The following is a 57,671-nucleotide window of genomic DNA, read 5'->3' as shown; positions in this document are numbered from 1 at the left end:
CGAGGTGTGGGTCCGCTGGGAGGCCCGCGACCACCTGCTGCGCTCGGGCCCGAGCGACCGGGTGTACGTGCTGGAGCGCACCAGCGGACGGCTGCAGTTCGGCGACGGTACACGGGGCAGGATCCCGCCCGCCGGAGCCGCCGTGCTCGCCCGTCGCTACCAGACGGGCGGCGGCAGCACGGGCAACGTCGCGGCCGGTGCCGTCTCGCAGCTCCAGGGCGCCTTCGGCGGCGTCGAGTCGGTCGCCAACCCGATGCCGGCGGAAGGCGGCGCCGACGCGGAGACCCTGGACGCGCTGCGGGCCCGCGGCCCGGCGACGCTGCGGCACAGGGGCCGCGCGGTGTCGGCTGCCGACCTGGAGGCCCTCGCCCGGGAGGCGTCTGCGGCCGTCGCGGTCGCGCGGGCGCTGCCGACCCGCTCGGCCGACGGGCGGCGGCGTCCCGGGTATGTGACGGTGGTCATCATCCCGGCGAGCGCCGACCCGCGTCCGTGGCCGTCGTTCGGCCTGCGCGAGAGCGTCCGCCGGTATGTGGAGGCGCGGGCCGCCGCCGCTCCGGCGGGGTTGCGGCGCCTCGAGGTGATCGGGCCGGCGTATGTCCCGGTCGATGTGGACGCCACGATCGTGCCGCGCGACCCGGCGGAGGCGGGACCTGTGGAACAGCGTGCGCGAGCCGCCCTGGCCCGGCTGCTCCACCCCCTGTACGGCGGGCCCGAGGGCGCCGGCTGGGAGCCGGGCCGCTCCGTGTTCCTGTCCGACGTCGCCGCCGTCCTGGAGCGGGTCGACGGCATCGACCACGTGGAACGGCTGGCCGTCTCGACGCAGGGGCGGACCGGCGGCGAACGGATCGACATCGCGCCGCACCGGACGGTGGTCGCCGGGGAGCTTCGGCTGGGGCCGGCCCCCGGCCGTTCGGAACAGCAGGCATGAGAGGAGAGCGCACCATGGCGACCGGGCTGCCGCTGCCCAATCTGGACGACCGCCGCTGGCAGGAACTCGTCGACGAGGGACGGGCCCTGATTCCCTGCTACGCGCCGACGTGGACGGATCACAACGCCCACGATCCGGGCATCACCCTGATGGAGCTGTTCGCGTGGATCGCGGAACTCGATCTCTACACGGTCAACCAGATCACCGACCGCCACCGCCGCAAGCTGCTGGCGCTCGCCGGGGTCGCACCGCGTGCGCCACGACCGGCCCGGACTCTGCTCGACGTGCGTCTGGCGCCCGGTGCACCGGCCAGGGTCTTGCCGACCGGATTGGAGTTCGAGGGCCGCGACCACTTCGGCGTGCCGGTACGCTTCCGCTCCTCGCACGGACTGACGGTCCAGCCGGGACGGCTGGCGGCGGTGCTGACCGGAACGGGGCTCGACGACCTGACCGACCTGACCACCGCCTGGCAGCGCGGTGAGCCCGTGCAGCCGTTCGGCGCGGATCCGCGGCCGGGTGCGGCGCTCTACCTCGGCTTCGACCTGCCGTCACCGTGGCCGGCCGGGTCCGCCGTCAGCCTGGGCTTCGCCCCGGCCGACCCCGACGGCCGGTCCGGCACTGAGGAGCGCGAACGGATCGCCGACGAGGCGCGCGCCGCCCGCGCGGACCGCACTCCGCCGTGGCAGGCCGCCGAGTGCGGTCCCGCTCCCGCTTCCGGATCCGGCCCCGCCGACGACGAACACCTCGCGGAACGCCTCGTGCACCACTGCGCCGAGCTGGTCTGGGAGGTGCTGACCGGCCCGCGGGGCTGGACCCCGCTCGACCCGCACGGCGGCGTCGAGGACGACACCAGGGCCCTCACCCTGGACGGCCGGGTGATCGTCACCCTTCCGGCGCCGCCCGCGCCGCGTGCGCTGGAGGACCGCCACGGCCCGCTGGCGTGGCTGCGGGTCCGGCTGAGGTGCGGCGCCTACGACGCCGCTCCCGTCCTGCGCGGTCTGGCGTTCAACGCCGTGGCCGCGGTCCAGGCCGTCCCGGCGGTCCTGACGCTGCCGATCACACCCGGCGCGCCGGTGACCGGCACTCCCCCGGCCCCGGGCGGCCCGGCCGTCCTGGACCTGCGGATCGACGCGCGCGGCGCGGTCGACCGCCTGGGGTTCCGCTCCCCCGCGGGCGACCCCGCCGCGGTCCGGGTCCTGTCCTACGATCCGGGGGGCCGCACGCTCACCGTCGAGGCGGCGGCGGCGCAGCGCGGCACCGGCGGACCACTGCAGCGCGTCGGGATTCCCGGCGCGCCCGTCGTGGCCGAGAGCCTGCGCCTGTCCAGTCTGGAGAACGGCGTCTGGCGTCCATGGGCGCTGCGGGCCGACTTCGACGCCTCGTCACGGGCCGACGCGCACGCCGTACCGGACGCGGCGGCGGGCACCGTCCTCCTCGGCGACGGGGAACGCGGCCGGGTCGCCCCGGCCGGTGCGACGCTGCTGACCACCGCGGATCTGACCCGCGCCGACGGGGGCAATCTGCCCGCCGGGGCCGTGGACCGGGTGGCCGGCTCACCCCACAACCGCGCGGCCGTTCCCGACCTGACGGTCCTGCTCGCCGAACTCGCCGGAGTCGCCAACGTCGTACCGGCAGCGGAAGGGAGCGCGGCGGAGACGGTGGAGTCCGCCATGGCGCGCGCCCGGCAGGCCCATGAGCAGCCGGCCCGCGCTGTCACGGCCGACGACCATGCCGCGCTCGCCCTGCGGACACCGGGAGTCCGGACGGCCCGTGCGCAGGCCCGAGTCAACCACCATCCCGGTTTTCCGTGCCTGACCGCGCCGGGCGTCGTAACGGTGCTGGTCGTCCCGTATCTCCCGGCCGACCGCCCCGCGCCGAGCCCGGGAATGCGGGAGGCCGTCGCCCGTTGCCTCGACCGGCGGCGGGTGCTCGGCACCAGGGTGGAGGTCACCGGCCCCGTCTATGTGACCGTCACCGTCCGGGCCACCGTCGCGCCCCGCGCCGATGCCCGGCCGACCGACCTGGCGCCCGCGGTGGCCGCCGCCCTCGACCGCTTCTTCGACCCGCTCACCGGTGGCTCTGACGCCGCTGGCTGGCCTTTCGGGCGCGACGTGTACCGCTCGGAGGTCCTCGCGGTCATCGACGAGGTGCCAGGCGTCGCCCATGTCCTCGCCCTTGAGCTGGTGGCCGATGACTCCGCCCCCAGCTGCGGGGACCTCTGCGTCGGACCGGCCGGCCTTGTGGCCCCCGGCCCGCACCGGATCGAGGTGGGGTGACATGTCCACCGACACTCCACGGGCGGACGCCTCCGGGGCGAACACCGCCTGGACACCGGCCGACCCGCAGCGCCTGCGGCACGGCCGCGGCGAGGCGCTCGCCCGGCGGGATCTCGCCGACCAGGCCCGGCTGGACGACCAGGTCCGCTGGGCGCACAACCGCGCCCTGCACAGCGCGTACGGGGTCGTCGCGGGGATGGACGTCGCCATCACCACGAGCGACAGCGGGGCACGCACCGCCCGCGTCGGTCCGGGACTGGCCTACGACCGGTCAGGACGGGAGCTGATCCTGCGCGAGCACCGCCGGATCGAGGTGCCCCACGACGGTCCGCTCCTTCTCGTGGTGGCCCGTGAGGAGACCTCAGCCCCCGCCTGCGCGCCGCTGCTCGGCGGATACCTCCGCGACGGCCGGGTCCCCGATCACGACGTCGTCCTGCGCTGGCTGCCGCGCTCCAGCTCCGCCGTCCGCTCCGGGGTGCCGCTGGCCACCGACGACCCGCAGACGCGGTTCCGGCCACCGCGGGTGCGCCCGCTCGCCCGCCCGCGGATCGGCCACGGGGCGACCATTCCCGGCCAGACCGCCTGGAAGCCGTGGACCGAGGTGCTCGACGGCGAGTCGGCGTATCTGGGCATCCAGGTGGAGATCGACACCTCGGCGGCGGGCTTCACCGCCACCCCCTGCTACTTCGCCCAGATCAGCGGATCACTGTGGATGCCGGAGTTCCCCGTGCCCCTGCTGTTCCCGTTCGGACATGTGGGCGAGGCAGACAAGGACCGCTTCGCCTACCGGCTGCTGATGCCGTGGCTGTTCTCGGTCCCGGGGCTTCGGCCGGCGGGCCGGGAGGACCTGCCCGGCCCAGCGCGCGCCGCGGCCCGCGGGCCGCGGCCGGACGTCGACAGCGCCCTGCGCGCCCCGGGGCGCACCATCGCCCTCGCTGTGACCTGGACCGGCATTCAGGGTTTCGGCGACGACACCTCCTCCGCCCACCTGCGACAGAAACGGCGACCGGCATGAGTTTCATCGACGCGACGCGCTCGGTCGAGCGCCAACGCTTCTTCGACGGGCAGCGTCTCTTCGCCTCCGACCTGCAGGGCATCGAGGCGTTCAACCACGAGATGCGCCGGCTGCACAACCAGAGCCTGCACCAGCCGGGCATCGGCAACGGGTTCGCCGTCAGCGGCAGGAAAGGGGACAAGGAGGCCGGCGTCGAACCCGGGTACGCCATCGACGACCTCGGGCGCGAGATCGTGCTGACCACGTCCCGCACGATCCAGACGCCTCCGGTGGCGGGTGACGCCGAAGGCAAGCCCCAGCGCTATGTGCTGACCGTGCGCTACCCGGACGACGCGGAGCTGGAGGAGGTGGAACTGCGGGAGGGTATCTGCGACACCCGGGGGGCCGTGCGGCTGCGCGAGGAGCCCGTCTTCTCCTGGGTCCCCCTCAACCCGGACGGCAGCCCGGCCCAGGATCGGGCCGCGATCGTGAGCGGGCGCAGCCTGATCCTCGCGGAGATCGCCGTGCGCGGGTGCCGGCTCGACAAGGACCTCAGCATCGCCCAGCGTCGCAACGCCCGGCCGCCGACCCGGCCCTACATCGCGTGCGGCGTCCAGCAGCCGACGGTCTGGGAGCCGTGGGACCCGTGGGAGGACGGGAACCTTCCCGACGCCGGGAAGCTCGCCCTGCCGGTGCGCGGCACCTACCGGCTTGCCGGGGGTCTGCAGGCCCCCGTCGACACCCGCAGCGGTGGATTCCTGACGACGCCCGGCTACTTCGGGCGCATCGACGGTCCCCGGATCATCGGGATCCCCGCCGGGGACGGTGAGCCGCGCGTGGTACTCGACGGCCTGCTCAGCATCGTGGACCCCACAGCCACGGGGTTCACCGCCCAGGTACTGGTCCTGGCCTTCGAGCAGGACCGGGTGGAGCCCACCCCATCGGGCGATGTGAAGGACCCCCGGCCCCCGGAGCCGGCGGACTTGGTGACGGAGTGGCAGGTCGGCTGGATGGGCGTCGAGGGATGAGGACGGCGGTCAGCGGGAGCGGGGTGAGCCGGGGCCGATGAACACCACTTCCCCCTCGGACGGGTTCCTCTACACCAACCGGGACAACACCTGGCCGGACTTCACGCTGCGCGGGCTGGACATCGTGGACGGCAGCCTGCGGCTGTCCCGGCTGCCGGCGCCGGACGGGGCGCTGCCGTCCGGGCTCGCCGGTCTGCCGGCCCCGGACGGACCTGCCGGCCTGGCCTGTGCTGACGACGGCTCCGTCTACTCCACCGACCTCGGACGGCAGAGAGTCGTACGGGCCGACGGCTGTGACGGCCGGACAGGACCGGTGGCCTGCCTCGGCGGCCCGGGCGGCGACCCCACCCGGCTGCGCGACCCGCGCGGTCTGCTCGTCCACCCCGGCCGGCGCGCGCTGCTCGTCGCCGACACCGGCAACCACCGGTTGCAGGTCTTCGACCTGGCGACCTTCCAGCTGATCGGCGTCTGGGGCCGGCCGGGCACCGGGCCGGGCCGGTTCGACACGCCGTCGGCACTCGCCGCGGACCGCTCCGGACATGTGTACGTCATCGACCGCGGCAACCGCCGGGTGCAGCGGTTCACCTCCGGCGGTCGGCCCGTGCCCGGCTTCTGGCGGACGCTGTCCGGCGGGACGGCTCTGGCCGACCCGGTGGCCGTCGCCGTGGTGGCCGACCCCGGCGGCGAGCGCGTCTGCGTCCTCGACGCGGGCCGCAAGGTCCTCGTCGTCACCGACCTGTCCGGGCGGCTGTGCGAGGAGCGCGCCCTCGCCGTGACCGGCGCGACGCTCGGCCTCGCGGTCACCGGTGAGGCGGTCTACGTCGGCGACAACAGCGGGGCGGGCGGCCGGGTGGTGCGGCTGCGGCGCGACGGGACGCTGGTGGGGGCCGCCCCGGGGTACACGGGACCGGTCGCCGCCCTCGCGCTGGATCAGCGCGGCGGCCTGCTCGCCCATCCCGGCGGGTCGGGGCCGCCGGTGCGCCTCACGCTGGAAGGCGCCTTCGTACGACAGGGCTTCGCCTGGGGCGGGCCCTTCGGCGGGTTCACCAACACGTCCAAGGTGTGGCATCGGCTGCGAGCCGCGATCACGGGCCTGCCGAAGGACGCCCACGTACGGTTCTCCGTCCACACCACGGACGACCCTGCGGCCGCGCCGCCGGTCGACGAGGCGGGGGAGGACCCGTTCCCGGCGCCGAGCTGGTGCTCCGGGCCACCGGACCTGGGTGAGTTCCTGATCGACCGGCCGGAGGCGAAGCTCGCCTGGGTGGGACTGCGGCTCGGCGGCGAGGGCACGGCATCGGCCGCGGTCGATCAGATCCGGTTGGAGTTCGACCAACCCACCTACCTGGACCATCTGCCCGCCCTCTACCGGCACGACCACGGCGCCAGTGACTTCCTGCCGCGCTACCTGGCCCTCGTCGAGAGCCTGTTCGCGGAGGTGGAGGGCCAGACGGCCGACCTGAGCAGGCTGCTCGACCCGGCCGGCGCGCCGGCCGCGTCCCTCGACCGGCTCGCCAGCTGGGCAGGGCTCCGGGCGTCCCCCTGCTGGAGTCAGGCGCAGCTGCGCGACGCGATCGCGCGGGCCTACCCCGAGTCGGCCGCCCGCGGCACGCCGGCCGGCCTGCGGGCCGCACTGCGGAACGTCACGGGAGTCGACGCCTGGATCGAGGAGCCGGTCGTCCAGGCCGCGTGGTGGGCGCTCGCCGACGACGCGGCGGCACCGCAGGCCCAGCGCGACACCTCGGTGCTCGGGGTGACCACCGTGCTCGCTGCCGCGCAGCCGCAGGGCGCGGTGCTCGGATCGACGGCCGTCGTGGACGGTTCGCACCTCATCGGGGGCGACGAGTTCGGGGCTCCGCTGTTCGAGACGGTCGCCCACCGCTTCACCGTCCGCGTCTACGGCGGGGCGGCCTCCCGCGAGGAACGGCTGCGGGCCGTGGCGGCCTTCCTCGACCGGGAGAAGCCCGCGCACACCGAGTACGTGATCTGCCCGGTCGAGCCGCGGTTCGCGATGGGAAGCCAGGCGAGGATCGGGGTCGACGCCGTCGTCGGCGGCGAGCCGGCCCCGGCCCGCCTCGACGGGAACGCGGTGCTCGGCGACGGCCTCGTGCTCGGCGGCCGGCCGCCGGGACAGGTGGGGGAACGCGCTCGGATCGGGATGACCACGCTGCTGGGTTCGGCGTCGGTCCAGGACTAGCACAGCGCCCGCGGCACGACTGGAGGAGCCATGAACCGAACACGACAGACACCGGCCCGTACGGACCGGCCCGGCGGGCTGGCCACGCCACGGAGAAACCGCTTCTTCCACGGCAAGATGATGGACGTCTACCAGTTCGAGCTGGAGACGGCGTACGGCATCGGCATGCGGCGCATGCTGAACCGGCTGGTCACCGGCAGTGGGGTGATCTGCGGGCTCGACGTCCTGCGCGGCGACGATCCGCTCACCGTCGAGGTCACCTCCGGCATGGCGATCGACGGATGGGGACGCGAGATCATCGTCCCCGCCACCAGCGCGCCCGTCACCATTCCGGACGCGCTGCTCGAACGGATCTGCGGTGACCTCGACGACGCGAACGGCGCCTCCGCGGCCGCCGAGCGCGACCAGCGCGATGACCGGCAGCCTGCGGAGCGCGAAGGCTCCTCCGCCGGCGAAGCTCGCCGCCGTTCCCCGCGACGGCACGACCGCACGTGTGAGGACGGCCCCTGGGTCACTGTGACACTGTGTTATCAGGAGTGCGAGAGCGACCCGGTGGCCGTGCTGGCCGGGGACTGCTCCACCACGGCTCCGTGCGCCCCCGGTGCGATCCGTGAGCAGTACCGGATCGGGTTCGAACCCGGATGCGCCGAACCGGTCGACGTCAGCTGCCGGTTCCCGGACATCCTCCGGCAGGGGGAGATCGATTACGGGGCGCTCGCACGCTGGGTGACTCGCACGTGCCCGGACCCGCCCCGCAACCCGTGCGTCCCGCTGGCCAACGTGAGCCTCGAGTGCGGCGGCAGCGACAGCTCCATCGCGCACATCGACATCGAGATCCGCCCGGTCGTCTTCGGCAACCCCCTCCTGTTCGACATGCTCACCCGGACCGTCGAGGAGGAGCAGCCGGGCAGCGACTGGCGGCGGTAGCCCAAGCCGAAGGCGCCGTGTGCGCGGCACTCACCTCTTCATCTGCAAGGAGAAGCTCATGCAACCGGCCACCACCCGGGAATCGACCTGCTGCGGGCAGGGCCACGCCGGACAGGCCGTACCGGGCGGTTCCGGCCCTTCCGCCGGGACCCTGGAACGCCCCCGGTACTTTCCCCGGCAACTGATCACCCCTGACGACCTGACGTTGGAGGCCGACTACTTCCGCGACCGGATGCGCAGGCACAACGTCCATCTGCACGGCTGGGGCGTTGTCTGCGGCGCGCTCGTGTGCGTGGTCCCGGTCGCAGAGCAGCCCCAGGCCGGCGGGGCGGTCGGGAACGGGGCACAGACCGTCACCGAGCCGTGGCTGGTGCGGGTGCAGCCGGGATACGTCCTCGGTCCGTACGGTGACGAGATCGTGATCGATGCCGTCTGCGAGGTCTCTCTGCGCAACGGGTCCGCCGGTGAGCCGGCGGACCCGCGGTGCGGCGAAGTCTACGTCAACGAGCCGGAGGGGCCACTGTACATCGCCGTCCGGTACCGGCAGGGCCAGGTGCGACCGGTGCCGGCCCAGCCGGCGGGGTGCGGCTGCTCCGACGTGAGCTGCGAGTACTCCCGGTTCCGCGACGGATTCGAGTTCGGAGTCCTCGACCACTGCCCCGGCTCCCACCGGCCCGACGGCGAGGCGCGGCAGGGCGAGGAGGGCAATCCCTTCTGCCCGCCGTGCCCGGACAGCGCGTGGGTGGTCCTCGCCGAGGTCACGGTGGACGCCGACGGGACGGTCACCAGGATCGACAACTGCTCGTGCCGGCGCATCGTCTCCTCCACCCGCGACGACTGGCGCCGGTGCGGCAGCTCGGACGCGGACCGCCCACCGCAGGGCGGTGCGGAGACGGCGAAGGCGACGGAGGGCAGCGCGCACCAGGCCGCGAAGGGCACACGCCCGGCGGGCGACGGCGGCGGGCGGGCCGCCACGACGGCGAAGCGACGCGCCTCCGGCCGAACGCGAGTACGAGGTGCCTCCGAGGAGAGCACCTGACCCTGCGGGGGAACACGGTACATACGGCGTTTCAACGACGGTGCACGGGCGGACAGCTCCCCGGAGCCGGCCCGATACGGAGGATGCGATGCGTGCCTACAGCAGGATCTCGCGGGCGAGTGCGGGAACCCCCGACCGTGCGCGGGCAGTTGGCCGGCGGCCGGACGCGCTGCCCGTCGGCAACCAGGCGGCGCTGCGCCACATCGCGCGGCGGGCGGGCCAGGAAGGTCTTCCGGCGGAGGCGACGACGGCACTGCGCGGCCCGGGGCGGCCACTCGACCCCGGCACCCGCCTGCTGATGGAACAGCGGTTCGGCCGCTCCTTCCGACAGATCCGCGTGCACACCGGCGCCGCGGCCGCGTCGGCGGCCCGGGCCGTTGACGCTCAGGCCTTCACGGTAGGCAGCGACATCGTCTTCGGAACCGGCCGCTACCTTCCGGCGACGCCGCACGGCCGCGGTCTGCTCGCCCACGAACTCGCGCACGTCGCCCAGCAGGAGCACTCCCCGGCGACGGGGCCCGTGCCCGGTGACGTGGGCGCCGCCGAGCACCAGGCGGACTCGATGGCCCACTCCGCCGCACTCGCCCAGCCGGTGCCTGCTCCGATGCGTGCGCCCCAGCAGGTGATGCGGGCGTCCCGTACCTTCTCGCTCACGTTCGACGACGGCCCCCACACCGCGGCTCTCGGCACGGGAGAGAACCGGACCGAGAACATCCTCGACACGCTCAAGGGCCGTGGCATCAAGGCCGGGTTCTTCGTTCAGACCGGCGTCAAGGACCGCATGGCGCACTCCGTCGGCCAGGCACTCGTCGCCAGGATGCAGGCTGAAGGCCACTCGGTCGGCATTCACACCGGGGGAACCAGGGACCACGAATCCCACCCCGTCGCGGAGGCGGCCGGCCGCCTGGAGGGAGAACTGCGGGCGGGCAAGGCCGCGATCAAGAAGGCGACCGGCAGCGAGCCCACGCTGGTGCGACCGCCCTATGGCGCTTCCAACAAGGCTGTGCGGGCGACCTACGCCAGGGTCGGCCTGACGAATCTGCTCTGGGACATCGACGCGGACGTGAACGCAAAATCCCTCGCCGACCTGAAGAAGAACGTCGCGAAGGACATGGCGGATGTGCACAAACGCGGCTGGAAGTCCTGGACCGCGTCCAAGAACATCGTCGTCCTCCTGCACGACCTGCGGGCGAACACCGCCAAACACGTCGGCGACGTCATCGACCACATCAAGGACCTCGTGAACAAGGCCAGCGGCGGCAAGGACTCCGCCACGTTCACCGCGCCGTAGAAGGGAACACCATGTCGCGTCTCTCCCCTCACCCGGTGCACCAGGGGCCGGCCGCCGAGCCGGCCGTGCAGCGGAGTTCGCCGCAGGGCCGGCCGGTCACCCGCCACCCAGTGCTGCGCCTCCAGGAATCCCACGGCAATCAGGCGGTGCTGCGGATGCTCGACGGCGGGCAGGCCCAGGTGATCCGGCGGTGCGCCACCGGTGACGGCAAGGACGACGGGAGCTGCGCCTGCCAGGGCACCTCGCCCCACGTCCAGCGGCAGGCGGCCGGCGGCGACGCGGCGCCCGCCGGGGTGCCCTCCTCCGTTCACGAGACGCTGAGCGCCCCGGGCCGGCCCCTCGATCCGGCGACCCGGGCCACGTTCGAACCCCGCTTCGGACACGACTTCGGGCACGTGCGGGTGCACACCGGAGCGCAGGCGGCCGCCTCGGCGAAGGCGGTGGCGGCGCGGGCCTACACCTCCGGTTCCCACATCGTCTTCGCCTCTGGCGCCTATGCCCCGGCCTCCGCGGACGGGCGCCGTCTGCTGGCCCACGAGCTCGCCCACGTCGTCCAGCAGCGCGGCGCCGCGAGCACCTCCCCCACGGAGGTCGGCAAGGCCGACGACCGGGCCGAGCGGAGCGCCGACGAGGCAGCCCGCTCGGTACTGGACACGGGAGGTCCCCCGGACGCCGGGGCCGTTGCGCCGAGCGCCGCGCCCGGCTCCCGAGTCCTGCGCCGCGAGGAGGAGACGGAGCACGGCGCCGAGGTCATGGCCGCGGACCTCGACCCCTCCGAGGTCCATGACGGAGACATGCCGACGTCGGGCCCACCCGCCCCCGAACTCGGGGAAACCGCTCTACTCGAACCCGAACTGCGGTTGGAGACGGCTCCGGGCGAGCCCCCGCAGTCACCGCCGGCGCGCAAGGCTCCCGCCCCGCCTCCGGCCTCCGCCCGATGGATCACCAAGATCGACATCGACCTGACCAGCCAGGAAATGACGCTGACTTGGAGCGACGGCGCAGCCGAAGGCCCTCGCGCGATCTCCAGCGGCAAAGGGCTGCCGAACACCACCGAGGACCCCTGCAAGACGCAGAAAGAGCAGAACTGCACACCGACCGGCTCCTTCGTGGTCGGCTCCAAGGGCGGTGAGGGCCACAAGAACCAGAAGGGCGACGCCATGGCCTGGTACGTCGAGTTCGTGGCGGGCCGTGGCATCGGCATCCACAACAGCCAGCCGGTCATCAAGGGCCGCCCCCTCTCGCACGGTTGTGTCCGCGTGGGGGCCTCGGCCGCCGACAAGGAATACGCGAAGAGGGTCAACCAGAACTCCCGGACCGGCAAGACGATCATCGTCGTGGGCGGCAAGGCGCCGACCGTGCCGTGGACCCAGCCCGTCAAAAAGCAGCCGGCGAAACGGGCCGCTCCCAAGAAGTGACCGGCGCGAGAGCGGCGACGGGCAGCATCGGAGAGTGCGGGGCAAGTTCCCCGACTCTGCTGTTCGCGGACGAGTCCGGTGGGCACCCACTGGAAACCTGTCAAGCCCTGACCGCGCGCGACTGGACGACACCCGGTGCCTGTGGATCTCTGGACCTTGCGACGGCCCGTCCAACCCACGGACAACGTAGGGCCCAGTGAAAACCCCTGACGCGTCATCAGACCCCTGACGCATCATCACTGCGAACACCCCGTCGCCCATCCGCAAAGGACTGCGAAAGACGACATGGCTTCAACCGCAACGGCCGGCACCGGCATCGCGGCGCCGACGTCGCACCGACAGATCATGGAGGCGCTGTCCGGGCTCCCGCTCGGCAGGATCCCAGGTCCAGCCGGGTCAGGTGCCACCTTCCGGGGTTGGCGGCGATGAGCTCGCAGCCCCGCAGCGCTACGTCGGTGGGGTGGCAGAGCAGATGAGCGGTCTCGTCGTGGAACAGCACCTGGACGGCTCCGCTGCCCGGATCGATCTTCAGGATCTGGCTCGGCTCGTAGCAGGCGAGGTAGATCGTCCCGTCGGGGGCGACCGTGAGTCCGTCGGGGAGCACTCCGGGAAGGACCGCGACATCCTCCGTACCCGCCGGATGCCCGTCCGCACCGATGCTGATGGCGACGACGGCGTTGCGCCAGGTCTCCACGAGGTACAGGGTGCGCTGGTCGGGTGAGAACGCCATACCGTTGGCGAAGTTGAACGGACCGGCGTGCCACAGCTCTCCCGTGCCGTCGGGATCGAGCCGTACGACACCGGGCCCCGGCTCGTCGACCACACCGCTGTCGCTGACGTACACGCGTCCCTCCGCGTCGACGACGGGGTAGTTCGGGACGAGGAACCGGTGTTCCCCGACTCCTCGCGACACCTCGGCCAGGGCGCCCGTCGGGATGTCGAGGCGGAAGACGGCGGCGTGCCCGCGGTCGCAGAAGTAGAGCCGGTCGGGGCCGTCGAAGGCCAGTCCCAGGCAGAAACCCCCGGTCTCGGCCCTGAGCTCGACCGGCCCGCCGTCGGGGTCGATCCGGTAGATCTGCCCTCGCTCGCCGCCGCACCACACCGAGCCGTCGACGGGGTGGACCGCCACTGCTTCGGGGTGGTCGAGCCGAGGCTCCGTGAGCATGCCGTCCACCAGCACGCTCACCGCCTCTCGCGGCAGAAGCCCCCTGGACGGCGCTGTCGGCCCACCGGTGAATCGGGGGGCGCGCTTGTCGACGAAGGCGGCGATCCCCTCCTTCGCGTCGTCGGTGGCGAAGAGTCCGGAGAGCACCTGCTGCTCGGCGGTGAGGGCGACCGGGAGCGGCATCTCGATGCCGTCGTCCATGAGGCGCTTCGCCGCGCGCAGGGCGATCGGTGCCTGGTCGGCGAGATCGAGCGCGCGGTCCAGGGCCCGTTCATAGAGCTCGTCGGCCGGATGCACAGCCATCACCAGGCCGTGCCGTGCCAGTTCCTGCGCCGGGAACTTCCGTCCCGTCAGCACCGCCTCCTTCGCCAAGCGCGCGCCCACCGCGCGGGCCAGCCGCTGCGTGCCGCCGCCACCGGGCAGCAGCCCGAGCGAGATTTCCGGAAGCCCGAACTTGGCGACATCGGCGGCGATGATCAGGTCGCAGCACAGCGCCACCTCGAAGCCGCCGCCCAGGGCGTAGCCGTTGACCGCGGCGACGGTGACCTGCGGCAGCGCCGCCAGGGCGTCGAAGGTTTCCCGGCCGAGGCGCTGGTAGACGTCGAACGCCGACTGCGTGGTGTTGTGGTACTCGCCTATGTCGGCTCCGGCGATGAACCCGCGCCCGGTCCCGGTGAGCATCAGCACCCGGGTCTGCTGGTCGTCCCGCAGCACCGCGAAGTACTCGTGCAGGGCCACCAGCATGGAGCGGGACAGGGCGCCGAGGGCGGCGGGCCGGTCCACGCGGAGCACGGTCACATGGCCATGACGGGTCTCCACCAGGTGCTCGTGGATCCGCCGGAGCAGGGGCTGGGGACGGGTCGGGAGGTCCATGTCACGGCTCCAGGACTGAGGCGCCGGCGGACGTTCCGCCACGAGTGGGTCCGAACTCTTCGAGCATGCGGTTCATGGCCGCCCCGATGACGGCCGGCCCGGTCCTCGCCGCGAGCAGCCGGTGCAGCTCCACTGACGCCTTGAGCGCGTAATCGGGCCACCAGGGATCCCGCGGGCGGACCCGGGCCGTCGCCATGCTCTTCAGTGTCGAGCGGAAGAACCCCCCGACCGCGGCATCCGAAGCCGGGTCCTCCCAGACGGCGCGGCTCGCGGGCTGGCCGCCGTTCGCAACGACGATGTCCCGCTGGACGTCGGTGCGGGCGCACCATGCGGCGAAGTGCGCGGCCTCGGCCGGATGCGCGCTCGTGGAGGGGACGGCGATGCCGGCGCCCCCGAGCAGCGCGCCGCCGGGCCGCCCGGTCGGCGAGGGCAGATCGCTGAAGTGCAGGCGGTGTCCTGGGGCGCCGGGGCGGGAGCGGTTGGTGTACCCGAAGACGAGGGGCGCGAAGGCGATGGTGTCGCCTTCGGCCATGCGGTCCAGCAACTGCGGCGGGTTGAGCTCGAAGCAGGCGGTGTCGACCGCCCGCGCGATGCGGCACAGCAGCGCCAGGGCCTCCGGGTGCGGCCACGAGGGCGAGCCCGGGAGCGACGCGGGATCGTACTGGGCGGACAGTGACAGCAGGCTGCACAACGCGTCGCTCGGGTACAGCGGCATCGCGACGGCCCCCGGATGCCGCCCGGCCAGGTCGACCACGTGCGACCAGGTGCGCGGGACCGCCCGGCCCAGCCGTTCGAGCAGGTCGCGGCGGTGGGCGGCGACCTGGCAGGCGGCGTCCACGCCGATGGCCCAGGTGTGCCGGTCCCAGACATAGGTGTCCTGGCTCCCCCCCACGGAATCGGATGCCACGTCAGCGAGTACCTGGGGGTGCAGGATGGTGTCCAAGGCGGTCAGCCGACCGCTGAGCGCGGTCGCCGCGACGGTCGGATGGTCGATGAAGACCAGGTCGTAGCGGTCCGGCAGCTCGCTCAGCGGCTGATCGTTGAATGCCGCGAGCGGTCGTGTGTCCCAGGTCACCAGTACACCGTGTTCCGCCGCGTACCGTGCCGCGGCAGCCTTCATGGGCTGGACGCAGCGCGCATGGTCCCAGCACAGACCACGCAGGCGCGGGGCGTTCACGCCGCCTCGGTTCGGGAACCCAGGACGCTCATGCCGCCGTCGACCGGCAGGCACATGCCGGTCACGAACGAGGCGTCGTCGGAGGCCAGGAAGGCGATGTTGGCGGCGACTTCCTCGGGCTGCCCGAACCGCCCGAGCGCGTGCTGCGACGACCAGTCGGCGATGAGCGCCTGCGGATCCGGCGCCTGCTGGAAGATGCGCTCGTTCATCGGCGTCATGATCGTTCCCGGGGCCACCGCGTTGACGCGGATTCCCTGATGGGCGTACTCGACCGCGGCCTGCCGCGTGAGCGAGATGACCGCTCCCTTCGTGGCGGCATAGGCGGCCCAGCCGGGGAATCCCAGGAGCGCCTGGCAACTGGACATGTTGACGATGGAGCCCCCGCGCTCGCGCAGATGGGGGATGGAGTACTTCATCGCGAGCCACATACCGCGCAGGTTGACGACGAAGGCCCGGTCCCAGTCGTCCTCGCTGATGTCCGTGACGCTGCCGGCGATCGCGACGCCGACGTTGTTGACGAGCACATGAAGTCCGTCGAGGCGGGAGACGCACGCCTGGACCAGCCGCCTGACCGCGTCGGCTTCGGCCATGTCGGCCTGTACCGCGAGAGCCCGCCCCCCACGCTGCGCAATCTCTTCCGCCACGGCGGCGGCGCCGTCGGCGTCGATGTCGGAAACCGCGACTGCGGCTCCCTCCTCGCTCAGGCGTACCGCTGTGGCGCGGCCGATTCCGGCTGCCGCGCCGGTCACGATGGCGACCTTCCCTGTGAACCGCTGCATGGGACCTTCCGAAGTTGATCGAGCACGACGGGGCTACATGTGCCGAAAATCGTTTTACCATGATGCATCGGTTGGCACTAGAGTCAAGCGGTGGAACCAGCGGCCGGGAGATGGGGGCGTGTCTTGACAACGATCGGTGAGGTGGCACGCAGGGCAGGCGTGTCGCCGGGCGTGGTATCGCGGGTGTTCAACGCGGACGCCAATCTGCGGATTCGTGACGAGACCCGGCAGCGGGTCCTCGCAGCCGCGGAAGAGCTCTCGTACACACCGAACCACGCCGCGAGAGCGCTGCGCCGCGCCCGGGTCGGCGTGCTCGGCCTCGCCGTGCACGACGTGAGCAATCCGATCTACAGCGAGATCGTCGCCGGGGTGCAGCGTGCGGCGACGGAGGCCGGTTACACACTGATGCTCGCCGACGCCGACGCCCTGGCCAGCGACGACGCGAGCTTCCGCAACCTCATCGGCAGCAGGCTGATCGACGGGCTGCTGCTCCAGCGCGCGGGCAACAACGCGGACGCGATGGTCGCGAAGATCGCCTCGGGCCGCCTGTGCACGATCTTACTGAACGACCGGACGCGAGGCCCACTGTCCAGTGTGGCGCTCGACGACGAGACCGCCGCGCGGCTGGCGACGGAGCACCTCATCGGCCTGGGACACTCCCGCATCGGCCACCTCGCTGTCGACGGGCCGCGTTCGCGTTCCCAGGCGCGCGTGCGAGGCTGGCGATCGGCGCTGCGGGCCGCCGGCATGGCGGAGGAGCCGGAGCTGCTGGCCGGCGGCGGGCACACGATCGAGGCGGGCTTCGAGGGTATGCGGCAGCTGCTCCGCTCAGAGATACGGCCGACCGCCGTGTTCGCCGGCAACGCTCTGTCCGCGGTGGGTGCGGCCACGGCTTTGCGGCAGGCGGGGCTGTCCATCCCCGGGGACATCTCCCTCATCGGCTTCCACGACCTGCCCTTCGCCGCCCACCTCACGCCGCCGCTGACCACAGTGCGGCTGCCCCTGCGCGCGATGGGTTCCCGGGCGGTCGAGCTGCTGCTCGAGCAGCTCGACGGGAGTGCCGCCCGGCATGAGATCGTCCGCAGTCCCGCACCCGAGCTGATCGAACGGGGCTCGTGCGCGCCCCCGGGACGGGTGGGACGGGCGCCGTGAACCACCTCAACGGCCTCACCCTGGCCGATGTCCGGCGGCGGGTTGGCGACCTTCGGCAGCTGGCGCGCGTCGATCAGCTCGTCGAGGCGGACGGGGACGCCCGTGGGGCCCGCCGCTACCGCGTGGTCACCGGTGGCGGGCTCGAGTTCGACATCCATCCCGACAGGTGCCTGGACATCGGCGCGGTCACCTACCGGGGGGTACCGCTGGCCTGGGCCGCGCCGAGGGACACCGGTCCCGCGGTCTCCTCCGGGGCGGGGGCAGCCGACTGGCTGCGCGGCTTCCGCGGGGGACTCCTCGCGACATGCGGGCTCGACCACTTCGGCTCCGCGTGCGAGGACGGCGGCGACAGCTTCGGACTGCACGGACGGATCGGGGCCCACGCGGCCACCGAGGTGTCCACCTCGGCCTGCCCGACCGCAGACGGCCGGTACGGGCTGGCGGTGCGGGGGCAGCTGAGGCAGAGCCGGCTGTTCGGGGAGAACCTCGTCCTGCACCGCACGATCAGGACCGCATTGGGCTCCAACAGCATCGAACTGCTCGACACCGTGGTCAACGAGGGCTTCTCGGCAGCCCCGCACATGATTCTCTACCATGTGAATCTGGGGTGGCCGCTCCTGGACGAAGGGGCCGTCCTCCAGGTTCCCGGCGGTGCGGTGACCGCCCGTGACGGCGACGCCCAGCGGGGTTTGACGGCGTGGCACACCTTCGGCCCGCCCCTTCCGGACTGGCGCGAGCAGGTGTTCCGGCATGACCTGCCTCCCGATTCCGCGGTGCAGGTCCGGCTCGTCAACGAGCGCCTTGGGCTCGAACTGCGACTCGAGCTGGACAGCGGGCAGCTGCCGTGGCTCTTCCAGTGGAAGATGCTCGGCGAGGGCGCCTACGTGCTCGGTGTCGAACCGGCGAACTGCCCCGTGATCGAGGGCCGGGCCCGCGCGCGGGAGGCGGGCGTGCTCCCGGTGCTCGCCCCAGGTGAACGGCGGGTCTACCGGCTGGTGTTCGGCGTCGGCGAGGTCGGGCGAGCCATGTAGTCCCGCCGAGCGCGGGGCAGCGGCACATACCGGCCCCCTGGAACCGAGGCCGCGCGGTCGGCGGAAGGTCTTGGTAAATCGGTTGTTCAATCCCTTGACATGGGACGTACCCGAAGGCAATCGTTTTACCTCCCGGTGAGGAGTCGCTGCACACCCGCTCGTGCCGCTGGGGCAACCGTGGAGGTTCAATGATGAGAAGGACTGGCGCATTCGCGCTCGTTGCGGGGCTGCTGAGCCTCAGCGCCTGCGGGTCGTCCGGCGCGTCGGGGTCGCACGCCCCCTCGACCCTGGAGATCTGGGACATGCAGCAGTCGAGCAAGGATGTCGGCGCCGCCTACAAGCCGATCGTCGAGAAGTTCCAGAAGGAGCACCCGGGGACCAAGGTCAAGGTGACGACCTTCCCCTACGCGCAGTACCGCGACAAGGTCCTCGTGGCCATGAAGGGCGGCACCGGGCCCGACATCCTGGCGCTGGACCAGATCTGGACGTCGGAATTCGCGGCCGGTGGCCTGATCACACCCCTCGACGATCACATCGCCAAGGCGAGGAACGTCAAGCAGAAGGACTTCTTCACCGGCGCCTGGGATTCCAACGTCTACCAAGGCAAGACCTGGGGAGTGCCACTCAACTTCGACGTCTGGGAGCAGCTGTATTACAACGCTGACCTGTTCCGCAAGGCGGGACTCGACCCGGACAAGCCTCCGACCACCTGGGACCAGTGGGTTGCGGACGCGAAGAAGCTCCACCATCCGCCGAAGCAGTTCGGCATCGCCCTCATCGGGTGCAAGGACGAGGGATCCGTGGTAGTCACCGACTCACTGATGTTCTCCAACAGCGGCGGCCTTGCGGACGGCGACAAGATCGTCTTCGACTCCCCCGAGAACCGCGCCGCTCTCGAGCAGTACCGCACCCTGTCGAAGTCCGCCCCGTCCGGCACGGCAGGCGTCTGTGAGCAGGACGCAGTGGGCCAGTTCACCGCGGGCAAGGCGGCGATGCTGCTGGACGGTTCGTGGCAGCAGGACACCATGCGCAAGTCCGCGAAGTTCGACTGGCGTATCGCGGTACCGCCCGCGCCCGAGGGCAAGTCCTTCGTCGGCACGCTCGGCGGATTCAACATGGCCGTGAGCAAGAAGGCCGGCAACGCCGACCTGGCCTTCGACTTCATCGACGAGCTGTCCACGCCGGAGAACCAGAAGGCGGTCAACTCGCTGATCCCGGCGCTCAAGAGCGCCGGCGAGGAATTCGTCAAAGCCGAACGCAAGCAGCCCGAGGCCGTCCTGAAGACCCTCGAGAACGGCCGCCCGCGCCCGCTCATCCCCGTCTACCCCAAGCTCAGCCTGATCCAGCAGGAAACCATCCAGTCCATCCTCGGCGGGACCTCGCCCGCCACGGCGCTGCGCGACGGCGCGGACAAGATGGCGAACGCCTTGAAGCAGGGCTGACGCAATGCTACTGAGGCAGCACGACCAATCAATGGCGTCGGCGGCTCGTCGCCCCGGCGCCGTCGTCCGGCGCGCCAACAAGGGCGAAGGGTCCCACGCGTCGCGGCACCCGCGCGGTCGGCACGCCCGCAAGGAGTCGCTGCTGCGGGCCGCCTGCCTCGTGCCCCCGCTGGCCCTGCTCGCGATGCTCGTCGGCTACCCGCTGGTGGAGACGCTGCGCACCAGCGTCATGCGCAGCACCTTCATCCAGCCGGAGACGGTCTATGTGGGCTTGGACAACTTCTCCGCCCTGCTCAGCGCGGACGAGTTCTGGGCCGTGGTGCGCAACTCCGTGATCTGGACCGCCGTGGTCGTCTCCCTGCAGTTCGTCCTCGGCCTGGCGGCGGCGATCCTGCTGAGCAAGCGCTTCCGGGGCCGCACGGCACTACGCGCCGTCGTCATCGTTCCCTGGGTGATGCCCGGGATCATCGCCGGTGTGCTGTGGAAGCTCGTCTACGACCCGTATCTGGGCCCGTTGAACAACCTGCTCGGGGGCATCGGCCCGATGGGCGGGAATCCGGCGTGGCTGGGCGCGACCGGGACGGCGCTGTTCGCCGTCTGCGTCGCGGCGGTCTGGAAGGGCTTCCCGCTCTCCACGGTGATGTACATGGCCGCCTACCAGAACGTGCCCCAGGACATGCGGGACGCGGCGCGGATCGACGGCGCCGGCCGGTGGCGCGAGTTCTGGCATGTGACGCTGCCGTCGATGGCCTCCACCATGCGGACCACCGTCCTGCTGACCATGGTGTGGACGTTCAACTACTTCGACCTCGTCTACGTGATGACCAAGGGAGGTCCGGGCGTGTCGACGGAGATCTTCCCCACCGTTGTCTACCGGCAGGCGTTCAGCGAGGTCAACTACGGGGTGGCCGCCGCGTACGGCGTGGTGTCCGTCCTTGTACTCAGCGTGTTCACGGCGCTGTACCTGCGGCAGCTGAACCGCGTGGGAGGTCTGCGATGACGAGTGCGACCGCGACGCCGGCCGGACGCGGCCGGTCCAACCGTCTGATGTCCGGGGCCGGTGTCTACGCCGCCGCCGCTCTGCTGGCCGCGTTCGTGCTCGGCCCGGTGCTGTGGATGGTCGTCACCGCTCTCAAGCCTCGCGACGAGGTGTTCACCTCGCCGCCGCACTGGATCCCGCACCACCCGACGTTCGAAAACTTCGGCGCGGCGCTGGACCCTACGTTCCTGCGCTTCATGGGCAACAGCCTGCTGGTCTGCACAGGCGCCACCCTGCTCTGCGTGGCGCTGGCGCTGCTCGCCTCGTACACCCTGAGCCGTCCGAGCGGCCGGATGCGGCACAGTGTCCTGGTCGTCGTGCTCGTCTCCCAGTTGCTGCCGCAGGCGGTGCTCCTGGTGCCTCTCTACCGCTCGGCCGAGGAGCTGGGCCTGCTCAACAGCTACGCGGGCCTGGTGGTGGTGTATCTGACCTTCACCTTGCCGGTGGCCATGTGGCTGCTGCACGGCTTCATCGCCGCGATCCCGGCCGAGCTGGAAGAGGCGGCGCAGGCCGACGGGCTCAGCTCCTTCCGTGCCTTCCTCACGGTGATCGTCCCGCTCGCCCGGCCGGGCATCGCCGCCACGGCGGCGTTCGTGTTCTTCACCGCATGGCAGGACTTCATGTTCGCGCTGGTCTTCCTCACGGACGAGGCCAAGCGCACCCTGCCACTCGGCGTCCTCGGATACATGGGGCAGTACACCGTCCAGTGGGGCCAGCTCATGGCGGCGTCGACGCTGCTGCTGCTACCGATCATGGCGCTCTTCGTCGCCGTCCAGCGCCACTTCGTCGCCGGGCTCACGGTGGGGGCGGTCAAGGGATGAGGCGCCGTCGCACACCCGTCGGCGGGATACCGGCGGCAGCTGCACCCCCCCAGGAGCCGATGCCCGCGGCCGACGAGGTGGCCTGCCGGACGACCGGGGCCGACGACATGCCGGGGGCCGACGAGGTCACCGTGGCCGACCTCGTGCGCCGCGCCCACGAGCGGTATGCGACGCAACCCGCGGTGCTGACACCCCAGGGGTCGGTGTCCTTCGCCGAACTCGCAGGCACAGTCCGGCGCCTGACCCGGGCCCTGGCCGCATTGGGGTGCCGTCGCGGAGACCGCGTCGTCCTCGCGCTGGAGAACAGCGCCGAACTGATGGCGCTGGAGCACGCGGTCTTCGTCTGCGGTCTGGTCCGCGTGGCGGTGAGTGCCCGGCTGCACCCGGCGGAGATCGCCTTCGTGGCTCAGGACTGCGGCGCCCGTGTCGTCGTATGCGAGGCAGCGGCTGCCGCGATCCTCTCCGGCAGGCGCGCGGACCTTCCCGAACTCGCCGCGCTGGTCACCCCCACCGCGGGGACCGGCACTGACACGACCTACGCCGAAATGCTCCGATCCGGCCTCGACGGCCGGGCCTGGGACGCGGGGGCCGATCCCGACGACATCGCCGCGCTGCTGTACACCTCGGGAACCACCGGTCGGCCCAAGGGGGCGATGGTCACCCACCGCGCCTGGGTGGGGATGCTCGCGGAGTACTGCGCGCAGCTTCCGCCCATGGGTCCCGGCGACGTGGTGCTCCACACCGCACCGATGAGCCACTTCGGAGGGTCGGTCGGCTCCGCCTGCACCCTGCGCGGAGCGGCGGCGGTGATCCTGCGGCGGTTCGACCCCATGGAGACGCTGCGCACGATCGAGCGGCACAGGGCCACCACCGTGCCGCTCGTTCCCACCATGCTCAAGGAGCTCACCGCCGCCGCGGCGGCCGGCGCCTACGACCTCGGCAGCGTACGGGCCATCCCGTACGGCGGTGCGTCGATCGGGCCTGCCGCGGCGGCCCGCGCGCACGAGGTGTTCGGGGAGGTGCTCTACCAGTTCTACGGGCTGAGCGAGGCACTGGCGCCACTGTCGGTACTGTCCGCACGCGACCACCGCCACCAACCGGGCCGCCCGCTGCCGGGCCGCCTGGCCTCCGCCGGGCGCCTGTGCCCCTGCGTGGACGTCAAGGTGGTCCCCGGCCCCGTCCGCCCGGACGGCGCGGGAGAGATCCACGTCCGCGGCGGCCCGGTGATGCGGGGTTACTGGAACGCCCCCGAACAGACATCGGCCGTGCTCCGGGACGGCTGGTTCTCCACCGGCGATGTCGGCTTCGTCGACGACGAGGGCTACCTCCGCATCGTGGACCGCAGCCGCGATGTGGTCATCTCCGGCGGCTTCAACGTGTACCCCGGGGAGGTCGAGCGGGTCATCGAGTCACTGGACGGCGTCCAGGAGGCCGTCGTCGTGGGCGTACCCCACCCGCGGTGGGGGGAGGCCGTGGCGGCCGTGGTCGTCACCGAGGCAGGACATCGCATCGAGGCTTCCGACATCGTCGACGTCTGCCGCTCGAGCCTCGCCGGCTTCAAGAAGCCGGTGTACGTCGAATTCGCGGACCGCCTGCCGCGGACCGGCACCGGGAAGGTCAGTCGGCGCCAGGTGCGTGACCTGTACTGGCCCGTGCGAGCACCGCGGCAGTGCGACGGGTGACGCCGCGCGGGCACGGCCGCCCGGGGGCACGGGCAGACGCCCTCGAACACGACAGACGAACGAACACGACAGACGAACGAAGGAGAACCATGACTGGCGCGCTGGACGGAATCCGCGTCCTCGACTTCACCCAGATGATGCTGGGCCCCTGGGGCACACAGCTGCTCGGCGACCTCGGTGCGGACGTGATCAAGGTCGAACGCCCGGAGGGCGAGTGGGAACGCGCTCTGGAGATGATGGGCGGACTCACCGCAGCGGGTTCCGCCGCCTTCCTCGCGATGAACCGGAACAAGCGGTCGGTCGCGCTGGACCTGAAAGACCCGTGTGCCCGGCAGGCCCTGCTCAAGCTGGGTGCCACGTGTGACGTGGTCGTGGAGAACTTCCGCCCGGGTGTCATGGCCCGACTCGGTCTGGCGTACGAGGACTTCCGCGCCTTGAAACCGGACATCGTCTACTGCTCCGGCTCCGGTTGGGGGCAGGACACGTCCTTCGCCCGGGAGAACCGACCCGGACAGGATCTCCTCATCCAGGCCATGTCAGGGCTGGCCGGCAACGGTGGGCGGCGCGAGGATCCGCCGACGCCCGCGGGGACAGCGGTGGTGGACGCATCGACCGCCCTGAGCCTGGCGAGCGGCATCCTCGCGGCACTGCTCGCCAAGGAGCGCCAGGGGATCGGCCAGCGTGTCGAAGTGGACCTGTACTCCACAGCGATCGCGCTGCAGTGCCAGGAGATCTCGGCGATGTTGAACCAGGACGCCACCTGGGAGCGGTCGAGGGCCGGGATCGCACAGCCCTGGCTGTCGGCCCCGTACGGGATCTACCGGACGGCGGACGGCTGGCTCGCGCTCGCGATGTCACCCATGCCGCGCCTGGCCGACGTACTCACGCTGCCTCGCATCGCCGAACTGGACCCCTGGGCCGCCCGGGACGAGATCAAGGTCGAACTCGACGCCCTCATCGCCACCAGGCCGACACAGGGCTGGCTCGACCTGCTCCTCCCCGAGGGCCTATGGGCATCGCCTGTCCGCACCACCAAGGAAGCCGTCGACGAACTCAGCTCCGCGGACGGCGCGGACGGCACCGATCTCCTCGTCACCGTCGACCATCCCGACGCCGGGGAATTGAGGCTCGTCGGCTGCCACATCCGGCTCTCCGAGACACCCTGGCAGCTCCGGGCGGCGCCGCCGCGCGTGGGCGAGCACACCCAAGAGGTGCTGAGCGAGGTGCTGTCCGAGGCGGAACTGGCCACCCTGCTGCACGCCGGCGACTGATCCCCGAACGCCGAACGCCGAACGCCGACGTCGACCGGAGAGGCCGGATGACCATGACCATGACCACGACGGCGATGCGCCCGCCGGAGAGTGGGGCACGGTGATCCAACGCATGCCGCGCGGCGCACCGCGGGCCCCTCCCGCCCAGGCGGGCGCGGGCATCCTCCCCGGCAGGGGGCCGGGACACAGCCCGTTCCGGGCTCCCGCGCGAGTCGTCCACCGGGGAGTGCGGCAACCATGGCCGACCAGCAGATGAGTGTGGCCGCGATCACGGTGAAGGCCAGGAAACGATCGGCCTTGCCTTCGTAGCGACGGTGCAGGCGTCTGCATCCGCTGAGCCAGGCGATGTGCGTTCCACGGGACCCACCGATGCCGGCCAAGGCGTTGGAAGTTCTCGACTCCGCGACAGGCTATGCGGGAGTGATGCCCCGCAGTCGCAGCCATCCCCGCAGGTGAGGACAGTCGTATCCCGTGTCGCCGTGGAGCTTTGCCGAGCGGCGTCGGCAGGGTCCGCGGCGGAAGCGGATGGGTGGTATCCCGCGGACGAGCGGTTGGAAGGCCTGGCTGTCGTGGACGTTGGCGCCGGAGATCCCCCGGAGAGAGGCAAGCCGTTGCGGTCCACGATGAGGTGCATTTCCGATCCGCTCCTGCCACGGTCGGTCGGATCCGGTCCCGTCAACGGCCCCCCTTGACCGCTCGGACACTGACGGAGTCGATGGCGAACCGTGACCAGTCCAGCTCGCCCTGGCCCGCCGAGTTTGTCGAGTACGAGGCGATGGAGCCTGGCCCGGACACGGGCCCGGGACCACTCGGCGAGGCGCCGGAACGCAGTGACACCCGAGGGTCCGGACCCAGGGGGCAATTGGTTCCATGTGCAGCCCGACGTGGCCACGAACACAATCGCTGCCAGGACCTCCCGGTCACCGTGCGACCGTCGACGGCCTCCGCCCTGCGGCCGCTCCGGTGGCGGCGGCAGCACGCGCTGGAACAGCTCCCACAAACCCTCCGGCACCAACAGCAGGTCACCAGCGCGTCTCCCCTGCGAAATACCGGGCCGCCTTGCGCAGAATGTCGCGCTCCACCTCCAGCTCGCGGATCCTCTTCCGCGCGGCGGCGGGCTCTGCTTCCACCGGGCCCGTGGCCTGGTCCGGCGCAGCCGTAGGTGTCGGGGGGTGTGCTCCGGGGTGTCGTCGGTCGTCAGCCCGGATCCAGTTGCGCGGTGTCTCGGTGTTGGCCGCTGAGGTCTTCCGCGGCCGCCTTGGTCGTCGTTTCCGGCCTGGGTCGGTATCGCGTTCGCTTTGAACTGGGCGGGGGGTGCTGCCGTGTCCATGGGGGTGAGACTCCCGAACCAAGAGCTGGGGTCTTCTACCCGCTGGAGAGTGGTGATTTCGATGTCCTTACGTTTCAATTCGCGGCGGCGTTGGGGTGCGGTGCTGGCGGTGGCCGGTGGCGCGGCGCTGGCCGTGGGTGGGCTGCAGTACGCCAGTGCCGGTCCCCCTGCGCCCGGCGCGAAGCCTGCGGACAGGGTGATGGCGGCTTATGCGAAGGCGCAGAACCTGAGTGTGGAGGAGGCCAGGACCCGGCTGGTGCGGCAGTCCGAGCTTGCGCGCACGGCCACGAAGTTGGACAAGACGTTGAAGCCGAGTTGGAGTGCGGGGAGTTGGATCGACCAGAAGAGCGGCAGGCTGCTGGTGGCGGTCACCAACCGGCAGCGTGCGGCCGCGATCGACGCTGCGAACACCGAGTCCCGCCTGGTCACTCGCTCCACGAACGACCTGGAGGCCGTCAAGGGCTCGGTCGACGGGTTCGCCAAGCGGCATGCGCCGCGCGGGGTGGCCTGGTACATCGATGTTCCCCGGAATGTGGTCACGGTCGAGGTGGCCAAGTCCCTGCGTGGTCGTCCGCAGACCAAGGCGTTTCTCGCGGAGGTCCGAAGGCTCGGAGCCGCGGTGAAGGTCCGGTCCGTGAAGGGGAAGATGGCTCCCAACTACGGGATGCAGGACGGCGATGAGATCACCTCGGGGAACTTCTCATCCTGTTCTCTGGGGTGGTGGGTCCAGGACAGGAGCGGCGCGGACCTGCTGATGACGGCAGGTCACTGCCTCGACTCGGGCGGCCACCTGTGGTACCACAAACTCCTGCACATCGGCGGTAGCGTCAGCCACAAGTACGGCCCGATGGACTGGGGCACCATCCACGTGGACGACATCGCCGCCCCCCGTCCGACCACCCAGGTCAACCTGTACAACGGCGCCTACGCGAAGATCTCGGGCTACGGCCGGGCACCGGTGGGCACCCAGATCTGCAAGTCCGGACACAGAACCGGTCAGACCTGCGGGCCGATCACCGCCCACGACGTGACAGTCACGTACGGCGACGGCCACACCCTCACAGGCATGTCCAAGGCCGCGCTCGTCGACGACCACGGGGACAGCGGCGGAGCGGTCTACCAGTTCGACCCGAACAAGGAAGGCTTCGTCATAGCCCAGGGCATGGTCAGCGGGGGGACGGAGGGGCAGGGCCCCGGCGACATCGACTACTACCAGCCCATCGACACCGCCCTGGCCGATTCGGACACGATTTTCATCAAGTCCACGGAATGATCGGATGAGTAGCCGGGGAGGATTTCACTCCCCGGCTCTCAGAACCGTGCGCAAACCTCTCGGCCTGCACGGCTCCCATCGTCCAGTCGTGCCTCCCATCGTCCAGTCGTGCATGGTCATGGCTTGACGAGAGTGGGCGAAGAGTCCGGGGAACTGTCCGGCGTGACGGCTCAGGGCCTCTCGCGCTCTGGCTCCCTTCCGCTTGAACCGCTTGTACTTGCGGACCCGCCACCGCACGAGATAGTCGTTGATGCGGTTGAGGGTGGAGAGCAATGCGGACGGGTGGAACCGTCCGAAGCAGTTGATCCAGCCCCGCACGACCGGGTTGATCCCCCGGGCGAGCCGCTCCAGAGCCGTCTCACTGCCAGGTGCAGTCGCCAGTGGCGGACGTGCACCCGGATCTGCTTGGCGGCAGTCCGGGAGTCCGGGGCGGTGTGTGACCTCGAACCTGCACAGGCGCCGTCGCCGGGCCTAACGACGCGGCTTACGTCTGTGGCCTGTCGGCACCGTCCTCGCTCTGGCCTTCACCGCGGCGACCGCCGTGGCCGCCGCCTCATCGCCGGGTGAGACCTGCTCGGCGCCCAGGGCCTCCAACCCGAACGGCGGCTCACCTCGCAGACGCTTTTCGGCCTGGTGAAACTCTCCTTCGGCGTGGTCGCCGGGGCCGGCGCCCTGGTCGCCCTGGTCGTGGCCCACCGGCGTCAGCGGGTCGATGAGGACGGCGCCCTGCGCGATGCCACCCGCCTGCGCACCGAGCGCTTCACCACCGCCGTCTCCCAACTCGGCCAGGATTCCGCCGCGGTACGCCTGGGCGGCGTGCACGCCCTGGCCGGTCTCGCCGACGACGCCCCCACCGGTGAAGGCTGCATTAAGAGGAGCCTAAGGATCTCGCTGGGCGGTGCTTCCGGTGCTTTTGGTCTTTAGCCTCGATGTCGGATGTATGGGATTCCGAGGTGTGACGCGGTCAGCGACGCCGCGTCCCCGCCGTCCGCAGCCACACCTGAGCAGAGGTACAGGCAATGAGTTCTGAGCACCGTGCAGAAGGCATCCTTGCGCGCCCTACCGGCACCCACCGACGTCCCCGACGCTCTCGCCCACCCCGCCTGCGCCTCGCCCTGACCGCAGGCGCAGCTCTGACTGTCCTGGGTGGCGGTACCGCCTTCGCCGACGACACCGAGGGCGCGGCCGCGGGGACCATCGGCACGGAGAGCACAGGCATGGAGAGCCTGGCCACGGAGAGCCTCACCACGGGGACACCGACACAGGAGCAACTCCAGGCCGCGCTTGACCAGTTGAAGAGGGCAGCCGGGCGCAGCGTGTGGGAGGCAGCACGCGAATAGCGCTTGAGCATTGCCTCTCCTGGGGCGACCTCGCGTGCGCTTTGGTACGGCCGGAGGGCAGCGGCCGGTGGGTCCGGCGGGGAGATGCGCGCGGCGGCCCCGGGGGGGGCGCGCCCGTGGGCCCCCGCGGTCGGTCGGCAATCCCGCGCACCCACCGCGCCCCGGGCGGCCTAGCGGCCGCTGAACCACCAGTCCCGCGCTCTCCCCCGGGGCGTGGTGCCGCCGCGGGCTCTCGAGAAGCACAGCGCAGCGCCCGCCCGGCACTCGCCCCTGACCTGCCGAACACCACCACCATTCCCAGTCCTCCCCTCCCCCAGGGGAGAGTGTCAGGTGCCCGACCATGCCTCAAATCCTGTCCTGGACCAGGGAGGAAGCGTCCTGCTGGGGGCCGGGGAGTCATCACGAAGGCCACGGTGTGTGCCACTGCGCAAGCCGTGTCCGAAACGCAGCGCGTATCCCACGCCCACGCACCGCGTATCCCACGCCCAAGATGTTCGGTGCGCTCTACGCTGCGCAATGGGCCCCGGCGGTCGGGGATCCCCCGTACCCGCCCGCAAGGGCCCACCGCCCCCCGCGCCGCTGCGACACCAGCGTGACCGCGCCCCGGGGGGCGGGCCGCTGCCGTCGGGCTTTGGTGCTGCCCGTCGCCGATGGCAAGGGCGTTCCTGGCCAGGCGCTCGACCAGGATCGGAACGTAGGCCCGCATCCGCGAATCGCGCAGCGCCTCGTACGCCGTGCCGACCACGGCATCGACGGCCTCCGCGGCCACCGGCGGGAATGGACGCCTTCAGGCGCCGCGCCACATGGCGCAGCGCCTCCCCCTCGGTCTTGCACGCGCGTGCCGCACGGTCCCCGGCCCCAGGGGTACCCAGTTGCGCGCGGCGGCGGGCTCCCGCACCCGCGTGACGGGCACCGTGGCGCAGCGCAGGAGGCCGGTCGCTCGTGGCCATGGCGTCATCCCTTTTCAGGTGCCGACGGGTACCGCCCCGCCGCCCGCTGAGGTGGAGACGCTGCTCGCCCGGGGCGGGGCAGTCAGGCCGACGCCGACTCTCACAGCAGCCGTGATCCACCTCAGCACCCTTCACTCCACACCGCACCACCCACGCCCCCATGGACAGCTTCCACAACCACCGCCCCCGGACCACCGGGACAGGACGAACGGGGCAGGCACACCTCCCCAGCGGGAAGCCCACGAGCTTCCGCCGCCGTGCCACCCGGCCCGGCCCGCACCGACCGGGCCGGGGGCAGGCACAGCGCAGCGGCCCCGCTTCCCGAGCCGCCGCCCCACCGCACCCAACTCCCCCAGCACCTCCACTACGGGCACGGGCAGGGCGGCAGACGAGGGAAGTCCAGCCGTGGTGAGTCCCGAAAAGGCCTACTGAGCAGGGCAGATGCGCAGGCGCAAGTGAAGGTGCGGGGGGGCGCGGCAGGCCGGATTTCATTGAAGTGGTTACGCCATTGAGAAGGATCCGCTTTCCCGACGTACTCCAGGTCACGCGGATCGAACCCGACCGCGGTCGAGAAACGACGACAGGAGACTCCGAGTGACGCGAAAGCGAAGAGCCAGCGGGAAGCAGAAGATCATCGTGCTTGTCGGCGCCGCCGCCATGGTCGGCGGTGTCGCCATCGCGACCACGGGCACCAGCCACGCGTCCGTGACCTGCGACGGCCTGGCAGCCGCCCTCAACAAAAACCAGCGGTTCATCGCCGACCAGAAGGCGAACCCGGACACCAACTCGGCTGCGCGCATCGCCAACCGCGAGGCGGTCATCCGCAAGATCCAGGTCCAGCAGAAGGAGTCGGACTGCGCTCCGCTCGGGCGTACCGCGGACCCGAAGTCCCTCCCCGACGCGGGCAACACCATCAGCTCGGACACCGATGTTCAGCCCGATCCGCCGACAGGTACCGAGCCCCCGCAGCAGCCCAAGCCGCCGGCAGGTACCGAGCCCCCGCAGCAGCCGCCGGCAGGTACCGACCCCCCGCAGCAGCCCAAGCCGCCGGCAGGTACCGAGCCCCCGCAGCAGCCGCCGGCAGGTACCGAGCCCCCGCAGCAGCCCGATCCGCCGACAGGTACCGGGAGTCCGGCCCCGGAGCCGCCGGGCTTCACGCCCCGGGCAGTCGGAGAGCCGTAACCGCCCGTCGAGCCTGTTCCGCTCAGGTAACACCCCGCCGCCGGGCACGGACGGCGGGGTCGGCCGGACCCCGGCCGCGCAACTCCGTCCCGACCCGCTCCCGGCAGGCCACCGGGCAGCGGGTCGCGGCATGTCCGCGCGATGCCGGGTCGTGCGCGGTCTGGCCGGTGACGCGGGGTGCCCATTGCTTTGGAAGCGAGTTCTTCCAACTCACCGCTCGTGCTTTCCCGCCTGCCGTTGGGCCGACAGCGCGAGTCCGCCACGTTCGGCGACCCAGGCTTCGTCGCGGATCTGGCCGTCGGCATTGACGGCCGGGGTCCAGACGGAGGCGGCGACCGAGGTGACGGCCAAGCCGTCCAGATCGAGCAGCACTGTCGTGGAGTTGTCCAAGCCCGGGGCCCCCGGGTGACCGTTCTGCGTGGAGAACAGCCATGATCACCTACGGCCACAGGCATCTTGTATCGGGGGCATCAAACCACCGCAGCCACTACCCCGCCGTGACAGTTGGTCAGGCCGCTGCCGATCCATCCGCACCGCTCCAGTTCGAAGACCCCCATTGACACATGCCGAAACCGCCGTACCGGACACCTGCGGCATGACAGGATGCGGCTGTGGACCATGCTGCCGACCAGGTGCCTTTGTTGGAGTTCGATCATGACCGGGCAGCTCTGCTCGAGCCTGCGGAATCCGCGGCGTACTGGGCATCCGCGCCGGCCCCCACTGCGGGCGGGCCAGGGGCGGTCGGCCCATGTGTCCAGGAGTCGGCGGCCGGTTCGGCGCCCAAGCGCACGGTCTGCGCCCCCGCCGCCGCTGTCGCGTGTTTCTTTCCCGAGATGGTCGCGCAGATGAAGGGCCGTGGACGCCCTCTTCTGCAGTTGCCAAGCGGACAACCGCTTTGGGAGGTGGAACATCGCGGCCAGCGATTGGCCGTCTTCTATCCGGGCATGGGCGCCGCGCTGGCGAGTTACTCACTGGAGCTGGCCATTGCGGTGGGATGCCGCAGCATCGTTGCCTGCGGCGGGGCTGGAGCGTTGCAGTCGTCTCTTCCCATGGGACACCATGTCGTCACGGTCACCTCGGCCATTCGTGATGAGGGGGCGTCGTACCACTATCTGCCACCGAGCCGCGAGGTGCAGGCAGACCCCGAAGTGGCGAAACTCGCCGCTGCCGTATTGGCTCGCCGCAATCTGCCGCATCTGGCGGGGCGGACCTGGACCACGGACGGCATCTTCCGGGAAACGCCGGCCCGCGTGGCCCGCCGACGTGGCCAAGGCTGCCTGACTGTCGAGATGGAGGCTTCGGCCCTGATCGCGGTTGCAGCTTTTCGCTGTGTCAGGTTCGGTCAACTCCTTTATGCCGGCGATGACCTGAGCGGAGAGGCATGGCAGAGCCGCGACTGGAAACGTGCGACCGAGGTGCGGGAGCTACTGGTTGACGTCGCGGCGGACTCCGCCCTCCTCGTGGCCGATCGGTTGGCACGTCAGGGGCCGACATGACGGGAGCGTTCATCGCCTTCGTCGGGCTTCCCGGTGCGGGTAAGAGCACGGTCTGCGAGGCGCTTGCCGCCCGCATGCGAGGTGTGGCGCTGATGGAACCCGAGGACTGGCCGCCCGCCGTGACCGACCCCAGCAGCGCGGGCGGATTCACCGCGCTCACGTGGTTCCGGGCTATGCGCGTGCCGTTGTATTACCGGGCCGTCCGCGAGCGCGACCAGGGGAGGGTCGCCGTCCTCGATACCTACTACGACAAGATCTGCCGTCACCTTCTGGGTGCCGAAGGCATGGATTGGTTCCTGTCGCCACGCGATCCTTATTTCGATCTCTACCAGGAAATCGCCGAGCGCGACTGGGAGCTGCTTCCGACTGCCGACGTGATTGTCTCGTTCCAGCTGAGTGAGGACGTATGGCGACACTTCCTGAACAAGCGGAGCAGGATTTTTGACAGTGAGTGGGGCGTTTCTCAGGCATTTCATGCACAGCGCCACTTCGTGGCTGCTGCCGAGACGTTGGGCGGCGCCTTCGGTGTTCCTGTCCTGCCGTTCGTGCAGGAGATCTCCAGTCCCGACGCCGCCGCCGCGCGGCTGCTTTCCGCACTGCGCGATGCCCATGTGATCGACTGAGCCTTCGCGGCAACACGACTCCGGGGCCGAGGAGGAGACTTCGAGGTCGCACGAGTCCGGGGGCAAGGCTCTGGGGACACGTTGGTGAGGACACGTTGGTGATCAGCCGAGTGTTCTCGCCTCTCCGCGCAGCCGTGACCATTGTCTGGCTGGAATGCGCCCGGGGACTGATTGACGGTATGTAATGCCGCTGCTACCGTCCGACAGCGGCGCAGACGAGGCTCAAGGAGAGGTGATCATGGTTACGGTCCTTGAGAGCAAGATCGACGCATCGAGGAACTTCGTATCTCCCGGCAAGTCCGGTGGAATGATCGAGGCGCGGTACGTAAGGCGCGAGGCGGACTACTTCATCGTTTACGTGTCATCGCAGACGGGCTGCCGAAAAGCCTGCCGCATGTGCCATCTGACCCAGACCGGCCAGGTCCACGCCGATGACCTGAGTATCGACGAGATCGTGGGCCAGGCAGCCGAGGTGCTTTCCTGGTACGACGGGAATGCTGCGTCGGCCGAGGTGGTTCACTTCAATTTCATGGCACGTGGCGAGCCGTTCGCCAACCAGCATGTCCTGGCGAACGGGACCGAACTCGTGGAGCGGCTCTGCGGTGAGGCCACCCGCCGTCGGCTCATACCTCGGGTGAAGTTCTCCACAATATTCCCCAAGGAGCTCTCCTCCGTTGCGGGCTTAGCAGGGTTATTCGGCGGGCACAGCCCTGACATCTACTATTCGATCTACTCGGTCGACCCGACGTTCCGCCATCGGTGGCTACCCAAGGCCATGGAGCCTGAGAGCGCGCTCGCGAGCCTGAAAGACTATCAGCTGAAGACCCGCAAGATACCGGTACTCCACTTTGCCTTCATCGAGGGGGAGAACGATTCCGAGGCGAGCGTGGAGAAAATCTGCGCGATGGTGAACAGCGTGCGGCTACGTGTGGATGTCAACGTGGTGCGGTACAACCCGCACTCTCCGCGCGTCGGCCGCGAGCCGGCCGAGGAGATCGTGCGCCGGAATGCCGCGATCATGGAACGATCCCTGCCGGGCAGCCGGGTGAAGGTGATCCCCCGCGTCGGCTTCGACGTCAAGGCGTCCTGCGGCATGTTCTTGGCCGAGTCCGACCTCGACCATGCTTGATCGCTACCAGATCGAGACCCGGCGGACCGCCATCCACGGACTCTCGGAGCGGGACGACCTACTGCTCGGGGCGATCGGGCTCTGCGGGGAGGCGGGAGAGGCCGCGGAGCTGGTGAAGAAGCACGCGTTTCACGGCGAGCCCCTCGACCGCGAGGCCCTTGCGGCGGAACTGGGAGACGTCCTCTGGTACCTGGCGCACCTTGCCGGCGTCCTCGGGATCTCTCTGCACGACGTTGCCGCGGCCAACGTGGAGAAGTTGCGGATCCGATACCCGAACGGTTTTCCGAGTACCGCCACGAGTGACCCGCCGCCCCGCGTGGCGCCGCAATGAGGCGACCGCAGGGCATCACCCCATCGCATTCGAGTCGCCGTGCCCCTGTGCACGGGAACGAAGGGATCGGCGTGGGCCTGTCCCTGCACTGGCTGATCTCGATCAGGACATCCGTCAGCGAAGGCCAGTAACATTTCCGTATGCTGCGCGTTGGTGTCACTGGAGAAATCGGCGCCGGAAAGTCAACGGCGGCCCGTCGGCTTATCGAGCACGGAGCCATGCTGACCGGTCATGAATGCTTCGGATGCCAGGTCGCCGAGCATGGCACCAGCCGTCTGACGGCCACTGATGCCAACCACGAGGCAGCCGCCGTCCTGGTGGAAGATGCTCCGCCAGGCATCGGCCGCGGCGCGGCGTCGATGTATCACCTGGTGGTTTACATCGACGCTCCCGCCGACGATCGTGTCCGACGCGTGGAGCGCTTGGTGAAAGACCAAGAGCTGTCGGTTGAAGCAGCCCGGATCAAGATCTCCAGGATCCTCGGTGAGGAATGCGATGCCGCGCCCCGAGCCGCAGTGGATGTCGTTGTCGACAACAGCGGCCCTGCCGATAAGCTCTGGGCCTCGATTGACGCACTGTGGGCGGAGCGCCTTGCCCGCTTCGAGTCGAACATGCGATGGGGGCGCATGGCCCTTTACGGTCCACCCCGCCTCGTCCCACCCGACCCGACGTGGCCCGAACAGGCTGCGCGTCTGGCGGCTCGGATCCAATCCGCTGCCGGCGAACGGGCGCTGCGTGTCGACCACATCGGCTCCACCGCGATTCCTGGCCTGTCCGCCAAGGATGTCATCGACCTCCAGGTGAGCGTGCCCAGCCTGGACGACGCGATCGCCATGTCCCCTGCTCTCACCGACGCCGGCCTGATCTTCCACCCTGGCATCGGCACCAACCAGGCCCACGGAGCGGTCACCAATCCGGCGCAGTGGAGGAAGCGCTATCACAAGTCGGCCGATCCGGGCCGCCCGGCCAACGTCCACATCCGGCCTTACGGCACGGCCGGGTGGCGTTTCGCATTGCTGTTCCGCGACTGGTTGCGAGCCGACCCGCAGATCCGAGAGGAGTATCTGTCGATCAAGCGGACGCTCGCCCGCCGGTTCGCGTCGGACGCCGATACCACTCGATATGGTGCCGCCAAGGATCCCTGGTTCGCGATCGCCTACTCGCGCATGGAGCAGTGGGCCACACAGACCGGTTGGCACGGCCCCGAGCCTGCGCCCGTCCGGCATCCACAGCAGTGACGGGAGCGTGGACGATGACGCAGGGCTTGTTTTCCCTTACTGGAAGGGTCGCGCTGGTCACCGGCGGCAACGGCGGGATTGGCAAGGCCCTGGCCCTGGGCCTGAAAGGCGCGGGCGCCACCGTGGTCATCACAGGGCGGGACCGGGCAAAGAACCGGGGCGTCGAGGCGGAATTCGGCGGTGCCGACAGCATCATCCGTCTCGACGTCCGCGACGAGTCGGCTGTCTCTTGCGCCGTCGCCTCGGTCGTCGAGCGTTTTGGGCGCCTCGATGTGCTCATGAACAATGCCGGCAACTTCCGGGCCGCCTCCTTGCTCGACATGTCCCTCGACGACTGGAACGTCGTCGTCGACACGCACCTGACCGGTTCCTTTCTGTGTGCCAAGTACGCAGCCAGGGCCATGGTGCAGGGTGGTGAGGGGGGAAAGATCGTCAACATCGGATCGATGTACTCCCTTTACGGCCCGCCGGGCTTCGTCAACTATGCCGCCGCGAAAACGGGAATCCTCGGCCTGACCCGGGCCATGGCAGTGGAACTCGGCGTCCACGGCATCCAAGTGAACGCGATCCTGCCGGGCTGGTACGAAACCGACATCACCCAAGGGGTACCCGCCACGGAACGGGGCGAACGCGTCCGCCGCAAGACTCCGGCGGGGCGTTGGGGAGAACCGGGTGATCTCGTCGGAGCTGCGGTGTTCCTGGCCGGGAGCGCTTCCGACTTCGTCACCGGTGTCGCGTTGCCGGTCGACGGCGGATACGCGATCGCTGACCGGCTCCTGCCCGAGTGAACAGGATGCGCCGACGGGACAGCCGGGGTGTCACCGCCCGGCTGTGACAGGCTCACCCGCTTTCCGGCCTGGTGTGCGGGGTCTTCGACCCCCACGGCCCGGCGAGCACGACGTCAACGTCAACCCCGCCGACACCGCGACGGACCTCCCCCTCATCCGGACCTACGAAGGATGCCCTCGCCAAAGCCGGGATGATCGACCGCGAGATCAAGCGCCGCACCGACCCCAACAGGCCGAACGGCTGCGGACGATTGATCGCCTGCACCGCCACAAGGGACACCATCGCCGAATGAGCGCAGCATGATGAACCAAGGCCGGCCCCGGTCCGTGTTGTACCTGCACGGTTCCTCCGGATGGAAAACACACCAGGCGAGAGGCAGGACATGAACGGCGTACCTGGGCAGTCCTACATGGGCGCTCCACAGACACGGCAGACGACCCGGTCCCGGATCGGGCATGCGTTTTGGGAGGGCACGCGATGACCACGCCCTCGGACATCACGGTCTCGCAGGCGGCGCGCCTCCACGCTCCCTCATCAAGCAGCGTGGGCGGCGAACCGGCGCACCTTTCCACATATCTTCCGCAAGACCAGTGGTGGAAGCTGTACATCGATCCAATACACCACGAGGCGGCACAGGAAAGATTTCCGGAGAATCCCGGGGGATACTACGACAATGACCCCGTCGATCCGTCGCCGGGATACCAGCAGAGCATGCAAGAGGCATACCAGAAATTCCTGGACTCGCCGGAGGCAATGTCGGCGCGAATGGACGCGAAAGCATACGAGGAGATGCACTGGAAGGCTGCCGAGCACCTGACGGATGCCGCAGCGACCCAGTGGTCGGGAAACGGTGTCACCGAGTTCCCGCTGCGGGGTGATCAGGCCAGCTCCTCTCCCAAGGAGGAGTTGCTGAGCGATCGGGAGCTTCTGCTCGACGTACAGGAATACTTCTCGGCAGGAGTGAGCCACTCTCGCATGCCGGATCCGATAACTATCCTCGACCGATCCAATCCCCAAGCCCAGGCGATCCTGAAGACGAACTACCAGGCCGACCAGGTGCAGGGGCTGGTGGAAAAATCATTCGAGCGCTACTACGACGAGGCGGCGCAGTCCAAGAACGACGAGGAGAAATTGCAGGCGATCGGGAAGCAGATCCGCACATTGCAGATCGTGCACCCCTTCACCGATTACAATCGCAGGGTCAACAATCACATCCTGCTACCCAAGATGCTCATGGAGAACGGGTTCCCGCCGGTAATGCCGGACGCGTCGAACAAGCTCTTCCAGGGCGGGTTCTCGAAGCAGCAGATCGCGGAGTCCCTGTTGACGACGATCCAGAGGGACTACCCCGGGTTCACACAGTCGGCGAATACCACAGAGCTTGGTCGGTCCGGGAGCAATGAGCAGCGCCAGTCGTCCTCGCCGTCGCTCCCGCCGTCGATACTCAAGCCTTCCAGCAGCACTACTTCGGCACCTGCCAGGTGACCAGGTAAGAATCCCCGCTCAGGGCAGGGTCCCAGTGATTTCTGCGCGGTGGGGGCGGCGATGGGTGGGGCCTCCCGACCCGCTCGTTGGGGTCAGGAGGCCCTGTGTCGCGGTCTCCCGCTGTCATGCCGGTGGAGTCCAACTCGGTTGCCCAGTCGTGTGATGCCTCGCGCATCGGTTCGGGAATGCGGGCGGTCGGGAATGCGGGCGGGCGTCCGGACCGTGAGCCGCGGTACCCCTCGGACATGTCGGACGCGGAGTGGGCGGTCGTGCGGGACGCGATGCCGGTCCCGCCGTGGCTGGAGGGCCGCGGCGGGCGGCCGGAGGGGTACTGCCACCGGCAGATGGTGGACGGCCACGGTCCCGGCGTCCTCACGCGGCTGCGACGCGGGCAAGAAGGTGCCCGGCCGTTGTCTTGAGTCGGCGCGACTTGCGGTCTGCTGACCTGGGGCGATGTGTGGTGGACGGTGTCCTCGACGGTCCCTTCAGCAGGGCCCGATGACGGTGGAAGACTTCTTCTTCGGCGTGTCGCCGGGGCGGTCCGGCAGGTCGGCGGTGCGCCGTTCCCCGAGAGCGGGGGCGGGTGCCTCTCGCAACTCCCTGTTCTCGGCTTCCAGTTGTTGGTTGCGCTTGGTGGCAGCCTCCGGGCGTCGCAAGCAGGGAGGCGTCACAGGCCCGCTTGCCGGTCGGGAACCGGCCGCGCCGCGGGGATGTGGTGGCGAGCCCGGAGGCGTTCGATCTCGGCTCTGAGGTCCGGCTGGTTGCAGAGCCAGGACCGCGAGACGCCCGCTTCGCGGGCGACGGTCTCGAAGGTGATCGCGGCGCCGGGGGTGTCCATCCGCCGCAGGGCGGAGATTGCCCGTCGGCGGGTTGCCCCGGACCGGCGACGGGCAGGCCCGGTGAGGAGGACCGGGCAGGTGTCACGGTTGATCAGCCGGCAGGCGAAGGTGTGACGCCACTGATGGGGCGTCACACGGACGGACCTGCCGTGCTCGTCGCGGATGTCGCAGGTCGCCGGCCAGCGGCGGAGCATCTGCCGGTAGCTGCTGTCGGACATGGGCAGTTTCCCCGAGGCGTTCGCGTGCGGCCGGGGGGAGAGGACGCCGGTGCCTGGGGCCGGCGTTGCAGGACGTGCCGCTGGTGGTCGCGAACGGCCTGCTCGAGCTCCTCGTCGATCGGGAAGGCCGCTTCGCGCTTCATCTGGTGGGATGCCGCCGGGGTAGAAGGCGGCGCCCGGCAGGGAGTCGTCCCAGCGAAGCGGGGGCGCGCGGAGGCTTGGCGGTCACGGGCACGGTGCCCCCGCCGCCGCCCTTCGCGGTCGGCGTGACCTCGTGACCTTCGGAGTGCTTTTCGGCTTCGGGATCGGCTTCGGGTTCGGCTTGGTGGCAGAGGCGCTGGGCGACGGCATCCTGCCCAGGGGACGGGGACAAGGACGCGGTCGTCGCCGGTTCCTCGGGCCCGGCCGAAGGACTCGGGCTTGTCACGCCGACGGCGCGGGCGGGTCGGGTCTCGTCCCCGTCGCTCGATCCCCTGCCGCCCAGCATCACCGAGGATCGCGGTGTCGACCGTGGCTCCTTCCTCCAGCGGCACGGGTTCGCCGGCGATGGCGGCGGGGCCGTCACCGCAGAGGAACACCTCGAAGTGAGGGGAGGTCGGTTCCTCCGGTGCGGCGTCGTCGGTTCCCGCGACCAGCTCGTCCGTCTCCCCACCCTGGCTCATGCCCGCTCCTTCCTCACGTTCCAGGCCGTGCGGCCCCAGCCTCAATGGCTGTGATCGAGATCGAATGTGGCGTCCCGGCAACGCAACCGCATTGCCCTGATACGACAACCCCCGACCCCGTGTCCGTTACCGCAGCTCAGGCAGCCTCAACTGTCCGGAGTGTGACTTGGCGGCCAAGCTGGTTGAGCCGGCTTACCAGGCATCGGATCTGCCGGGCGCGGCGGCCGGTGCGTTCCAGGAAGTACTGGCCGCCGAGGTCGGCGTACTCCGCGGCGGCTGTACGCCGAGGTCGCGGGCCGGGTGCTCGGCGAACTCGACAGCGCAGCGGCTGCCCGCACCGCCGACACCAGTCCTGCTGGTCACCGTCGGCGACGGAACCAGCTTCCCCACCGCCGCCCAGCTCGCCTCCTACGCCGGCCTCGCCCCAGCCACGAAGTCCTCGGGGACCTCGATCCTCGGTGAACACGCCCCCAGAGGCGGAAACCGACAGCTCGAACGAGCCGTGTTCCTCTCCGCGTTCGCCGCCCTGCACGACCCCGCCTCCCGCGCCTGCTACGACACATGCGGGGCCGGGGAAAGACCCGCACCCAGGCACTGCTCCGCCTCGCCCGCCACCGCATCAGCGTCCTGTTCGCCGTGCTCCGCGACGGCGCCTTCCATGAGTCACGGGCCCCCGAAGCAGCCGGCGCACGGCCAGCCCGGGCCCGGCGGAAGGACGTAGAGGCACCCCCCATGACCTCATTGTGGTCCACATCACTCGCGAGCGAGGAAGCCAAACGCTTCCCCACCCCGTCTCCCCGAGCGTCCGTCGCCGGGACGGACACGACCACCGCTCCATCCCCCGAATGCAGAAGAGGCGTAGCTTGCGCACGTCAACCAGATCCACGCGGCTCCGGGCGCTCACCACGGCCGGACCTGTCATAGCTGCCGGGCTCGGGCTCGCGATATCCACGCCCGCCGATTCCGCGTCGGCCTCCGCGCCCGTCCCGGAAGGAGAACGTCAACGTCACGACGGTGTCGCGGCTTTCCAGCCCAGCGGAAAGACCAGCCGGATGAAGGTGGAGTCGAACAAGGACAGGAGGGGGGCACGCCGTAGCGTCCGGGCAGGCACGGTCCGATCCATCGTCAGCAACGGCGCCTGCGCCGACCGTTTCGACATCGTCTTCGTCGCCGACGGCTGCACGGCCTCGCGGATGAACCAGTTCCGGGCCGCGGTGAAGACCGAGTGGGCCGACATGACCGCGGTCGAGCCGTTCAAGAGCTACGCGCCGCTGTTCTACGTCTGGGCCGTCGAGGCCGGCTCCCGGCAGTCCGGAATATCCGGGGACCCGGCCGCCAACGTGCACAAGGACACCGCGGTCGCGTCCTACTTCTGGTGCGAGGACACGGAGCGCCTGCTGTGCACCGACACGAACACCGTATGAGCGTTTACGAGGGTTCCGTGCGCTTCGCCTTACTGGGGCCGGTCCGGGCATGGCGCGGGGAACAGGAACTGAACCTCGGCTCGCCGCAGCAGCGAGCGGTGCTGGTGGCACTGCTGCTGCGCAGGGGGCGCCCCGTCACACTCGCTGAACTCCTGGACGCCGTGTGGGGCGAGGACCTGCCGACGGCCGCCGTGTCCGTGCTGCGGACCTACGTGTCGCGCCTGCGCAAAGTGCTGGAGTCCGGGCTGGACACGCCCGGGTCGGAGCGGGTTGTCGTCTCGGTCGCAGACGGGTACCTGACCCGGATCCCCGAGGATGCCCTGGATCTGGCCGTGTTCGAACAGCGCGTCGCGGAGGCGAAGAAGCTGCGAGCCGCCGACCGGGTGTCCGCCGCCGCGGAGCTGCTGCACACCGCGCTTGACGGGTGGCAGGGAGCGGCACTCGCCGGTGTCCCCGGCCCCCTGGCCGAATCCGAGCGTGCCCGGCTGAGCGAGGAGCGGCTGACCGCTCTGGAGGCCCGGCTGGACGCCGACGTCGAACGCGGGCACCACGGCGAGGTGATCGCCGAACTGCTCTCCCTGACCGGCACGCACCCGCTGCGGGAGGGGCTGTGCCGACTACTCATGCTGGCGCTGTACCGGTCCGGCAGGCAGGCCGAGGCGCTGAAGGCGTACCACAGGACACGGAGCATCCTGGTGGCCGAGCTGGGCGTCGACCCCAGCGCCCCGCTTCAGGACCTGCACGACCGCATACTCGCGGCCGACGCCTCCCTGGACTCCGGCCCGCCTCCGCGGACGGACCCGCCCGCGGAGGCCTTACCCCCGGTTCCCGCGCACCCGACCCGTCCGGCGCAACTGCCCGCCGACCTGCCGACCTTCGTCGGCCGCCACGCCGAACTCGACCGTTCCCGGGCCCTACTGCCCGGGAACGGCAGCCCCGCGGCAGTCGTGATCAGCGCGATCGGCGGCATGGGCGGCATCGGCAAGACCACCCTGGCCGTGCACTGGGCGCACGAGATCGCCGACCGCTTCCCCGACGGACAGCTCTACATCAACCTGCACGGCTTCGATCCGACCGGTTCGGTCGTGACGCCGGAGGAGGCCATCCGCTTCTTCCTCGACGCGCTCGGCGTCCCGCCGATGCAAATTCCCGCTGGTCTCGACGCCCAGGCGGCGTTGTACCGCAGCATGCTCGTCGAGCGCCGGGTGCTGATCCTCCTCGACAACGCCCGCGACACCGACCAGGTCCGTCCGCTGCTGCCCGGCTCCCCCGGCTGCCTGGTCATCGTCACCAGCCGCAACCAGCTCACCGGCCTGGTCGTCGGCGAGGGGGCGCATTCGGTGTCACTGGACCAGCTGTCGTCCGCCGAGGCACACGACCTCCTCGCGCGCCGCCTCGGCATCGAGCGGCTGGTGGCAGAGCCGCTGGCGACGGACGAGATCATCAGACAGTGCGCGCGGCTGCCCCTGGCGCTGGCCATCGTCGCCGCCCATGCCATCGCCCATGCCGGCTTCCCGCTCAGCGCCATCGCCAAGGAACTGGCCGACAGCCACGGCAGTCTCGACGCCTTCGCCGGGGGCGACAACATCACCACCGACCTCCGGGCCGTCTTCTCCTGGTCGTACAAGGCGCTCTCCGCCCCGGCCGCGCGCATGTTCCGGCTGCTGGGCCTGCACTCCGGACCCGACATCTCCGCGCCCGCCGCCGCCGGCCTCACGGGGCTCACCCTGCGGGAGGCGGGCGGCCTGCTCGTCGAGCTCACCCGCGCCCATCTGCTCACCCAGCGCTTCCCCGGCCGCTACGCCCTGCACGACCTGCTGCGCGTCTACGCCGCCGAACGCGTCCACGCCGAGGAGACACCTCAGGAGCGGGACCGCGCCGTCGAGCGGCTCCTCGCCTGGTATCTGCACACCGCCGACGCCGCCTACCGGCAGCTCACCCCGCACCGCCCCCGGATACCCCTCGAACCACTGCCCGCCGCCTGCCGACCCCTGGAGTTCACCACGCACGAGGAGGTCCTGAACTGGTGCGAGACCGAACGGGCCAACCTGGTCTCCGCGGTGCACCAAGCCGCCGCGTCCGGGCAGCCGGGCATCGCCTGGCGGCTGTCGGCCGTCCTTTGGGGGTTCTTCTACCTCCGCAGCCATCTGCACGACTGGCTCGATACTGCCCAGACGGGCCTGTCCGCCGCCCTCGCCGCCCACGACCGCCGGGGCGAGGCCCATGGCCTCGCGGACACGGCCACCGCGCTGCGCGTCTCCGGCCGGTTCGACGAGGCCATCGACCACTTTCACCGGGCCTTGGCCGCTTTCGAGGAAATCGGCGACACCACGGCCGCGGCGGTGACCGTGGGCAACCTGGGCGACTCCTTCCTTCAAGTCGGCCAACTCTACAAGGCCGTCGAGTACTTCCACCGGGCGCTGGTCCTCCACCGGTCCATCGACAGTGCCTGGGGACAGGGAATCACCCTGACCAACCTGGGCGACGCCTACCAGCGGCTCGGCCGCTACGACGAAGCCCTCAACTGTTTGGGGCAGGCCTTGACCATCCTGCGCGCGAGCGACAATCACTGGGTTGCAGGCATCGCACTCGACATCCTCGGCACGGTCCACCACCGGCTCCACCGCCCCGACGACGCCGTCGACCACTACCACCAAGCACTGGAGGCGCATCGGAAGGTCGGCAACCGGTGGGCGGAGGGCCACACCTTGAGCAACCTCGGCGACGTCCAACTGGCCGCGGAGCCGGAGGCCGCTCGTGCCAGCTGGCAGCAGGCACTGGCGATCTTCTCGGAGTTCAACCATCCGGACGCCAAGATGATCCTCGAGAGACTCGGCCGCCTGGAGGACGACACGCTCGGCTCCGGCACCCGTGGTGCCGCATACGGACAGCCCGTCTGACGTGATCTCCCTCGAACCTCGCCGTGCCCCCGGGGGATGGGGCACGGCGAGGTTGCACACCAGGCGTGGCGTTCCACGAAGTCCATGATGCCCCTGCGGGTCGAGGTCGCGGTGTCGCCGCCGGTGTCTGCCGCACCCCCGACGACGTGCCGCTGCCCAAGACCGGCGAGTGCGCGGCGGCAGACCGGCGAGTGCGCGGCGGTGGGGTGCGCCTCGGAGCCGCACCAGTAACAGGGCCAGCAGGAACGGTGTGCGTCTGCGCGTGGAGCGCAAGGTGCGCACAGGACGTGTTTCTCCCTCGGGTGCGCGCGGGACGACGGTCTGTTGTCGCTTGCCCACGCACGACGGACGGAGGGCGGTGGACGGGCCATCGGCGGCGATACGTCATAGCGTTCGAGGCTGCTGGCTGCCCGTGCTCAAACGACCGGACGCGCGGCCGGGCGGCAGGGAGGGGGAGCTGACATGCCCGGTCCCCGAAGTCGTGGGCTTGGATCTGGCGACCTGCGCTTGAAGGACCTCATGTCCCAACTCACCGATCACCCGGGGGGCGAGCGGGATCGTGGGAGAAGGGGGCTGGGTGCGGTCCTTTGACTCGACCGTCGACAGGTCCGGGTCGGCTGCCTGGAGGCTGCGGGGGCTGACGGACCCGCTCTGGCCGGGCGTCGGCGAACTGGTGCCGCTCTCCGCGTGTCTCTCCGAGGCGGCCCCTTCGGCCGTCCCGGAAGCCCGGTCGTTGATGCCGGTACTGCCCGACGAGAGGGCCTGAGACCGCGCCGGCAGCTGCGCCACTGCCTCTTCGAACTGCTGCCATGACCAGTCGGCACTCGTGGCCGCCCCGGCCGTGGTCGGCCGCGTTACGTCGTCGCTCACCGAAACCCGTGCCTGCCGCGGCGACTCCGCGGGCGGCGGTGCTTCTCGCAGTGATTCCCGCAAATGCGCGTTGCGGGCGTACTTCGCTACAGTCGGTACCCTCTCGGGGAACCTGTCGACAGCCGCCGTCAACTCGGCGTTGGTCCTGACCAGGTGCAGAATTTCGTCCTCGAAGGCCATGCGCGCGGCCGGCGGAAGCTGGTCGATTTTCTCTTCCAGGCGTGCTCGCGCCGACGTCTGGGAGACGGACGGTTGCCAGGGCTCGGCCGCCGTCGGCGGGGTTGGCGCGGGCGCGCCCCAGCCCGGTGCGTCCTGGCCCGGGCCGGGCGCGTCGGTCTCCGGACCGTCGGCGAACGACGCGTCCGCGCCGGTCGGCATCGACTGCGACCCACCGGTGACGTGATCCCAGAGGAGACGAAACCTCTCTGCCAGTTTCGTCAAGAGGATCTCCAGCTGAGCGTTGCCGGGAGGCGAGACGCTCGAGGCCAGCTCGGCTTCGGCCAGCTCGCGGGCCAGCTCGCGAGCCAGCTCGAGGCGTTCCTGGGTCAGCCGGTCGCTGGTCGGGGAAGGCCCGTCGTTATCCTGCACGGTGTCCCTCTTTCGAGTCGGAAGTGCTGACACAAGCGACGGCGGGCCGCGGCGGGCCGCCGGTTCAACGATTTGCGGGGGTGACAGGGCTCGCACGGGGCGGGCCGCGGACCCGCCGTGGATTCCAGTGCTTCGAGGTCGTGTCCCATGATGTGTGCTGGGGATCGAGCGCGACGCCTTCCGGTTCGTGGTCCACGACGACCTCCGTGCAGGCGGCGGTCCACCAGGCGTCCCGCTGAGGCGTGCCGGACACCGGGCCGGGCGGGGTCCCCTGGGCCTGGCCTGCGGATTCCGGCGCCTTGATCCCCTGCACCACTTCGCGCGGCACCATCCGCTTCGGCACGGCCGAGTGCTACGGCCCGAGCACGGATGCGCCGGCTCAGCCCGGATAAGGGTCCATCCCCGGGGCCTCCTTGGCCCGGTGCGCGTCGGCCTTGCAGCCCGCGAAGGGCCCCAACGGGTCCCGCAGTGAAGCCATGACGTGGCCGAGGTAGTCGCGGTGCCAGGTAGCGGGCCCGGTCGCTTGAGACCCGGGACCGGTCAGCTCCTGCCATGCCATCCACAGGCCGTACAGCTGCGCCACCGCCTCCGGATGCCTCCACCAGCTGGGGCACCAAGGGGCGATGGAGCCGACTTCCCTGCCGTACACCGGCAGCAGCAGGTGGCGTACCCACATAGTCAGCCGGTGCAGACCCTCGTCGTACTCGGAACCCTGCAAGTACAGGATGAAGGCGGCCTCGTCCTGCTGCTGTTGTGTCGGCTGCGGCCCGGGGGTCATGTCGGTGCTCCGGTTCTCTGTCATGGTCGTCGTCGCCGGTACTACGGTTCTCCTGTGCCCGGGGTTCAGCCGACTGCTGAACCACCGGGTGCGAGCGCGCCGTTGCACGTGGCAGCCGACGGCGCTCGACCACCGGGCAGGGAGACCTGCTGCATCTCATCAGCGAAGTGCTGGCGCTCGGTGAGGATGTGGTGCGTGTCCGTCGACGTAGCCGACGGCATGGCTTCCCTGCTGGTCTGCCTCCTGCTCAACCATGGACAGACCATCGTCCATCTGCCCGGCCTCGCGGTGAATCGGGCATCGGCTGGCTACTGCGGCCTGGGCGAAACCGATGCGAAGGACGCCCGGGTCCGCGACCTGGCGCTTGAATTGCTCGGTCTCCACGAGAAGATCCACGAGCTGGACAAACTCATCGACGCCCGATTTCGCGAGGACGAGCTCACGGCAGTGATCTCCACTATGCCCGGCCTCGGACCGCTGCTGGGCGCCGAGTTCCTTGCCGCCACCGGTGGGGACCTGTCGCGGTTCCCCGGCGCAGTTCGGCTCGCCGCGTTCTCAGGCGTCGCGCCTGTCCCCCGCGATTCCGGCAACGTGAACGGCACCCTGCACCGCCCCCGCCGCTACCATCGCGGCCTCCAACGCGTCTTCTACCGCTCCGCGATGATCAGCATCCGCACCTGCCCGGAGTCCCGAGCCTTCTACGACCGCGAGCGGGCCGAGAAGAGTTCGGGATAGGCGAATGGTTTGGGGAGATAGTCGTCCGCGCCGAGGCTCAGGCCCTCCACCCGGTCGGCGATGGTGCCCGGCGCGGTGAGCATCAGGACGCGGGTGTGGACGGGTTCGGCCACTAGGACGGCGCAGACCTCGACGCCGTGCACGCCGGGCAGGTCCCCGTCCAGAACGACGACGTCGTAGTCGACGAACCGTCGCGCGTTCGAGCGCGCCCTCGCCGTCGTGGACGACGTCCACGGCCATTCCGTCGCGGCGCAGCACCCGCGCCACCGAGTGCGCCGGCTCTACGTGGTCCTCGACCACCGGAACCCTCACCGCCCACCCCCCATGAAGCGGAGTGCGACCGGACCGGGCGGGCGTAGGAACGGGATCATGGTCGTTCACGATGCCCGACCTGACGTCATACGGTGGTCACCGTGCACCACGCTCCTCGCGCGGCGCGCACATGGTTTCTAGGATAGCGGGGGCGGGCGGCTTCACCGCAGGTGGGAGGAAGCGGGGCCGGCACGGTCTTCGGTGTCGGCCGACTCACTCCCCTGCCGACGATGTGGGGTGGGGACGCCGCTGCGCTGTTTCCCCGGCCCTCTCGCGGGCACGGCAAGGCGGTACGGGGATGGGACGCCCGGCACAGCAGCCCTGCCCGCTCATCGGCACAGACCGCCATTCGGACCACCCGATGGCCCCTTCCGGTGATTGCCGGACGGCGCACGAGCGGAACACACATCACAGGGGTACGGCGTCTCTGCGCAGCAGACGCCGCGGACTCGTGAGGAGATCGGCCGTGCACGCAGCCGTCAGACAGTACACAGGAGTGACCGATCCGGCCGAGGCCGGGCGACGGGTGAACGAGGGGTTCGTGCCCCTCATTCGTCAGATCCCCGGTCTGCGGGCCTACTACTGGGTCGACGCCGGGAACGGGGTCATGGTCTCGACCAGTGTCTTCGAAACCGAGGTGGGGGCCGAGGAATCGGTCGAGAAGGCAGCGGTCTTCGTGCGGGACAACCTCGCGTCGCTGCTCCCCAACCCTCCCCAGGTCGTGTCCGGCCAAGTCGTCGCCTACGCATAGCGAGGACGCCCGGGCCAGGACACCCGGGCCGGGAATGCGACTCACCTCTCGGGCGGACCAGCCGCGACGGAGGCGTTGAAGACGTCGATCGTCGCTCTTGCCTCCTCGGTGAGCGGTACCCGGTCGTTGTGCACGGTTCGGTGGAATTCGGTGATCCGATTCCCGCTGTTGATCAGTTGGTCTGTCCGCCCGCGCCGCGACCTGCGCGGATCGCGGCGGGGCGGGTGGTGCGGCGGAGACCAGCGGGGTCCGGCGGGGTCCGGCGGGTCAGAAGGCGATGGTCCAGCCCTCACGGGCGGCTTGGTCCTTGGTGTACGCGACACCGTGCACTTTGCGCCCGGCGCCGTCCAGCAGTGTGATCGATCCGCCCTTGTTGCCCAGTTGAACGGGCTCGGCCACTGGCACGGTCAGGGTGGCCCCGGGCGCCAGCGGGCCGGGCGGCACCGGGCAGCCGCGCTTGACCGCGTCGGCGATCCGCCAGCCGGTCAGGTCGACGGGGTCGGGCGAGGCGTTGAGCAGGATGACCGACTCGGCCTCGGGCGCCGGTCCGCGCGGGTTGACCAGGGCCGCGACCACACGCACCGGCTCCGCGCCCCCGGTGGGTCGCCCGCCGCCGCCGGAGCCGTCCAGCGGGGCGCCGGTGACGTCGTCGGTGTGCCAGGCCTGGCTCTGGAAGGCCAGGAAGACACCGACCCAGCGCTCCGCTCCGGGGAAGCGGATCAGCAGCCCGCCGTCCTGCCAGACGCCGTTGTCGCCCTGGAACCGGCCGCTGTTGCCCTGGTTCATATGCACGTCGTGGACGCCGTTGCCCGGCAGGAAGCCGAACACCTTGTCCTTCACAGCCGGTTCGGGCCCCCAGCGCTCCCCGAACACATACAGCCGCGCCTGCGGGTCGGCCAGCGCCCGGCTCACATGCTGGTCGAACAGGTCCGCGAGGTCGTTGCCGGGGCCCTCCCGATCGGGCGGCAGTTCGCGCACGGCCGCCGGATCGAACAGGTTGCCGCGCACGAAGTCCAGGCCGGATCCCCCGGGCCCGTCGGGCAGCGCGTTCCAGCCGGATGGCAGCGATTCCAGGCTCGCCGTGAGCGGATGCCGGAAGTCGTCGTCCACCAGGTAGAGCAACTGCGAAGGCTCCTCCTGGGACTTGACGTTGATCGCGGCCCGGTAGTGGGCCCCTTGGTCGTCGGTGAGGTGGATCTGGTAGTGCGGCGTATTCGCGGCGCCCTCCCGGCGGGTGGCGACGACCCGGGCGATCAGCACCCCATAGGATTTCAGCGGCATCGAGGCTCAGCTCCTTCGGCTCCTTGCGCACCCGCCCACGCGTACCGGACCCGGGCCTCCCGCGCCGTCCTGCCACGCCCCGTCCCCCGTCGCGCCTCCGCCAGTCTCGCAGCGCCCCACTCACTCGCGGGGCGAAACGGCACAATCCGCATTGAGCGGGACCCGCCCCAGGACCACCGCAGCAGCCCTCGCCGTCCCGCTCCGGACATGATCGGCCGGACAAGTCTTGACAGTCGCCCCCAGCCAGAGAACCCCGCAACGCCTGCCCCTGTGTCGGATGGTCATCACCGCAGGTCGGAAGGACAGCACCATCCCGCCTGGGACCATCTCCGCGTGATCGTTTCACCGCTGTACAAGGTGGCCCGCAAGCCGTAGTCCGTCCCCCGGGTGCTGCTGCGCCACGACACCGCCAAGAACGCCGAGTTGCTCGTGCTCCGGCAAGAGAACGCGGTGCCACGCCGTCAGATCGCCGTCCCGGTCCCCTATGAACCCGCGGACCGATTCCGGCTCGCGGCATGGTCCAGCCTGGTACCCCGTCGTCGCCGGCGCGAGGTCTTCCCGATCACGCCCGGCGCGCTGCCGGCCCGGCACCGATCGGAGCGGACGATCGACGAGCTCACGGCTTCCGCACCCAGGCCCTGGCCCGCGCGGCTTCTGGTTGCCGGGCCCCGCTGTGCCGCCAGGTACGTCGGTGGGGGCTGACCGCTTCGGTGAGCCGAAGCGCGACAGCTGTCACCTTCGGCATGAAGCGAGTCGGCCGTCCGGGTCCCGTGAAGCAAGCCGCTTGCCACCGAAGAGGCATCCCTGTCGTCATTGCCGTCAGACAGCCCGAGGCACCGAAGGGCACCTTCCCACCTTCCAGAGCCGGTCGAACGTCGGGGCGAACGCTGTAGTCCTGAGGGGTGACACAGAGCGTTCTCCACCTATATGACGCGTCGGCAGGGAAGGGATTCGTCGGCCCAGTAGATCGGCGGTACCCCGCACGGGTGCCGCACCTCGGAAGTGGAGTCGGCCTTGGCGCCTGTACCGAACGGCCTCTACATGGTCGCCCGTCCCGGCGAGCAGCTTCTCACGTTGGAGGGAGGGGCGTCGGAGCCCAAGACACCGGTGGTACTCCTGCCGCCCACCGGAAATCCCGGTGAGCAGGAATGGCAGCTGGAAGGACTCAGCAACGGCAACTGCACGATCCGCAACCTCAGGAGCGGGACGTACCTGGCCTTCGACGGCGACCCGGAGGCGAACAAGCCGGTCGTCGGGTTCCCCGAGCCCCGCGAGTGGGCGCTCTACCAGAGCGAGCAGCCGCGCACCTTCCACCTCGTCGTCCCCGGAGGCCCCATCGACGGCGCAGAGCTCGCCGTGGACCTCAGCCCGCTGCGGATCTTCCCGCCCCGCATCGCACTGAGGCCACTCGACGTCAACGACCTGCGCCAGGCTTGGACCTTCGAGTTCATGGAGTAGAAGTCGGGGCCCGGATGCCCGGGTCGGCCACGGCCCGGGCGCGTCCTTCGGCGATCCCGTCGGGAGTGAGCTCGAAGACGTCGGGCCTTTCGCCGTCGAGCGGTCCGCCGATGAGTCCCATCGTGCGCGGCCCGCCCCGGTCTGGTGCTCGGTGCTGCTGTCCCCGAGTCGGCCGGGTCGCGCGGCTGCGTCACGTTGATCTCGGCTGTCAGGCGGGCGCGGGCGGAAGCGAGTGTTCCCGGCTCAGACGTAGGCGTAGGCGCTGGGGAGCGTGGTCGTACCGGAGCCGGTAGTGACGGTGATCCCCGCCGTTCCGGCGGCCGGGTTCGGGGGAACGACGACGGTCAGGACGGTGTCGGACTGGATGCTGTACTGAACGAGTGCGTTGTTGAACGTGACCAGGCTGGTCGTCGACAGGTTCAGGCCATAGAGGTTGACGACGTTCCCGCCGGCGACCGGACCGGTGTTCGGGCTCACGGCGCTGAGGAAGGGCGGATCGATGTACGCGTAGGTGATGGTTTGAGCGGTGGTACCACCAGCCGTGGTGACGGCGACGGGAACCAGGCCGGGCGCGGCGGCGGGTGGGACGGTGACGGTGATCAGGTGATCGCTGACCACGGTGGGCACGGCGGGCACCGAGCCGAACCGTACCTGCGTGGCGGTGCTGAACCTGTGCCCCTCGATGCTGATGATGTTTCTGCCGGAGGTCGGGCCGGCTCCCGGGGTCAGGCTGTCCAGCTCGCCGCCGGGAGAGTAGACGTATGGTTTGGCATTGCTGGTGCCTCCCGCAGTGGTGACGGTGAGCTGTGCGACACCGACGCCGGGTGGGGGGACCACAAGAATCTGGCTGGGTGTGTTGGCCATGATGGTGCCGGGCACCTGGCCGAATTTCACCGCGGTGGCCCCGGCCAGGTTGGTGCCGGTGACGGTCACTATGTTGCCGCCCGCCTCTGGCCCCGCCGGGGGGCTGATCATATTGATCAGCGCGAGGACGGTGACGGTGTTCGCGCCGTTGTTGGACACGTAGGCGGTCAGCCCGCTGGCGGCGACCCCGACGCCGGTCGGCTGATGGCCGACAGTGACGGTGCTGCTCACCGTGTTGGTGGCGGTGTCGATATAGCTGACCGTGTCGGAGCCGTTGTTCGCCACGTAGACGTGGCTGTTGTCCGGGGTGACCGTCACGCCCCATGGCGCGGTGCCCACGGGGATGGTGGCGATGATTGTCCGGCTGGCGGTGTCAATGACGCTGACGGTGTTCGCGGTGCTGTTGGCCACGTACAGGTACCGGCTGTCGCTGGTGATCGCTGCGCCATATGGAGTCGACAGGCCGGTGATGGTCGCCACGACCGAGTTGGTGACCGTGCTGATCACGCTGAGCGAGTTGCCGCCCTGGTTGGTCACATACACCTCCAGGTCGTTGGGGGCGGCTGCGACCCATGTGGGCTTGACCCCGACCGGGATGGTCGCGACGACGGCGCGGGTGACGGTGCTGATGACACTGACCGTGTTCGAGTTCTGGTTGGCGACGTAGGCGAACAGGCCGTCGGGACTCACCTGGATACCGAAAGGGCTATTCCCCACCCCGATGGTGTTGGTGACCGCAAAGAGATTGCGCTGCACGACACTGACGGTGTTCCCACCGCTGTTGGCCACGTAGAGGTAGACATTGTCCGGGGTGAGCGCGACCCCTGCGGGGGCGGTCAACGGGGCCGCGGGGGTGGAGATCGTGAGCGTTCCGGTATCGAGAATACTGACGGTCCCCGAGGCGTTGCCGGCCGCGTAGGCGAGCGGAGGCCCCAGAGGGCTGGTCGCCAGTCCCAGCGGCTTGGTCCCCGCCGGGAGTGTCGCTATGACCTGCGGGGAGGGGGCGACCAGAGCCGCCGAGGCGGCGTGAATGGACGGCCTTGGAGGCGTGGTTTTTTCCTGTGTCTTCATCGTGCACCCATTTCTACCGAGGTCCGGATACTTGACACGTAGCGGAAAGACGTGGCGCGGGGCGGCATTTGAAGGCGATCCCGCATTACGTCGAATTCCCCGGCCCGAAGCAGGCAACCGAAGAAGTGGGCACACTGGCAGGCGGATCGGAAGCACTTCACACTGTATGAAAAACGCTCTTCGCTCTCCTCTCCCTTCCGTGCGGCACCTGCTCCCGAGTTCATCAGTCGGTAGGCACACGCAGCTCCACAGGTCTGTGATCTGCGGCGATGTAATGGCGTCGCGTTCGCTACGAGGCATCAGAGCGGCTTACCAGTAGCCAGTTCGCAGAGCCACAACCATGCGATGAGCCGTCAGATTACGGTCTGCCGCCTATGCCGTGGCCACCATGGCTCCTGCGGTGGGGCCGCTGGGGGCGGGGGCGACGGTTCGGAAGCCGCGTGCCGCATGTGCTCGCGGATGGTGCGGGAGGAACTCGTGAACCGCCGGCGCTGTTGCGCCCGCGGGTGGTGCGCCGGTAGTGCTGTTTGACGCGAAGCGCTGAACACGCCTCCGTTGCGGGCCGGATGGGGGCCTTGGGCATTGACGCTGTGTGTCACCAGTGCGCTACTTGGTGTATTCGCACCGCTGTGCCGTCGAAGTAGGGGCTGGCTCGAGGCACACCCCGTCCGTCGGCGATGGACTCAGGGAGCCCCTATGCCAGTCTCGCCGAACCAAGGATCCACCGGCGGGGGCGACGCGGTGACCCTGACCGGCAGCCACTTCACCGGCACCACCGCAGTGCGCTACGGCTCCCGCCAGGCGACGAGCTTCACGGTCGTCAGCGACACCACGACGGACACCATCACCCCCTCCGGTCACGGCGCCGTCCCGGTCTCCGTCACAACCGCCGGCGGAACGGGGATTGTGGGCACCTTCTACTACCTGCCGCCGCCCTCCTTCGGCATCAACCCGCCTCCCGCAGGCCCTCTGGGAGGCGGAAATACGGTGATCTTCACCGGTCTCGGCCTCTACACCACGAGCGAGGTCAGATTCGGTACGCAGGCCGCCGTGTTCACCGTCGACTCGGACGGCCGACTCACCGTGACCGTCCCGGCCGCGGCCGCCGCGGGTCCGGTACAGGTCACCGTGACCACCCGGGGCGGAACCGCCAGCGGAGTCACCTACACCTATCTCGACTCGCCTTCCATCACCGCCGTCACCCTCGACTCGGGACCGGTGGACGGCGGCAATCTCGTCGTCATCACCGGGACCGCGTTCTCCTACACCACCAGCGTCACCTTCGACGGCACGCCCGCCCTCTCCTTCCGAGTCGCCTCCGACACCGAGATCGACGCCGTGCTGCCAGCCGGAGAGCTCGGCCCTGCCGATGTCTCCATCACTACCCTCGGTGGCACCACCACCGCTGCGGACGCCTACACGTATCTGGGACGCTTCGCGGTCCTGGGCGGAGCGTCGGTCACCAACAGCGGTCTCTCAAGCGTCACCGGCGATCTCGGAGTAAGCCCGGGAGTGTCCATCACCGGGTTCCCGCCCGGCCAGGTCTACGGAAGCATCCACAACTCGGACGCCGCCGCAGCCGCAGCCCATGCCGACATGATCACGACCTACAACGACGCGGTCGGCCAGATCCCGGACGCCAGCATCACCGGAGACCTCGGCGGCCTGACACTGCCCCCCGGCGTCTACAGCGCCGCTTCTTCCATCGGGCTCACCGGCACGCTCACGCTGGATGCCCAGGGCAACCGCAACGCCGACTGGATCTTCCAAATCGGATCGACCCTGACGACGGCAACCGCGAGCCACATGCTCCTCATCAATGGCGCCACCGCCAGGAATGTCATCTGGCTGATCGGTAGTTCAGCCACTCTGGGCACTGACACCGACTTTGCAGGAAGGGTGCTGGCCCAGACTTCGATCACCGTGAACGCCGGCGTGACGGTCAACGGCCAGGTCCTGGCCATCGACGGCTCTGTAACCCTGGACACCAATAGAATCACTCGCCCGTGGTGAAGGAGCAACACACCGCGGTGACGGCCGCTGCTTGGTGCACTCCCTCTCGCCCGTCGGCACACGGCGGGCCGTATCGGATCCCACTCTCTCCTGCTCCATGCGGAAGCCGCGGACCGGACTCACGTCGCTCACATGCCGGACATCACCTGGCCAGTAGGTGGGAACGCGTCAGGCTCTTCCCGAGTTCTGGTCACACACACCGGTTTTGATGTCATCTGTTTTGTTCTCGACACGTCAGCAGCGACTCAGTTGCGTTCGTCTTCCCGGTCCCCCACCTGACGCCTCATACGACTCCCTTCCCTCATGGCTCACCACGACGGTCTTTCAGCCAACGCAGCATGAGGTGGTTCGAAGCCTCCCCCACAGGGCGGCTCCGAAGGGCCAAAACCCCTCATCTTCCGCACAGCGTCACCTCCAGAAGCCGACCTACAACCAACTCCCTTTCATGTTCAGGACGCAAGACCAGGACAAATGGAGAGGCGCAACTGGAGTACCAGCCGCCGACTGCACGTGTGTGTGAGCGCGCGTGCAGTCGGCGGACCGCCCGCCGCTCCCAGCCGCCGCAGCCTGCCGATTCCCCCCAGCCCCGCTGCGGTGGGTGTCCCTGCAAGAGTTGGGACCGCCGCAGAGCCGTGCCCCGATGCCAACGCGTCTGGGCACGGGAGACCTGGGCGAGCGCACGATGCCACGGTGCAGGACGGCACCGCCAGCGCCGCCCCGCCATCGCCGTCGGTCATCCGCTGCTCCAGGCCGGTGAGGAACTCCCCAGGGTTGGGGCCGGCGGATCGCGGTGCAGCGCAAGGCGCTGGTGGCCTGGAAGCCGCCGGACGGGTCGCCTGGCCAGGAGGTCGCAGCCCCCAGGCTGGTGGGCGGGCGACGATGGGAGGGCTGCGGCGATGTCATCGCCTCGGCCGGGGCCCGGCAAGGTGGTGCGGGCGGTGGTACGCCAAGCGCGCCCGCCGCCTTGCAAGCTCTGCCAATCGGGTGATGTGACGTCAATACCCTTGCAGGTGTTCACACTTTGGGTGATTACTGGTCTCAACCAATCCGGTAGGTCGCCCATCCTCTCCGGGGGAGTGGTAGCCGACCCATACGCGGACCAGCCCGATTGCCCGATCAGGCGGCGATGCGGCCGTGGCGGCCGACGGGGTGCTCTCTCGGCAGCGGACTTCGATTCACCACTGGTGCCGTTCGTCGGCATCGGCTGAAGCAGCGGCTCTCGCAACCTCCTCTGGGGGCGCAAATGCCACTTCTCCGCACCTGGTGCTCTGTGATCGACGTCTGTGCCCTGGCTGCGCGGGAGCGCCGTGGTTCCGGCCGCCGCCCGGAGGCCGGTCACCATGGCGTACCGCGAGAGCGCGCCTGTGACCGCGCTCACCACGGCGAACGCCTCGGGTGGCAACAGCCTGGCGCCGATGCCGTTCCGCCGGTACATCCTCACCAGCGCCCACGGCGACAGTGGACGGGGACTGGCGCCCATCACCACGCCCATCACCATGACGGGGAACCGGACAACCGTCACTCGTGACCCGTCAGGCAGCGTGCCCGGCTGCGTCGGTGACAGCCTCGAGCGCCGTGAGTGCCCGGTTTCCGCCAGTAGTCACCTCTCTCACTCACCGGCTCGTCCAAACTCACTCAAGGAGACAGCCATGCCTATCAGCCCGAGTTCAGGGTCCACCGGAGGCGGTACCGCCGTCACCATCACCGGCACCAACCTCGGCGGCGCCACCGCCGTGCGCTTCGGCACCAAGCTCGCCACGATCACCGCCAACACCCCGACGTCGGTGACCGTCACCTCGCCCTCCGGAACCGGCACGGTCGGAGTGACGGTCACCACCCCCGGCGGTACCAGCAACCCGTTGTCGTTCTTCTACATCGGGGCGCCGTTCAAGTCCGGCCTGAGCGAGGTCTCCGGCCCCACAGCGGGCGGCAACACCATCTCCATCACCGGGACCGGCCTGTCCACCGCCACCGTGGTGAACTTCGGCGCGGCCACCGCGACACCGACCGTGGTCAGCGACAGCCAGCTGACCGTCGCCGTACCGACAGGCGCGGCGGCCGGGCCCGTGGGCGTCAGCGTGACCACCACCGGGGGCACCAACAACGGCCTGTCCTACACATACGTCGACGGGCCTACCGTCGGCACCCTGGTGCCCGCGTCCGGTCCGACCTCCGGCGGCACCGCCGTCACCATTCCCGGCTCCAACCTGACCACCACCCAGTCAGTGACGTTCGCAGGGGCCCCGGCGCCCTTCTCCGTCATCTCCGACACCGCCATCTCCGCGGTCACCCCGCCGGGAACCGCCGGCGCCGCGAACGTCACCGTCACCACCAGCGGCGGCGGCGCCACCGTCACCGGCGGCTTCACCTACGTCGCCGGCCCCGGCATCTGACCAGCCGCTCGGCCGCTGACGGCCTGCCCGGTCGGGCAACCAGGCCGCGGAGGACCTGTTAGGGCAGGGGCAGCCCCTCTCCTGCCCTATCAGCTTCCCCCGCGGCCTTCCGACGAGTCCCGGCACCGGCCCTTGCCTCGCGGTCGTCCGGGAGCACACCCTCCGAAGGATGTGGCTGTGAACCATTCCGCCAATTCGCCGACCGACTCCGCCCGGCAGCCGCAGCTCGTGGCCCCGCCCAACGTCACCTCGGTCTCCCCCACCTCGGGGCCCCCCGTCGGCGCCACCCCCGTCACGGTCACCGGCACCGCATTCAGCGGCGCCACCAACGTGCGCTTCGGCGCCACCCCGGCGCCCTCATTCATCGTCAACTCCGACACACAGATCGTCGCGATCTCCCCCGCGGGAACCGGCATCGTCCAGGTCACCGTCACCGCACCGGGCGGCACCAGCTCGCAGTTCGTCACCTACACCTACACCACCACCCCCGCACCGACCCTCACCACCATCACCCCCACCACCGGCCCCACCACCGGCGGCACCACCATCACCCTCACCGGCACCGGCTTCACCAACACCACCGCCGTCCGCTTCGGCACCACACCCGCAACCTCCTACACCGTCANACCCTCACCACCATCACCCCCACCACCGGCCCCACCACCGGCGGCACCACCATCACCCTCACCGGCACCGGCTTCACCAGCGCGACCGCCGTCCGCTTCGGCACCACACCCGCGACATCCTTCACAATCGTCTCCGACACCCACATCTCGGCCGTCTCCCCCGCCGGAACCGGCACCGTCCAAGTCACCGTC

General features: G+C 70.1%; 45 protein-coding genes and 7 pseudogenes (1 of these 52 running past the window's edge). 38 read left to right on the top strand and 14 right to left on the bottom strand.

Going from position 1 to position 57,671, the window contains the following annotated elements; all coding sequences use genetic code 11:
* The 9 genes from IEY86_RS24425 to IEY86_RS24385 form a co-directional block, all read left to right on the top strand.
* Positions 1-928: the final stretch of a putative baseplate assembly protein gene (locus tag IEY86_RS24425; RefSeq protein WP_189133989.1), read on the top strand. It extends 2,243 nt beyond the left edge of the window; the window shows 928 of its 3,171 coding nt (coding positions 2,244-3,171); the start codon falls outside the window, past its left edge; the stop codon is at positions 926-928.
* 14 nt (positions 929-942) lie between these two features.
* The gene (locus tag IEY86_RS24420; RefSeq protein WP_189133988.1) at positions 943-3,204 is read left to right on the top strand and encodes a putative baseplate assembly protein; all 2,262 of its coding nucleotides are present in this window, start codon (positions 943-945) and stop codon (positions 3,202-3,204) included.
* 1 nt (position 3,205) lies between these two features.
* Complete coding sequence (locus IEY86_RS24415) at positions 3,206-4,219, top strand: hypothetical protein (protein ID WP_189133987.1); 1,014 nt, start codon at positions 3,206-3,208, stop codon at positions 4,217-4,219.
* Positions 4,216-5,226, top strand: a complete 1,011-nt coding sequence (locus IEY86_RS24410) for a hypothetical protein (RefSeq protein ID WP_189133986.1) — start codon at positions 4,216-4,218, stop codon at positions 5,224-5,226. Before IEY86_RS24415 ends, IEY86_RS24410 begins: the two co-directional genes overlap by 4 nt.
* A 37-nt stretch (positions 5,227-5,263) precedes the next feature.
* Entirely contained in the window at positions 5,264-7,423 is a 2,160-nt protein-coding gene (locus IEY86_RS24405) for a phage tail protein (protein ID WP_189133985.1), read from the top strand.
* A 30-nt stretch (positions 7,424-7,453) separates the two neighbouring features.
* On the top strand, positions 7,454-8,350 hold the full coding sequence (locus IEY86_RS24400; protein ID WP_189133984.1) for a hypothetical protein: 897 nt from the start codon (positions 7,454-7,456) through the stop codon (positions 8,348-8,350).
* A 58-nt stretch (positions 8,351-8,408) separates the two neighbouring features.
* The gene (locus IEY86_RS24395; RefSeq protein WP_189133983.1) at positions 8,409-9,389 is read left to right on the top strand and encodes a hypothetical protein; all 981 of its coding nucleotides are present in this window, start codon (positions 8,409-8,411) and stop codon (positions 9,387-9,389) included.
* Between the two features lie 88 nt (positions 9,390-9,477).
* On the top strand, positions 9,478-10,680 hold the full coding sequence (locus tag IEY86_RS24390) for an eCIS core domain-containing protein (protein ID WP_189133982.1): 1,203 nt from the start codon (positions 9,478-9,480) through the stop codon (positions 10,678-10,680).
* An 11-nt stretch (positions 10,681-10,691) separates the two neighbouring features.
* On the top strand, positions 10,692-12,098 hold the full coding sequence (locus IEY86_RS24385) for an eCIS core domain-containing protein (RefSeq protein WP_189133981.1): 1,407 nt from the start codon (positions 10,692-10,694) through the stop codon (positions 12,096-12,098).
* A gap of 343 nt (positions 12,099-12,441) precedes the next feature.
* On the opposite strand, the gene IEY86_RS24380 is transcribed toward IEY86_RS24385, so the two are convergent.
* From IEY86_RS24380 to IEY86_RS24370, 3 genes are read right to left on the bottom strand one after another with little or no spacing between them, the layout of a single operon-like run.
* Positions 12,442-14,136, bottom strand: a complete 1,695-nt coding sequence (locus tag IEY86_RS24380; RefSeq protein ID WP_189133980.1) for an enoyl-CoA hydratase-related protein — start codon at positions 14,134-14,136, stop codon at positions 12,442-12,444.
* Between the two features lies 1 nt (position 14,137).
* Positions 14,138-15,256, bottom strand: coding sequence for an extracellular solute-binding protein (locus tag IEY86_RS24375; protein WP_265805438.1), 1,119 nt, complete (start codon positions 15,254-15,256; stop codon positions 14,138-14,140).
* Between the two features lie 53 nt (positions 15,257-15,309).
* Positions 15,310-16,092 (bottom strand): SDR family NAD(P)-dependent oxidoreductase, encoded by a 783-nt coding sequence (locus IEY86_RS24370; RefSeq protein ID WP_189133978.1) that lies wholly within the window; start codon positions 16,090-16,092, stop codon positions 15,310-15,312.
* A 141-nt stretch (positions 16,093-16,233) separates the two neighbouring features.
* Here IEY86_RS24370 and IEY86_RS24365 point away from each other — a divergent pair, with 141 nt between their 5' ends.
* From IEY86_RS24365 to IEY86_RS24335, 7 genes are all read left to right on the top strand, one after another.
* A complete protein-coding gene (locus IEY86_RS24365) occupies positions 16,234-17,244 on the top strand; it encodes a LacI family DNA-binding transcriptional regulator (RefSeq protein ID WP_189133977.1) in 1,011 nt (336 codons plus the stop codon).
* Positions 17,241-18,275: an aldose 1-epimerase family protein gene (locus tag IEY86_RS24360; protein WP_189133976.1), complete on the top strand. Its 1,035-nt coding sequence runs from the start codon at positions 17,241-17,243 to the stop codon at positions 18,273-18,275. The genes IEY86_RS24365 and IEY86_RS24360 overlap by 4 nt, the downstream gene beginning before the upstream one ends.
* A 188-nt stretch (positions 18,276-18,463) precedes the next feature.
* Positions 18,464-19,717 (top strand): ABC transporter substrate-binding protein, encoded by a 1,254-nt coding sequence (locus IEY86_RS24355; RefSeq protein WP_189133975.1) that lies wholly within the window; start codon positions 18,464-18,466, stop codon positions 19,715-19,717.
* Between the two features lie 31 nt (positions 19,718-19,748).
* Positions 19,749-20,717, top strand: coding sequence for a carbohydrate ABC transporter permease (locus tag IEY86_RS24350; protein WP_189133974.1), 969 nt, complete (start codon positions 19,749-19,751; stop codon positions 20,715-20,717).
* Complete coding sequence (locus IEY86_RS24345; protein WP_189133973.1) at positions 20,714-21,577, top strand: carbohydrate ABC transporter permease; 864 nt, start codon at positions 20,714-20,716, stop codon at positions 21,575-21,577. The genes IEY86_RS24350 and IEY86_RS24345 overlap by 4 nt, the downstream gene beginning before the upstream one ends.
* A 59-nt stretch (positions 21,578-21,636) precedes the next feature.
* Positions 21,637-23,259: a class I adenylate-forming enzyme family protein gene (locus IEY86_RS24340; protein WP_229698712.1), complete on the top strand. Its 1,623-nt coding sequence runs from the start codon at positions 21,637-21,639 to the stop codon at positions 23,257-23,259.
* 89 nt (positions 23,260-23,348) lie between these two features.
* Positions 23,349-24,530 (top strand): CaiB/BaiF CoA transferase family protein, encoded by a 1,182-nt coding sequence (locus IEY86_RS24335; RefSeq protein ID WP_189133972.1) that lies wholly within the window; start codon positions 23,349-23,351, stop codon positions 24,528-24,530.
* Between the two features lie 248 nt (positions 24,531-24,778).
* Here IEY86_RS24335 and IEY86_RS24330 read toward each other — a convergent pair.
* Positions 24,779-25,551: pseudogene (locus IEY86_RS24330) on the bottom strand (IS5 family transposase); the annotation flags it as partial.
* Between the two features lie 508 nt (positions 25,552-26,059).
* Here IEY86_RS24330 and IEY86_RS24325 point away from each other — a divergent pair.
* A complete protein-coding gene (locus tag IEY86_RS24325; protein ID WP_189133971.1) occupies positions 26,060-27,133 on the top strand; it encodes a S1 family peptidase in 1,074 nt (357 codons plus the stop codon).
* Positions 27,134-27,157: 24 nt separating this feature from the next.
* Here IEY86_RS24325 and IEY86_RS38170 read toward each other — a convergent pair whose 3' ends face one another.
* Positions 27,158-27,484, bottom strand: a complete 327-nt coding sequence (locus IEY86_RS38170; RefSeq protein WP_373287087.1) for a group II intron maturase-specific domain-containing protein — start codon at positions 27,482-27,484, stop codon at positions 27,158-27,160.
* A gap of 139 nt (positions 27,485-27,623) precedes the next feature.
* Here IEY86_RS38170 and IEY86_RS38165 point away from each other — a divergent pair.
* Positions 27,624-27,988: pseudogene (locus IEY86_RS38165) on the top strand (pentapeptide repeat-containing protein); the annotation flags it as partial.
* A 164-nt stretch (positions 27,989-28,152) separates the two neighbouring features.
* Positions 28,153-28,473 carry a hypothetical protein gene (locus IEY86_RS24310; RefSeq protein ID WP_189133969.1) on the top strand — a complete coding sequence of 107 codons (321 nt, stop codon included), beginning with the start codon at positions 28,153-28,155 and terminating at the stop codon, positions 28,471-28,473.
* On the opposite strand, the gene IEY86_RS38160 is transcribed toward IEY86_RS24310, so the two are convergent.
* The gene (locus IEY86_RS38160) at positions 28,376-29,242 is read right to left on the bottom strand and encodes a three-helix bundle dimerization domain-containing protein (RefSeq protein ID WP_373287085.1); all 867 of its coding nucleotides are present in this window, start codon (positions 29,240-29,242) and stop codon (positions 28,376-28,378) included. The genes IEY86_RS24310 and IEY86_RS38160 overlap by 98 nt on opposite strands.
* Before the next feature lie 775 nt (positions 29,243-30,017).
* Here IEY86_RS38160 and IEY86_RS24305 point away from each other — a divergent pair.
* Entirely contained in the window at positions 30,018-30,605 is a 588-nt protein-coding gene (locus IEY86_RS24305; protein WP_189133968.1) for a hypothetical protein, read from the top strand.
* 210 nt (positions 30,606-30,815) lie between these two features.
* On the opposite strand, the gene IEY86_RS24300 is transcribed toward IEY86_RS24305, so the two are convergent.
* Positions 30,816-30,995, bottom strand: coding sequence for a hypothetical protein (locus IEY86_RS24300; protein WP_189133967.1), 180 nt, complete (start codon positions 30,993-30,995; stop codon positions 30,816-30,818).
* A 221-nt stretch (positions 30,996-31,216) separates the two neighbouring features.
* Here IEY86_RS24300 and IEY86_RS24295 point away from each other — a divergent pair, with 221 nt between their 5' ends.
* The 8 genes and pseudogenes from IEY86_RS24295 to IEY86_RS38155 all read left to right on the top strand — a co-directional run.
* A complete protein-coding gene (locus tag IEY86_RS24295; protein WP_189133966.1) occupies positions 31,217-32,101 on the top strand; it encodes a nucleoside phosphorylase in 885 nt (294 codons plus the stop codon).
* The gene (locus IEY86_RS24290; protein ID WP_189133965.1) at positions 32,098-32,724 is read left to right on the top strand and encodes a nucleoside/nucleotide kinase family protein; all 627 of its coding nucleotides are present in this window, start codon (positions 32,098-32,100) and stop codon (positions 32,722-32,724) included. The genes IEY86_RS24295 and IEY86_RS24290 overlap by 4 nt, the downstream gene beginning before the upstream one ends.
* Before the next feature lie 238 nt (positions 32,725-32,962).
* Positions 32,963-33,853 (top strand): radical SAM enzyme, Cfr family protein, encoded by an 891-nt coding sequence (locus IEY86_RS24285; RefSeq protein WP_189133964.1) that lies wholly within the window; start codon positions 32,963-32,965, stop codon positions 33,851-33,853.
* Positions 33,846-34,184 carry a nucleoside triphosphate pyrophosphohydrolase family protein gene (locus IEY86_RS24280; protein WP_189133963.1) on the top strand — a complete coding sequence of 113 codons (339 nt, stop codon included), beginning with the start codon at positions 33,846-33,848 and terminating at the stop codon, positions 34,182-34,184. Before IEY86_RS24285 ends, IEY86_RS24280 begins: the two co-directional genes overlap by 8 nt.
* 140 nt (positions 34,185-34,324) lie before the next feature.
* A complete protein-coding gene (gene coaE / locus IEY86_RS24275; RefSeq protein WP_189133962.1) occupies positions 34,325-35,422 on the top strand; it encodes a dephospho-CoA kinase in 1,098 nt (365 codons plus the stop codon).
* 14 nt (positions 35,423-35,436) lie between these two features.
* Positions 35,437-36,210 (top strand): SDR family NAD(P)-dependent oxidoreductase, encoded by a 774-nt coding sequence (locus tag IEY86_RS24270; protein ID WP_189133961.1) that lies wholly within the window; start codon positions 35,437-35,439, stop codon positions 36,208-36,210.
* A 478-nt stretch (positions 36,211-36,688) separates the two neighbouring features.
* Positions 36,689-37,696: a hypothetical protein gene (locus IEY86_RS24265; protein ID WP_189133960.1), complete on the top strand. Its 1,008-nt coding sequence runs from the start codon at positions 36,689-36,691 to the stop codon at positions 37,694-37,696.
* Positions 37,697-37,881: 185 nt separating this feature from the next.
* Positions 37,882-38,049 (top strand): annotated as a pseudogene (locus IEY86_RS38155) (transposase); the annotation flags it as partial.
* Positions 38,050-38,181: 132 nt separating this feature from the next.
* Here the strand turns inward: IEY86_RS38155 and IEY86_RS24255 are convergent.
* Together IEY86_RS24255 and IEY86_RS24250 are read right to left on the bottom strand one after the other, a co-directional pair.
* Entirely contained in the window at positions 38,182-38,352 is a 171-nt protein-coding gene (locus IEY86_RS24255; protein WP_189133959.1) for a hypothetical protein, read from the bottom strand.
* An 11-nt stretch (positions 38,353-38,363) separates the two neighbouring features.
* A complete protein-coding gene (locus IEY86_RS24250; RefSeq protein WP_189133958.1) occupies positions 38,364-38,753 on the bottom strand; it encodes a hypothetical protein in 390 nt (129 codons plus the stop codon).
* A 1,008-nt stretch (positions 38,754-39,761) separates the two neighbouring features.
* On the opposite strand from IEY86_RS24250, the pseudogene IEY86_RS24245 reads away from it, so the two are divergent.
* The 3 genes and pseudogenes from IEY86_RS24245 to IEY86_RS24235 all read left to right on the top strand — a co-directional run.
* Positions 39,762-40,099, top strand: a pseudogene (locus IEY86_RS24245) (transposase); the annotation flags it as partial.
* Between the two features lie 368 nt (positions 40,100-40,467).
* Positions 40,468-40,839, top strand: coding sequence for a M64 family metallopeptidase (locus IEY86_RS24240; protein ID WP_189133957.1), 372 nt, complete (start codon positions 40,468-40,470; stop codon positions 40,837-40,839).
* Complete coding sequence (locus IEY86_RS24235) at positions 40,836-43,739, top strand: AfsR/SARP family transcriptional regulator (RefSeq protein ID WP_189133956.1); 2,904 nt, start codon at positions 40,836-40,838, stop codon at positions 43,737-43,739. Before IEY86_RS24240 ends, IEY86_RS24235 begins: the two co-directional genes overlap by 4 nt.
* A gap of 384 nt (positions 43,740-44,123) precedes the next feature.
* On the opposite strand, the gene IEY86_RS24230 is transcribed toward IEY86_RS24235, so the two are convergent.
* Both IEY86_RS24230 and IEY86_RS24225 read right to left on the bottom strand, forming a co-directional pair.
* Positions 44,124-45,197, bottom strand: coding sequence for a hypothetical protein (locus IEY86_RS24230; RefSeq protein ID WP_189133955.1), 1,074 nt, complete (start codon positions 45,195-45,197; stop codon positions 44,124-44,126).
* 379 nt (positions 45,198-45,576) lie between these two features.
* Entirely contained in the window at positions 45,577-45,999 is a 423-nt protein-coding gene (locus tag IEY86_RS24225; RefSeq protein WP_373287084.1) for a DUF4913 domain-containing protein, read from the bottom strand.
* Positions 46,000-46,094: 95 nt separating this feature from the next.
* Here IEY86_RS24225 and IEY86_RS37870 point away from each other — a divergent pair.
* A pseudogene (locus IEY86_RS37870) lies at positions 46,095-46,695 on the top strand (transposase); the annotation flags it as partial.
* A 2-nt stretch (positions 46,696-46,697) separates the two neighbouring features.
* Here the strand turns inward: IEY86_RS37870 and IEY86_RS24215 are convergent.
* Positions 46,698-47,022, bottom strand: a pseudogene (locus tag IEY86_RS24215) (response regulator); the annotation flags it as partial.
* Between the two features lie 466 nt (positions 47,023-47,488).
* Here IEY86_RS24215 and IEY86_RS24210 point away from each other — a divergent pair.
* Positions 47,489-47,773 (top strand): hypothetical protein, encoded by a 285-nt coding sequence (locus IEY86_RS24210; protein ID WP_189133953.1) that lies wholly within the window; start codon positions 47,489-47,491, stop codon positions 47,771-47,773.
* A 267-nt stretch (positions 47,774-48,040) separates the two neighbouring features.
* Here IEY86_RS24210 and IEY86_RS24205 read toward each other — a convergent pair whose 3' ends face one another.
* A complete protein-coding gene (locus tag IEY86_RS24205) occupies positions 48,041-49,054 on the bottom strand; it encodes a DUF2278 family protein (protein WP_189133952.1) in 1,014 nt (337 codons plus the stop codon).
* A gap of 1,014 nt (positions 49,055-50,068) precedes the next feature.
* Here IEY86_RS24205 and IEY86_RS24200 point away from each other — a divergent pair.
* A complete protein-coding gene (locus IEY86_RS24200) occupies positions 50,069-50,512 on the top strand; it encodes a ricin-type beta-trefoil lectin domain protein (protein ID WP_189133951.1) in 444 nt (147 codons plus the stop codon).
* Between the two features lie 243 nt (positions 50,513-50,755).
* Here the strand turns inward: IEY86_RS24200 and IEY86_RS24195 are convergent, their stop codons facing one another.
* Positions 50,756-52,447, bottom strand: a complete 1,692-nt coding sequence (locus IEY86_RS24195; RefSeq protein ID WP_229698709.1) for an IPT/TIG domain-containing protein — start codon at positions 52,445-52,447, stop codon at positions 50,756-50,758.
* A 696-nt stretch (positions 52,448-53,143) separates the two neighbouring features.
* On the opposite strand from IEY86_RS24195, the gene IEY86_RS37865 reads away from it, so the two are divergent.
* From IEY86_RS37865 to IEY86_RS36670, 4 genes and pseudogenes are all read left to right on the top strand, one after another.
* On the top strand, positions 53,144-54,460 hold the full coding sequence (locus IEY86_RS37865) for an ice-binding family protein (RefSeq protein ID WP_308425166.1): 1,317 nt from the start codon (positions 53,144-53,146) through the stop codon (positions 54,458-54,460).
* 1,649 nt (positions 54,461-56,109) lie between these two features.
* A complete protein-coding gene (locus IEY86_RS24185) occupies positions 56,110-56,853 on the top strand; it encodes an IPT/TIG domain-containing protein (protein WP_189133950.1) in 744 nt (247 codons plus the stop codon).
* Between the two features lie 171 nt (positions 56,854-57,024).
* A pseudogene (locus tag IEY86_RS36675) lies at positions 57,025-57,417 on the top strand (IPT/TIG domain-containing protein); the annotation flags it as partial.
* Positions 57,418-57,491: 74 nt separating this feature from the next.
* A partial coding sequence (locus IEY86_RS36670; RefSeq protein ID WP_308425171.1) for an IPT/TIG domain-containing protein occupies positions 57,492-57,671 on the top strand: 180 nt, incomplete at its 3' end.

The organism is Wenjunlia tyrosinilytica (assembly GCF_014646055.1).
Lineage (GTDB): Bacteria > Actinomycetota > Actinomycetes > Streptomycetales > Streptomycetaceae > Wenjunlia > Wenjunlia tyrosinilytica.
The sequence above is the reverse complement of the archived record's forward strand: the minus strand, read 5'-3'. Positions and strand labels throughout refer to the sequence as shown.

Coding starts and splice junctions, on each gene's coding strand:
- IEY86_RS24420 (WP_189133988.1), top strand. CDS start 943: ATGGCGACCGGGCTGCCGCTGCCCAATCTGGACGACCGCCGCTGGCAG.
- IEY86_RS24415 (WP_189133987.1), top strand. CDS start 3,206: ATGTCCACCGACACTCCACGGGCGGACGCCTCCGGGGCGAACACCGCC.
- IEY86_RS24410 (WP_189133986.1), top strand. CDS start 4,216: ATGAGTTTCATCGACGCGACGCGCTCGGTCGAGCGCCAACGCTTCTTC.
- IEY86_RS24405 (WP_189133985.1), top strand. CDS start 5,264: ATGAACACCACTTCCCCCTCGGACGGGTTCCTCTACACCAACCGGGAC.
- IEY86_RS24400 (WP_189133984.1), top strand. CDS start 7,454: ATGAACCGAACACGACAGACACCGGCCCGTACGGACCGGCCCGGCGGG.
- IEY86_RS24395 (WP_189133983.1), top strand. CDS start 8,409: ATGCAACCGGCCACCACCCGGGAATCGACCTGCTGCGGGCAGGGCCAC.
- IEY86_RS24390 (WP_189133982.1), top strand. CDS start 9,478: ATGCGTGCCTACAGCAGGATCTCGCGGGCGAGTGCGGGAACCCCCGAC.
- IEY86_RS24385 (WP_189133981.1), top strand. CDS start 10,692: ATGTCGCGTCTCTCCCCTCACCCGGTGCACCAGGGGCCGGCCGCCGAG.
- IEY86_RS24380 (WP_189133980.1), bottom strand. CDS start 14,136: ATGGACCTCCCGACCCGTCCCCAGCCCCTGCTCCGGCGGATCCACGAG.
- IEY86_RS24375 (WP_265805438.1), bottom strand. CDS start 15,256: ATGAAGGCTGCCGCGGCACGGTACGCGGCGGAACACGGTGTACTGGTG.
- IEY86_RS24370 (WP_189133978.1), bottom strand. CDS start 16,092: ATGCAGCGGTTCACAGGGAAGGTCGCCATCGTGACCGGCGCGGCAGCC.
- IEY86_RS24355 (WP_189133975.1), top strand. CDS start 18,464: ATGATGAGAAGGACTGGCGCATTCGCGCTCGTTGCGGGGCTGCTGAGC.
- IEY86_RS24350 (WP_189133974.1), top strand. CDS start 19,749: ATGGCGTCGGCGGCTCGTCGCCCCGGCGCCGTCGTCCGGCGCGCCAAC.
- IEY86_RS24345 (WP_189133973.1), top strand. CDS start 20,714: ATGACGAGTGCGACCGCGACGCCGGCCGGACGCGGCCGGTCCAACCGT.
- IEY86_RS24340 (WP_229698712.1), top strand. CDS start 21,637: ATGCCCGCGGCCGACGAGGTGGCCTGCCGGACGACCGGGGCCGACGAC.
- IEY86_RS24335 (WP_189133972.1), top strand. CDS start 23,349: ATGACTGGCGCGCTGGACGGAATCCGCGTCCTCGACTTCACCCAGATG.
- IEY86_RS24325 (WP_189133971.1), top strand. CDS start 26,060: ATGGCGGCTTATGCGAAGGCGCAGAACCTGAGTGTGGAGGAGGCCAGG.
- IEY86_RS24310 (WP_189133969.1), top strand. CDS start 28,153: ATGAGTTCTGAGCACCGTGCAGAAGGCATCCTTGCGCGCCCTACCGGC.
- IEY86_RS24290 (WP_189133965.1), top strand. CDS start 32,098: ATGACGGGAGCGTTCATCGCCTTCGTCGGGCTTCCCGGTGCGGGTAAG.
- IEY86_RS24285 (WP_189133964.1), top strand. CDS start 32,963: ATGGTTACGGTCCTTGAGAGCAAGATCGACGCATCGAGGAACTTCGTA.
- IEY86_RS24280 (WP_189133963.1), top strand. CDS start 33,846: ATGCTTGATCGCTACCAGATCGAGACCCGGCGGACCGCCATCCACGGA.
- coaE (WP_189133962.1), top strand. CDS start 34,325: ATGCTGCGCGTTGGTGTCACTGGAGAAATCGGCGCCGGAAAGTCAACG.
- IEY86_RS24270 (WP_189133961.1), top strand. CDS start 35,437: ATGACGCAGGGCTTGTTTTCCCTTACTGGAAGGGTCGCGCTGGTCACC.
- IEY86_RS24265 (WP_189133960.1), top strand. CDS start 36,689: ATGACCACGCCCTCGGACATCACGGTCTCGCAGGCGGCGCGCCTCCAC.
- IEY86_RS24250 (WP_189133958.1), bottom strand. CDS start 38,753: ATGTCCGACAGCAGCTACCGGCAGATGCTCCGCCGCTGGCCGGCGACC.
- IEY86_RS24240 (WP_189133957.1), top strand. CDS start 40,468: ATGAAGGTGGAGTCGAACAAGGACAGGAGGGGGGCACGCCGTAGCGTC.
- IEY86_RS24235 (WP_189133956.1), top strand. CDS start 40,836: ATGAGCGTTTACGAGGGTTCCGTGCGCTTCGCCTTACTGGGGCCGGTC.
- IEY86_RS24225 (WP_373287084.1), bottom strand. CDS start 45,999: ATGACAGAGAACCGGAGCACCGACATGACCCCCGGGCCGCAGCCGACA.
- IEY86_RS24205 (WP_189133952.1), bottom strand. CDS start 49,054: ATGCCGCTGAAATCCTATGGGGTGCTGATCGCCCGGGTCGTCGCCACC.
- IEY86_RS24195 (WP_229698709.1), bottom strand. CDS start 52,447: ATGAAGACACAGGAAAAAACCACGCCTCCAAGGCCGTCCATTCACGCC.
- IEY86_RS37865 (WP_308425166.1), top strand. CDS start 53,144: ATGCCAGTCTCGCCGAACCAAGGATCCACCGGCGGGGGCGACGCGGTG.
- IEY86_RS24185 (WP_189133950.1), top strand. CDS start 56,110: ATGCCTATCAGCCCGAGTTCAGGGTCCACCGGAGGCGGTACCGCCGTC.